General features: G+C 51.1%; 37 protein-coding genes. 5 read left to right on the top strand and 32 right to left on the bottom strand.

All coding sequences use genetic code 11. The annotated features are described in order from the left end of the window. From ACYUJT_RS25260 to ACYUJT_RS25190, 15 genes are all read right to left on the bottom strand, one after another. On the bottom strand, nucleotides 1-4726 hold a 4726-nt coding region (locus ACYUJT_RS25260), incomplete at its 3' end, for a hypothetical protein (RefSeq protein WP_460327655.1). Nucleotides 4727-4889: 163 nt separating this feature from the next. Beyond that, complete coding sequence (locus tag ACYUJT_RS25255; protein WP_460327653.1) at nucleotides 4890-5765, bottom strand: hypothetical protein; 876 nt, start codon at nucleotides 5763-5765, stop codon at nucleotides 4890-4892. Between the two features lie 110 nt (nucleotides 5766-5875). Further along, nucleotides 5876-6319, bottom strand: coding sequence for a disulfide oxidoreductase (locus ACYUJT_RS25250; RefSeq protein ID WP_460327651.1), 444 nt, complete (start codon nucleotides 6317-6319; stop codon nucleotides 5876-5878). 1 nt (nucleotide 6320) lies between these two features. Continuing rightward, nucleotides 6321-6989: a DsbA family protein gene (locus ACYUJT_RS25245; protein WP_460327649.1), complete on the bottom strand. Its 669-nt coding sequence runs from the start codon at nucleotides 6987-6989 to the stop codon at nucleotides 6321-6323. Nucleotides 6990-7275: 286 nt separating this feature from the next. Next, nucleotides 7276-7911 carry a 50S ribosomal protein L25 gene (locus ACYUJT_RS25240; protein WP_460327646.1) on the bottom strand — a complete coding sequence of 212 codons (636 nt, stop codon included), beginning with the start codon at nucleotides 7909-7911 and terminating at the stop codon, nucleotides 7276-7278. Nucleotides 7912-8115: 204 nt separating this feature from the next. Further along, complete coding sequence (gene ptsP, locus ACYUJT_RS25235) at nucleotides 8116-9828, bottom strand: phosphoenolpyruvate--protein phosphotransferase (RefSeq protein ID WP_460327644.1); 1713 nt, start codon at nucleotides 9826-9828, stop codon at nucleotides 8116-8118. Next, on the bottom strand, nucleotides 9821-10096 hold the full coding sequence (locus ACYUJT_RS25230) for an HPr family phosphocarrier protein (RefSeq protein ID WP_155610719.1): 276 nt from the start codon (nucleotides 10094-10096) through the stop codon (nucleotides 9821-9823). The genes ptsP and ACYUJT_RS25230 overlap by 8 nt, the downstream gene beginning before the upstream one ends. An 86-nt stretch (nucleotides 10097-10182) precedes the next feature. Then, nucleotides 10183-12243, bottom strand: a complete 2061-nt coding sequence (gene ptsG, locus ACYUJT_RS25225) for a glucose-specific PTS transporter subunit IIBC (protein WP_460327642.1) — start codon at nucleotides 12241-12243, stop codon at nucleotides 10183-10185. Nucleotides 12244-12477: 234 nt separating this feature from the next. Continuing rightward, nucleotides 12478-13320 (bottom strand): glucose PTS transporter transcription antiterminator GlcT, encoded by an 843-nt coding sequence (gene glcT / locus ACYUJT_RS25220; RefSeq protein WP_460327640.1) that lies wholly within the window; start codon nucleotides 13318-13320, stop codon nucleotides 12478-12480. Between the two features lie 181 nt (nucleotides 13321-13501). Next, complete coding sequence (locus ACYUJT_RS25215; RefSeq protein ID WP_460327664.1) at nucleotides 13502-15091, bottom strand: flotillin family protein; 1590 nt, start codon at nucleotides 15089-15091, stop codon at nucleotides 13502-13504. A 14-nt stretch (nucleotides 15092-15105) separates the two neighbouring features. Further along, a complete protein-coding gene (locus ACYUJT_RS25210) occupies nucleotides 15106-15648 on the bottom strand; it encodes a protease (RefSeq protein ID WP_460327638.1) in 543 nt (180 codons plus the stop codon). A gap of 199 nt (nucleotides 15649-15847) precedes the next feature. Continuing rightward, nucleotides 15848-17011, bottom strand: coding sequence for an iron-containing alcohol dehydrogenase (locus tag ACYUJT_RS25205; protein ID WP_460327636.1), 1164 nt, complete (start codon nucleotides 17009-17011; stop codon nucleotides 15848-15850). Between the two features lie 197 nt (nucleotides 17012-17208). Next, entirely contained in the window at nucleotides 17209-18765 is a 1557-nt protein-coding gene (locus ACYUJT_RS25200) for a UDP-glucose--hexose-1-phosphate uridylyltransferase (protein ID WP_460327661.1), read from the bottom strand. 35 nt (nucleotides 18766-18800) lie between these two features. Further along, nucleotides 18801-19793: a UDP-glucose 4-epimerase GalE gene (gene galE / locus ACYUJT_RS25195; RefSeq protein ID WP_460327634.1), complete on the bottom strand. Its 993-nt coding sequence runs from the start codon at nucleotides 19791-19793 to the stop codon at nucleotides 18801-18803. Nucleotide 19794: 1 nt separating this feature from the next. Further along, a complete protein-coding gene (locus ACYUJT_RS25190; RefSeq protein WP_460327659.1) occupies nucleotides 19795-20958 on the bottom strand; it encodes a galactokinase in 1164 nt (387 codons plus the stop codon). 181 nt (nucleotides 20959-21139) lie between these two features. Between ACYUJT_RS25190 and ACYUJT_RS25185 the strand changes: the two genes are divergently transcribed. Continuing rightward, nucleotides 21140-21991 carry an AraC family transcriptional regulator gene (locus ACYUJT_RS25185; RefSeq protein ID WP_460327632.1) on the top strand — a complete coding sequence of 284 codons (852 nt, stop codon included), beginning with the start codon at nucleotides 21140-21142 and terminating at the stop codon, nucleotides 21989-21991. A 57-nt stretch (nucleotides 21992-22048) separates the two neighbouring features. Here ACYUJT_RS25185 and mgrA read toward each other — a convergent pair whose 3' ends face one another. The 3 genes from mgrA to ACYUJT_RS25170 all read right to left on the bottom strand — a co-directional run bounded on the left by mgrA (nucleotide 22049) and on the right by ACYUJT_RS25170 (nucleotide 24696). Beyond that, nucleotides 22049-23053 carry an L-glyceraldehyde 3-phosphate reductase gene (mgrA, locus tag ACYUJT_RS25180; RefSeq protein ID WP_460327630.1) on the bottom strand — a complete coding sequence of 335 codons (1005 nt, stop codon included), beginning with the start codon at nucleotides 23051-23053 and terminating at the stop codon, nucleotides 22049-22051. Between the two features lie 108 nt (nucleotides 23054-23161). Next, nucleotides 23162-23917 (bottom strand): NAD-dependent protein deacylase, encoded by a 756-nt coding sequence (locus ACYUJT_RS25175; RefSeq protein ID WP_460327628.1) that lies wholly within the window; start codon nucleotides 23915-23917, stop codon nucleotides 23162-23164. After that, nucleotides 23917-24696: an HAD family hydrolase gene (locus tag ACYUJT_RS25170; protein ID WP_460327656.1), complete on the bottom strand. Its 780-nt coding sequence runs from the start codon at nucleotides 24694-24696 to the stop codon at nucleotides 23917-23919. Before ACYUJT_RS25170 ends, ACYUJT_RS25175 begins: the two co-directional genes overlap by 1 nt. Before the next feature lie 202 nt (nucleotides 24697-24898). Between ACYUJT_RS25170 and ACYUJT_RS25165 the strand changes: the two genes are divergently transcribed. From ACYUJT_RS25165 to ilvD, 3 genes are all read left to right on the top strand, one after another. Continuing rightward, a complete protein-coding gene (locus ACYUJT_RS25165; RefSeq protein ID WP_460327626.1) occupies nucleotides 24899-25957 on the top strand; it encodes an acyltransferase family protein in 1059 nt (352 codons plus the stop codon). Nucleotides 25958-26101: 144 nt separating this feature from the next. Continuing rightward, nucleotides 26102-26365, top strand: a complete 264-nt coding sequence (locus tag ACYUJT_RS25160) for a KGG domain-containing protein (protein ID WP_460327624.1) — start codon at nucleotides 26102-26104, stop codon at nucleotides 26363-26365. A 190-nt stretch (nucleotides 26366-26555) separates the two neighbouring features. Continuing rightward, nucleotides 26556-28241, top strand: a complete 1686-nt coding sequence (gene ilvD, locus ACYUJT_RS25155) for a dihydroxy-acid dehydratase (RefSeq protein WP_460327622.1) — start codon at nucleotides 26556-26558, stop codon at nucleotides 28239-28241. Between the two features lie 77 nt (nucleotides 28242-28318). Here the strand turns inward: ilvD and ACYUJT_RS25150 are convergent, their stop codons facing one another. From ACYUJT_RS25150 to ACYUJT_RS25085, 14 genes are all read right to left on the bottom strand, one after another. After that, nucleotides 28319-29761: a polysaccharide deacetylase family protein gene (locus ACYUJT_RS25150; RefSeq protein WP_460327620.1), complete on the bottom strand. Its 1443-nt coding sequence runs from the start codon at nucleotides 29759-29761 to the stop codon at nucleotides 28319-28321. A gap of 68 nt (nucleotides 29762-29829) precedes the next feature. Beyond that, nucleotides 29830-31647: a peptidoglycan D,D-transpeptidase FtsI family protein gene (locus ACYUJT_RS25145; protein ID WP_460327617.1), complete on the bottom strand. Its 1818-nt coding sequence runs from the start codon at nucleotides 31645-31647 to the stop codon at nucleotides 29830-29832. 155 nt (nucleotides 31648-31802) lie between these two features. After that, entirely contained in the window at nucleotides 31803-32858 is a 1056-nt protein-coding gene (locus ACYUJT_RS25140; RefSeq protein WP_460327614.1) for an HD-GYP domain-containing protein, read from the bottom strand. Nucleotides 32859-33075: 217 nt separating this feature from the next. After that, the gene (locus tag ACYUJT_RS25135) at nucleotides 33076-33816 is read right to left on the bottom strand and encodes a Bax inhibitor-1/YccA family protein (RefSeq protein ID WP_460327612.1); all 741 of its coding nucleotides are present in this window, start codon (nucleotides 33814-33816) and stop codon (nucleotides 33076-33078) included. Nucleotides 33817-33904: 88 nt separating this feature from the next. Beyond that, nucleotides 33905-36076, bottom strand: a complete 2172-nt coding sequence (locus ACYUJT_RS25130; RefSeq protein ID WP_460327610.1) for a methyl-accepting chemotaxis protein — start codon at nucleotides 36074-36076, stop codon at nucleotides 33905-33907. A 350-nt stretch (nucleotides 36077-36426) separates the two neighbouring features. Continuing rightward, nucleotides 36427-37761 carry a peptidase U32 family protein gene (locus ACYUJT_RS25125; RefSeq protein ID WP_460327608.1) on the bottom strand — a complete coding sequence of 445 codons (1335 nt, stop codon included), beginning with the start codon at nucleotides 37759-37761 and terminating at the stop codon, nucleotides 36427-36429. A 26-nt stretch (nucleotides 37762-37787) separates the two neighbouring features. Continuing rightward, on the bottom strand, nucleotides 37788-38726 hold the full coding sequence (locus ACYUJT_RS25120; protein WP_460327605.1) for a peptidase U32 family protein: 939 nt from the start codon (nucleotides 38724-38726) through the stop codon (nucleotides 37788-37790). 15 nt (nucleotides 38727-38741) lie between these two features. After that, the gene (gene mltG, locus ACYUJT_RS25115) at nucleotides 38742-39794 is read right to left on the bottom strand and encodes an endolytic transglycosylase MltG (RefSeq protein WP_460327603.1); all 1053 of its coding nucleotides are present in this window, start codon (nucleotides 39792-39794) and stop codon (nucleotides 38742-38744) included. Nucleotides 39795-39898: 104 nt separating this feature from the next. Then, nucleotides 39899-40198, bottom strand: coding sequence for a DUF1292 domain-containing protein (locus ACYUJT_RS25110; protein WP_460327601.1), 300 nt, complete (start codon nucleotides 40196-40198; stop codon nucleotides 39899-39901). After that, complete coding sequence (locus ACYUJT_RS25105) at nucleotides 40198-40506, bottom strand: DUF1292 domain-containing protein (protein ID WP_460327599.1); 309 nt, start codon at nucleotides 40504-40506, stop codon at nucleotides 40198-40200. Before ACYUJT_RS25105 ends, ACYUJT_RS25110 begins: the two co-directional genes overlap by 1 nt. A gap of 12 nt (nucleotides 40507-40518) precedes the next feature. Beyond that, the gene (ruvX, locus tag ACYUJT_RS25100) at nucleotides 40519-40935 is read right to left on the bottom strand and encodes a Holliday junction resolvase RuvX (RefSeq protein ID WP_460327597.1); all 417 of its coding nucleotides are present in this window, start codon (nucleotides 40933-40935) and stop codon (nucleotides 40519-40521) included. 9 nt (nucleotides 40936-40944) lie between these two features. After that, complete coding sequence (locus ACYUJT_RS25095; protein ID WP_110931819.1) at nucleotides 40945-41205, bottom strand: IreB family regulatory phosphoprotein; 261 nt, start codon at nucleotides 41203-41205, stop codon at nucleotides 40945-40947. A gap of 129 nt (nucleotides 41206-41334) precedes the next feature. Next, the gene (alaS, locus tag ACYUJT_RS25090) at nucleotides 41335-43959 is read right to left on the bottom strand and encodes an alanine--tRNA ligase (RefSeq protein ID WP_460327594.1); all 2625 of its coding nucleotides are present in this window, start codon (nucleotides 43957-43959) and stop codon (nucleotides 41335-41337) included. 391 nt (nucleotides 43960-44350) lie between these two features. Then, the gene (locus ACYUJT_RS25085) at nucleotides 44351-45418 is read right to left on the bottom strand and encodes an AI-2E family transporter (RefSeq protein ID WP_460327592.1); all 1068 of its coding nucleotides are present in this window, start codon (nucleotides 45416-45418) and stop codon (nucleotides 44351-44353) included. A gap of 110 nt (nucleotides 45419-45528) precedes the next feature. On the opposite strand from ACYUJT_RS25085, the gene ACYUJT_RS25080 reads away from it, so the two are divergent. Further along, entirely contained in the window at nucleotides 45529-45762 is a 234-nt protein-coding gene (locus ACYUJT_RS25080; RefSeq protein WP_460327590.1) for a hypothetical protein, read from the top strand. Nucleotides 45763-46167 lie beyond the last annotated feature (405 nt).

Here is a 46167-nt window from a genome sequence, read left to right as displayed (position 1 = left end):
GGTGATGGCTTTGAACTAGTTCGTCAGCCAAATGGTAGCTCTGGACGACTCCAGACTGTAAATGCACTGCTCCCACGGACTCTTCCTGGAGTACCTCGCCGTCTACCGTACCTGGCTGTAAATGTGCGCGGCTGATCGAGCCTGCTGCAAGATCGCTCCCCTTCACGCCGCCCTCTGGCAGCAATCCTTCCTGCTGCAACTCGGTGGATAAATGCTCCACTTTCACCGCGCCGACACTGATATGACGTGAGCCTACAGCACCTTCCGCGATGTGGCTGTCTGACACGATGGCTTCGCCCAAATGACGGGACTCCACTTGACCAGATGCCAGATGATGGCTTTGAACTAGTTCGTCAGCCAAATGGTAGCTCTGGACGGCTCCAGACTGCAAATGCGCCGTCGCCACGGACTCTTCCTGCAGCACTTCACCATCTACCGTGCCTGGCTGCAGATGTGCGCGACTGACCGAGCCTGCTGCCAGATCGCTCCCCTTCACACCGCCCTCCGGCAACAAACCTTCTTGCCGCAGTTCGGCGGACAAATGCTCCATTTTCATCGCGCCAACACCGATATGATGGGAGACTACCGCTCCTTCCGCGATGTGGTTGTTTGACACGATGCCTTCGCCCAGATGGCGGGACTCCACTTGGCCAGATGCCAAATGATGGCTCTGTACCACTTGTTCAGCCAAGTGATAGCCCTGGACAGCGCCAGACTGCAAATGCGCTGCTCCCACGGACTCTTCTTGCAGCACAGCGCTGTCTACAGCACCAGGGTGCAGATGCGCCCGGCTAATCGAGCCCACAGCCAGGTCGCTTCCCTTCACGCCGGCCTCCGGAAGCAAACCTTCTTGCCTCAGCTCGGCGGATAGATGCTCCGCTTTCATCGTGCCAGCACCGATATGACGAGCACCTACCGCTCCTTCCGCAATGTGGCTGTCCGCCACAATACCTTCGCCCAGATGGCGGGACTCCACTTGGCCAGATGCCAAATGATGGCTCTGTACCACTTGTTCAGCCAAATGATAGCCCTGGACAGCTCCAGACTGCAGATGCGCTGCTCCTACGGACTCTTCTTGCAGTACAGCGCTGTCTACAGCACCAGGGTGCAGATGCGCCCGGCTGATCGAGGCGACGGCCAGATCGCTTCCTTTCACGCCGGCCTCCGGAAGCAAACCATTCCGCTGCAGGTCAATAGATAAATGCTTTACCTGTACGGCCTGAGGACAAATCTGCCGGGAATCAACGGAGGAATCGGCTAGATGTTTCCCGTTCACGCTTTCTTCGCCGAGATGCTCCGACTTCACCAAGCCAGACGATAAATGGCGGCTTTCTATCGACTCCTCCGCCAAATGGTGGCTCTGTACCGCATCACTCTTAAGATGAGAAGAAGATACGGTTTCTCCTTGCAGAACATCTCCGTCCACAATGCCCGCCTGTAAATGGATGCGTTCAATCGCGCCTGCTGCCACATCCCTGCCGACAATTCCTTCCTCCGGAAGCAAGCCATGGTGCTGCAAGTCAGACGACAAATGCTCTAATTGCACCGCAAGTGGACGAATATGCCGGAAATCGACCGAAGAATCGGCCAGATGCTTCTCCTTCACGCTGCCCTCTGTTAAATGACGGGCTTCAATAACGGCTTCCGCCAAATGCTGGCCGTTGACCGACTCATCACTCAGATGGTGGGGCAACACCGATCGCGGCTGCAATTTCGATGAACTTACAGATTCTCTTTGCAGCACATCGCTATCTACCGCTCCTTCCTGCAAATGAACCCTGCTGACCGCTCCCGGTACAATATCCTTTCCTGCAATGCCAGTCTCCGGGAGCAGACCTCCCTGCCGCAGTTCAGCCGACAAATGCTCAACCTGCACCGCCTGGGGCTCAAGATGGCGGGACGCCAGCGAAGCATCGGCGATATGATTGCCGTTTACGCAACCATCAGACAGATGATGCCCTTCCACCGCGCCATTCGCGAGATGTCCGCCATGAACCGATTGCTGCGCCATATGCTTGCTTTGCACTGCGTCAGCCTGCAAATGAACCGATTGTACGGCATCGCCTTGTAATACGTCGCCATCTACAATACCTGCCTGCAAGTGAATTCGCTCAATCGCTCCCGGCGTAATATCAGCTCCGGCGATTCCCTCCTCCGGCAGCAGCCCTCTCTGCTGCAGCTCGGCGGACATGTGCTTTTTCTGCAAGGCTTGCAGTCGGATATGCCATGCCTCTACCGCCTCGGCAGCAATATGCTGCCCATCAACGGCCCCTTCCGATAAGTGGCGGGACTGTACAACACTGTCGGTCAAATGTTGACTCAGTACAGATTCCACGCTGATATGCTGCCGCTGTATGGCCTCCGGCTGCATATGCAGGGAACCGACAACACCCGTTTGCAGCACGGCGCCATCCACAGATCGCGGCTGAAGATGTTCTCGGCCTACTGAGCCTGGCATCAAGTTATCTCCGCTGACTCCGCCCTCGGGAAGCAATCCATCGCGGCATAATTCCGGGGCTAAATGAGCAGCCGTAATGGCTTCGGGGCTTAAATGCCGCGATTCCAGCACTGCGTCGCCGATATGCCGCCCCTTAATGACCTCTTCGCCCAAATGTTTATCCTGTACAGCGTTCTCTCTTAGCTTGGCAGCCGTAACCGAACTATCTTCCAACGCTTTTTCCGTTACCGAACCATCCGAGTAATGATGCCCCTTCAGTATGCTCGTACCGAGATGCCTGCTTGTTACGGATTCCGTCGCAATATGCTCGGATAATACGGCTCCGGGTGCCAGCGCGTCGCTCTGGACGGCCTCTCTCGATATATGCCTGGTCAAAACAGAAGCGGGAGCGAGCTTGGAGGAGACTACGCTTCCTTCGGCGAGTTTGGAGACCGTTACAGCCAAATCGTTAATTTTATCGCTTGTGACGCATTCGGGAGACAGTTTCAGCGAAGTAATGGAGTGATCCTGCAAATGGTGGGTGAATACGGCCCCATGGCTGATATGCTCCTCCTCGACAGCTCCCGGCTGCAGTTGGGTTCCCCCGACACTCCCTGACGCTAAATGAGCTGTATGAATGGATCCGTGAGCCAGATGGTAAGAATTGATCGCTGCAGCATCGATAGCCTTGCTCGTCACTGCCCTGTCCGCGATTTTACTTTCGGTGATGCTTCCATCCTTGAGTTTCTCGGAGATGACTGCCCCCTTCTGGATGTGTGGCGTTGAAATGGAGTCTATCGCCAAATGCTGATCCCTGATTTCCCCGTCGCCGATTTTGTCTCCGGTTACAGCTTCTTGCGCTATATGCCACTCCTCGATGACATAGGACGCGATATGATCTCCCTGTATAGATTCAGCCGCAATATGCTGAGACTTCACCGTACTAGGGGCCAGTTGAGCTGATTGAACCGAACCGTGGGCAAGATGCCTGGCCAATACGGCTTCATCCGCTATTTTCTGTGGTAAAATACTTTGGTCGGCAATTTTAGAGGAGGTTACCGCCTGCTCGACAATTTGCATCGTCCCCACTGATTGATCGGACAGCTTCGTCGAAAGAATGCTGCGATCGGCCAGATGCTTGCCTTTGATTTGCCCTGCTCCGATATGCTCCTCCCCGATGCTGCTTGCACGGATGTGTACCCGGTCAATCGATTCCGGGGCAAGATGCTCGGACTGGATGGCATTCTCCTTAATATGCTGCGGTGCGATGATTTTGTTCTCCAATTGCTCCGTCCCCACGCTAGAGAATGACAGCTGTTCTTTGCCGATCAATCCGGGAGCTAAATTGCGCACATTGATCGCATCCTCGGCTAAATGGCGGCTTTGAATAGCACCGTCCTGAATTTTCACCCCGGTGACGGCACCGTCCCGCAGCTTCGAAAAGGTGATGGACTGGTCCGCAAGCTTGGAGTTATCGATGACTCCGTTGGCCAAATTTATCGTTTGAATGCTGCCGCTCATAATCTTATCTGAGGTCACAGCTTGATCCTGCAGCAAATCCGTAGTCACGATCCAATCGCTCAAGTGGCGGCTCTGAATCGAATGATCGGCCAGCTTGTCGGCTACGATGATTCCGTCGGCCAGCTTATCCGAGGTAATGCTGCCTTCCTGGAGCTTCTCCCCGCTAATGGAACGATTCCTGATCGTCCTTCCTTCGATAGAGCCGTCGACCAAGTGCTCGCCTGTAATCGACTCGGGTGCGATTTTGGATGAGGTCACCGCCCCGTCGGCAATCTTGAGGCCCTGGACCGCATAATCAGCCAACCAGGCCGTGCCAATCGTTCCATATTTGATCCGGGAAGCATCGATCGTATAGGGAGCGATTTTCGGCCCTGTTACAGCGGAATCCCTCAAATCGTTCGTATAGACGATCCCTTCGTTATTAAGCGGCGTCTTCTTCTCTGCCAAATGCGCCTCTAGATTAATGGTGGGTAACGACGCCCCGTCTCTGTCGCTCTTAAGCTCGATACTTGCCGTCGACGATGACTCCGCTGTGCCCGCTGATTCCTCCTCATCCTCCTCCTCGATAAAAAAATCGCCAGCCTTCACATCATCGTCAGGAGAATATATTGCAGGTGCGGCAGACTGATGGAGCCTCATGTCCTTTGTCTCGGCTCGCCGCTCGTTTATTTCCGCCTCCAGCAGTTTAAGCTCATTAATATCCGGATTATCCACGTAGTAAAGCGACTTTTTCGGTCTACCGCTTCTCGGGTTTCTGTTCTTCTTCAAGCCGTTCTCTCCTTTGCCCAGTAATTAAATCGTCTGTGGCATCATATGCGCATGACTAGGCACTTGTCACAGCAGCTTCTCTCCGAAATCAACCGTTAAATGCAGCGCTGAAAACAAAATAGCCCTAGCAAGATTGCTCTCGCTAAGGCTATATCCGGTTTAGTTACTGAGTTACGATAGAATTCAAGGAGGCGTAGGCTAAAGGAACAAAACCTTCCGCCGGCTCGCCTTGCGGGATATTCAACTCGAACGCATACCCCTGTCCATCCATTTCCTTGACAATATATTGTTGGGTCAAATTGTTTCCAGCAGCCTGCAAAAATACGGAAGTATCCGGCATGAACCTGTGCATGACCTCGCCTGTTATATCCTCAGCCTTGCCTGTCTTTGATAACTTCTCCTTCGCTTCCTGCTGCAGCGCATCCACATTGTAATCGGAAGGAAGCTTGGTAATTTTCACCATGTAATTCGAATCATAATTCATGCTCAATATATCCGACTGAGGATCAAAGGCAAAAATATCAAATACATAAAGCGCATACCCCTTGCCCTCAGCCAAATTGGCGGTCCGTTCTTCCTTCATCCCTTCGAGCTCGACTTCAAGCTGTTTGGTCGCGGGCAATTCTCCTAGTGATGGAGATTGTTCAGCCTTTACAAGCTTGGTAAGAACCAGCTGTTTCAGCGAATCATCGCCGGATACCGCCTTCTCAACGTATTCGAATTCAACCGTCTCATTCGGCGCCATTCCCTCGGCAATGGCAGAAATCGAGGCATCCATTTGAAATGCCGTCGGTTCCCCGTTTACTTCTATTTCTAGCGAATGATTATCCATCAACCCTACAAACCGGCCCGTCCCCTGCTTAGTTTCCTCAGTTCCGGCATCTTCGGGAGGCTTTGTCTCATCTTGTATTTGGCCATTCCCGTTATTAGGATTTGCCGGCGTTCCCGGTTGATCCTTCTTGCTGCAGGCGGATAGCGACAAGGACAAGACTAGCATCACTGCTGCTAAAATCGTCAACATTCTTCTGCTCTTATTCATTATGCACCTCCACTAACGATAACGATTTAAGCTCCCGAAATGTTGCACTTCTTATTACCCAAGCATAAACATACCCCCAGCCAATTAATGGCTGAGGGCGTCTGTAAGGCTTATTCATCGTTTGAGACAGCAGGCCTCGCAAGGAGCAGACATACGGTAATCAATAGGAATGCAATTAATGCCATAAAGGGAATCGTGATGAATCCCCACCAATTCAAATAATCGACATTGCACGGAATTCCTACCTTGCACGGCAGCAGTTGCGCCAAACCGGGAATTTTCTGTTGAGCGTAATGATAAATCGAGATAGACCCTCCAATTATGCTGAGCGGGAGGGTATACCCAATCATTCTGCGGTCATTGCGAAACGCGGCCATGCCAAGCAGAATAACGAGCGGATACATGAATATGCGCTGAAACCAGCACAACTTGCAGGGCTCATAATACAGTACTTCGCTTAAATACAAGCTTCCTGCAGTAGCTACCATCGAAACGAGCCAAGCGAGATAAATGCCATATTCCCTAAAAAAAGAACGCACAGGGCCTTGGACCATCCTACTCACCCTTCAATTCGTTTTCTATCACTTTCTTGATCTCGGTGTAGTCTCCAAAGTTCCCGTTATACGGCTTGCCGTTAACAAATATTGAAGGCGTACCCTGAACTCTGAGCTGGTTCGCCTTATTTCTATGCTCGTCCACTTCGTTCTGGTACGTCTTCTCCTCGATATCCTTGCGGAGCAGATCATAATCGACGTCGATGCTCTCCTTCTGCGCCAGTTCGACCAGATAATCGACCGTCGCCCACTGCTCTCTCTCGTCCGGTTGATTTTTGTACAATGCATCGAAATAGGTCCAAAATGCTTCGTTGCTTTGGTGATATACTGCTTGCGCTGCCAAAGCAGCCGTATCTGAATCCGGACCGATAAACGGATAGTTCATGAAATAGAAGGCAGCCTTACCCTGGTCCACGTAATCGCTTTGGATTTGCGGCTTGACGAGTTCGTTGAAGATACTGCATGCCGGGCATTTATAATCTCCAAATTCCACGATTTTAATAGAAGCGTTCGGATCCCCCAGCACCGGAAGGCTGGCATAATCAAACGACTCTGCTTTATCCGAGGGTTTCGTTGGGATCAGTAATACGATAATACAGAGCGCCAGCAGCACCCCAACTGTGGAAAACCAAATAATCCGTCTTTTCTTCTGTGCTTGATTCTGCTTCATTTGTTCTGTTTTTCGCTGCGCTAGCGTACTAGCTTGCTTCTTTGGTGGCATGTCATCCCCTCTTTCTTTAAATTTGCATAATCACATTATACAGTGTAACCAATCTAGTTACAAAGGAATGTTTTCGCTTTGCTATAATTGGGATTATAATACATAACATGAATATATTATACTATCATTATTAAAAAACATCTAACGCACACAAAGCTAGATTTGTATAAATGTAAATTCTAATATATAAAAAAAGACGGCCCGATAGACCGTCTTTCCTGTGTATAACCCTGGTTTATTCTTTACCCTCAGCACCATCAGCAGCCTCCGGCTCCGCCCCAGGGTCGTCCTCTGTCTCAGGTTCCGCCACACGCGGAAGCACGACAGAAGCAAGCACTTCATCCTCTAGGGCAATCAATGAAATGCCTTCAGGCAGCTGGACGTCGGCGGCAACCAGTTTATCCCCAGTACCAAGCGAAGTCACATCCACCTCGAGTCCGGTCGGCAGCGCATCCGGCAAGCCCTCTACCTCAAGATCCGTCGCTTGAATTTGCAGGATGCCGCCAACCTTCGCCCCTTCGGCCGTCCCATTGTAAATCAGCGGCACCTTGACGCGAATCGGTTTATTTTTTGATACCTTCTGAAAATCGACATGCACCACCTTACCGCCTCGCCGCTGCACTTCTTTTATCAAAACCGGAATGCCTTGAGCCCCGTCGATCCGCAGATCAAAAAATTCGGTGCGTCCCGTGCGGGCCACTTTGGCAAGCTGTTTCTCCTCCACGTAAATAGACTGGGCATCCGTTCCGCCTCCGTACACACTAGCGGGAATGCCCCCATTTTTCCTTAATCGGTTAAGTGAAGAGCGGGTAAACTCCGTCCTCTTTGAGACGTCTAAGTACTGTGTTCGTTGATTCGTACTCGCAGTCATACGTAACACCCTCCTCAATGTAGTGCCATGGCTGAAGCCACATTGTTATTTTACCCAAATCTCCGCTATTCCTAACGCCGCACCCCGATAATGCCTTATATGCAAAAAAAACCGGCGCATCCGCGCCGGCTGTACAGAAACCCAAATATATTGTGTTGGAAAAGCTGAAACCTGAAAGTACCTGATAAGCTTAGAATAGCATGGTTACTGATTGATGCCTCTGACAAGCTCTACGACTTCCTCAGCCGTGCTTAGCTGCAGCGCTTTAGCCGCCAACTCCTGCATTTCTGCTTTGGAGAGCTTGGCGATTTGCGAACGCGCAGGCAGGATCGAAGTAGCACTCATACTGAACTCATCCAGTCCTAGGCCTAGCAGCAGCGGAATTGCTGTAGAATCTCCCGCCATCTCTCCGCACATTCCCGCCCAGCGTCCTTCTTTGTGAGCGGCATCGATAACCATCTTCACCAAACGCAAAATTGCCGGGTTGTATGGCTGATACAAGTAGGAGACGCGCTCGTTCATCCGGTCGGCAGCCATCGTATATTGAATAAGATCATTCGTGCCGATGCTGAAGAAGTCAACTTCTTTAGCAAACTGATCGGCCAGTACGGCCGTTGACGGAATTTCCACCATAATCCCGATCTGGATGTTCTCCGATACGGACACGCCTTCGGCTGCCAGTTTATCCTTCTCCTCCAGCAGCAGGGCTTTCGCTTGACGGAATTCATCCAGCGTAGCGATCATCGGGAACATGATCCGCAGATCCCCGTAAACGCTAGCCCGCAGTAAAGCCCGAAGCTGCGTCCGGAAAATATCCGTCTGCTCCAGACAGAGACGTACAGCCCGAAAACCGAGGAATGGATTCATTTCCTTCGGCAAGTCTAGGTACGGCAGCTCTTTGTCGCCGCCGATATCCAGCGTCCTTACGACCACCGGCTTGCCTTCCATTTTCTCAAGCACCGTTTTATAGGCATTGAACTGCACTTCTTCCGATGGAAGCTCCGTCCGGCCCATGTAAAGGAACTCCGTACGATATAGCCCTACGCCTTCGCCGCCGTTATCCAGTACGCCAGCCACATCGTTTGGCGTTCCGATGTTAGCCGCCAGTTCAACGTGAACCCCGTCGCGGGATACCGTCGGAACCTCGCGCAGCTTCTTCCACTCTTCGATTTGCCGCAAATGCTGGTCGCGTTTCGCCGTGTACTGCTCTACAACCTCAGGCGAAGGATTCACGATGACAGTTCCGTCCAGGCCATCGACGATAAGCAGATCGCCGTTGTTCACTTGGCTCAGCACGTCCTTCGTTCCGACGACCGCCGGAATTTCGAGGGAACGAGCCATAATCGCCGAGTGAGAAGTACGGCCGCCGATATTCGTCGTAAAGCCTTTTACGTACTTGCGGTTAAGCTGCGCTGTGTCCGAAGGCGTTAAGTCCTCCGCTACTACGATAACCTCTTCGCTGATCTCAGCAGGATTCACGTAACTCAATCCGAGCAGGTGAGTCAGCACGCGCTTCGTAACGTCTTTCATATCCGCCGCGCGCTCCTTGAGATAGTCGCTCTTCATGTTCTCGAACATGGAGATGAACTGCTGCGCGGTTTCGTTCAGTGCAAATGCAGCGCTGACTTTGTCCGTATTAATTTTATCCCGTACAGGCGTTAGCAGCTCAGGGTCGTTCAGAATAAGCAGATGCGATTCGAAAATCTCCGCCTTCTTCTCCCCCAGCTCTTGAAGCGTCCGTGCTTTAATCGCCTCAAGCTCCTGCTGCGATTTTGATAAAGCTTCGTCCAGGCGAGCGTTCTCTGCCGCAGGGTCCTCGATCACCTGGTGCTTTACCGTATAATCAGGGTGCTCCAGTTTGAATACCGGAGCAATCGCCACACCTGCCGATGCAGCAATCCCTTTGATGTTAAGCATTTACTTCGCCTAACCCTTCATTAACCATTACGTCAGTGAGCGCTTGAAGCGCTTCTGCGGCATTGTCTCCATCGACAGTCAACGTAATGAGATCGCCTTTTTCAAGACCCAGGGATAGTACGCCAAGAATAGATTTCAAAGTTACTTTTTTGCCGTTAGCTTCCGCGAATACTTCAGCTCCGCTGAATTTATTTGCCGTATTTACCAGTGCTGTAGCCGGGCGTGCATGAATACCGTCTTCATCCGTAATTCTGAATACTTTTTCCATGGTTAGTACACTCGCTTTCTGTTGAAATTTAGTTTATTTGAACCCCTCATCACCAGGATGAGGGATGTTGTAACCCCAAGCCGTGCTTATTTTATCGTAATAATGTTGGCTTCTCCAGCTTTCAGCTTGCCTGTTTTGTTCAGCTCGACCGTGGATCCTTCTGGAAGATTGGAGAAAATAATCGGAGAAATCAAGGACTTCGCATTTTCCTTCACATAAGCGATATCCACTTCCATGATCGGCTGCCCTGCAGCTACGAGATCGCCTTCCTCTACAAGCACTTTGAAGCCTTGTCCCTTCAGCTTCACGGTGTTGACGCCGATATGAACCAGCACTTCCTTGCCTCCGTCGGACAAGATGCCAATCGCATGCTTGCTAGGGAACACATTAAACACTTTACCATAAACCGGGGAACAAATCGTCCCTTCCTCCGGCAGCACCGCAAATCCGTCACCCGTCATTTTTTCGGAGAAGACAGGGTCAGGAACTTTCGTAATATCCATCAGCTCACCACTGACCGGCATTACGATATCCTCGGCGATAATCGCTTTACCGTCTTTGCCTGCTTGCTGTTCGGCCTGAGCTGGCTTCTCCGCTGCAGCAGAAGGCAAAATAACTGGGGTCTTACCACTCATTATATCCCCAATTTGGGTCTTAATCGTATCAGATCTTGTGCCAAAAATGGCTTGAATGTTGTTGCCAACTTCCAGAACTCCGGAAGCGCCAAGCGCTTTAAGGCGGTTTTTGTCCACATCCGTTTTCTCCTTCACCTCGACGCGAAGCCGGGTAATGCAGGCATCCAGATGGACGATGTTGCCCTGGCCGCCCAATGCGGCAAGAATGTTGTGCGGCAGCTCATCCTGCGTGGTCTTCCCTCTTTGTTCCCCGCCGTCTTCTTGTGCCGATTCATCCTCGCGGCCCGGCGTCTTCAAGTTGAATTTGCGGATAACGAAGCGGAAACCGAAATAGTAAATCACGGCAAGGATCAAGCCGACAATGATCACGTTCCACCAAGGCGTACGCCCTGGAATTACCCCAAAAATCAGGAAGTCGATCAAGCCGCCTGAGAACGTCATCCCGATTTTGACATCGAGCAAGTGCATCGTCATGAACGACAAACCTGCAAATACGCAGTGTACGACAAACAGCAGCGGTGCAACGAACAGGAACGAGAACTCAAGCGGTTCTGTAATCCCTGTCAAAAATGAAGTAAGCGCGGCCGAACCCATGATCCCGGCAACATATTTCTTGTGCTGAGGCTTGGACTCGTGATAGATCGCCAGCGCCGCAGCCGGCAATCCGAACATCATGAACGGGAATTTACCAGTCATGAATGTACCTGCAGTAAAGCCTACACCGTCGCGAAGCTGCGCCATAAAGATCTTCTGGTCTCCGCGGACGATTTGTCCCGCATTGTTTACGTACTCTCCAAACTCGAACCAGAACGGTGAATAGAAAATATGATGAAGACCAAACGGAATCAGTCCCCGTTCGACGACACCAAAGATAAATGCAGAGAGCGTGCGGTTCTGCTCCAGCATGAAGTGAGATACCGAATTGAGTCCTCCCTGAATCGGTGGCCAAATGATCACCATCGCCAATCCTAGCAGCAAAGACGTTGCAGCAGTCATAATTGGCACAAAACGTTTTCCTGCAAAGAAACCAAGATATGACGGCAGCTCGATTTTAAAGAATCGTTTGTACATCGAGGCTGCGAGAACCCCTACAATGATCCCCCCGAATACGCCTGTCCCCAAGGTCGGTATGCCCAGCACGCTAGCGTAGGCAGGATCTTCTCCGATCATCGAAGGTGTAACCCCGATCACCGTTCCCATGGTCACGTTCATGACCAAATAACCGATTATCGCGGCAAGTCCCGCAACTCCGTCCCCTCCGGCAAGCCCTACTGCTACCCCAACGGCAAACAGCAGTGCCAGGTTCGTAAAGACGATATCGCCGGCATTCATCATCACCGTAGCGATTGCATTTACAGTGGCGTTATCCAGAGCCGGCACGAGATTCAAGAAATCCGGATTTACCAGCATGTTTCCGATACCGAGCAGCAATCCAGCCGCAGGCAGCAGCGCTACAGGCAGCATCAATGCCTTACCTACCCGCTGCAGTACGCCAAAAAAGCGTTTAAACATGTCCATCCTCCTACATACTTTTTCTCTCTTTAACACCGTAACAACAGCAAAAAAGCATAAGCTAATAAAGGCACTATGGATCGCATTTCCTACGGTTATAATACCCCGCATACTGGGAATGCAATCAAAGTACTTTAATCAACTCATGCCTGATCGAATCAGTAACACATTGTCATATGCTATTGTTGGTAATCGACTAGAGTATAGCAAGAAAATTAAATAGGTGTCAAGCTTCTATTTATGATGCACTGTCAACCGATGCAAATGCATGGTCAAATAGCTGATTTCTGCTTGGTATACCGGCTTGTTTAACTTCTGCTCCATCACCCTGGTCAGCCTTCCAGCCAACTGGTACAACTCTGGATATTCCTGACTTAGCAGCGCTTCCAACTTCTCGACGACGGCGACTTTCTCCCCGCGGCGAACGCGCTCGATGGCAAATCGTAAATGAGTCAACAGGCGGGAGTAATCCAGGGAATGGCGCAAAATCCTCATTCTCAGCTCCTCCTCCACCATATTGACGAGATGCGCGATCAGCTGTGTGTGCTCCCGTACCTCGCTGACATGCCGATTCGTCATCGCGCTGTTGATATGGAGGGCAACAAAACCGATTTCGTCCTGGCCCAAGTCCACGCCTAGCCGCTCATGAATAAGCTCGATCGCATACTCGGCCAGCTCGTATTCCATAGGATAGATTTCCCTAGTCTCGAACAAAAAGGGATTATGAATGGCCATATCCTGCTCCGCTCGTTTGATGGCAAACGATAGATGGTCAGTCAAAGCAATGTGAATATGCTCATTCAGCTCTTTATTCGTCTTCTGGGATATATACAAAATGATTTCCCCGATCACTTCGATTAGATGTTCGTCGACCTGGGGAACAAGCTGTTTATACTGCTCCTGCTCCTGCTGGTTCTTTAGGATGAACATCTTCTCAACCGCATCCAGTGGAATCGAGTCACCCTGCCTGCGGTTAAATCCGATGCCCTTGCCAATGACAACGACTTCGCCATGCCCAGGATGATTCGCAATAATTACATTGTTATTCAGCGCTTTGGCCACATGCAGCCTGCTCACAGTTGCACCTCACTTGCCTACAAAATACAAAATACAAAATTTCATGTTACGAATAATAAATTTTACCATAGTACGGCGCAATATAAAAGCGTCTCGCCTTCCAGCGGGACGCTTTATATTGCAGCTTATGCCAAATTTACAAGGATTACTCCCCGTTGTGAAGCATATCCATTGTATGGAATCAGGACTCCTGCTCCGAGGAAGCGGCGGTCTCCTGAACTACAGGCGGCTTGACAGCCCCTGCTTGCAGCGGAGAAGGCGAGCTATGGGCCATTCCCGCAGAGACTGCAGCCGGAGCCTGAGAAGAAGAAGCTGCCGGAAGAGCTTTACCTTGGGTCAAGCCTTTGATCAAACGATCCAGCTCGATGCCGGATACGCTCTTGAGCATTTCCGGCGCGGTAGCCATGAGCTCTGTCACGTAATTGCTTACCCGGGCTGCACCTTCACCTTTGCCGGTATCGACGACGGTGAGCTTGTCGATGGATGAGATCGGGCTTGCGATTTTCTCCGCAAGCTCAGGCAGCATTTTCACAACAATGTCCAAAATCGCGGCCTCACCGAATTTCTGGAACGCTTCAGCCAGTTTCTCCTTCGCTTCGGCTTCGGCAAGACCCCGCAGCCGGATGATCTCTGCGTCGGCCGTCCCTTTTGCCCGTTCAGCGTCCGCAATCGCAAGACCTTCGAGTCGTTTCTGCTCTGCGGAAGCTTTAGCCTGCGTCTCGATGGAGTATTGCAGCGCGTCGGCCTCCCGCATCTTGCGGGCCTTCTCGGCTTCTGCCGCCTGCTCTACCGCATAACGGTCGGCGTCGGCTTTCTTCTTCACCTCGGCGTCATATTGCTTCTGCCGTACCATAATTTCTTTATCCTGCAGGTCAATTTCGCGCTCTTTGCGCACGAGCTCGACCTTCATTTGTTCTTCGACCATCGTCTGCTTTGCGCGCGCCTCCTGGATATGATAAGCCTGGTCAGCTTCTGCTTTCGCCGTGTCTTGCTCCTTCTTAAAGGAGGCGACCTTCAGTTCTTTCTCCTTGGAGGCTTCGGCGATATTCGTATCCCGGAGCAGTTCGGCCTTCTGACCGGACTCCTCGGCCAACGCCTTTTGGATCCGCGAGTCCCGTACCGCCTCGGCTTCAGCAATCTCGGCATCCCGTTTTACGGCAGCAATACGCGGCTTACCAAGCGCCTCTAGATAGCCGTGCTTATCACGTACGTCTTTAATCGTGAAGGAGACGATCTGCAGCCCCATTTTCTTGAGATCCCGGGCAGCGACGCCTTGAACCTCCTGGGCGAATTTGTCCCTGTTACGGTATACTTCTTCAACGGTCATCGATCCGAGAATCGAGCGAAGATGCCCCTCGAGAACTTCTTGGGCTTCTCCTTTAAGCGATTCAATCGGCTTGCCCATAAACTGCTCCGCTGCCGTAGCCACGTCCTCTACCGAGCTGCCCACCTTGATAATGGCAACCCCGTCAGCCGAAACCGGCACGCCTTGCTCGGTATAGACCTCTGGAGTCATGACATCCAACTTATGCGACAGCAATGACATGAACTCCGCCTTTTGGAATATTGGCCAAATGAAGGCCCCGCCACCGCGAACGATTTTGATTTTGCGGCCCGTTTCGTCATCAGAAATATTTTTGCTGCCTAGGAAAGAACCCGTAACAATCATCGCCTCATCTGGACTTACCGTCTTATATCTGGCCCAAAAAGCTAAGCCAAGCACAACGATGACTGCAATAATGATCAGCGGAATTAACACAAAGTCAGGCATACCTTCAAAAAACATCACACCATCTCCCTTTCCTGTCCATTCTCGTAAAGCCTCGAAACCTGCACAACCCCATCCTTGGAATCAATGACAACAACGAGCGTGCCTGCCGGAATCTCTGTGTTATCCCAGCTCGCTGCAATATGTAGCGTGTTGCCTGCCACAAAATTGACCATGATTTCCCCAAAGCCTGCCGCTGGGATCGGTACGGTCACTTCACCCAGCTTGCCTGGAAGCTCTGCTGCAGAGAAGCCCGTCGAGTTCTCGCTGTTCTCCATCGGCTTAACGTAAGCAAAGTAAATAATCACCGACATCACAAGTGCGATTAGAATCGAGAATACAATAACGGCCGCAGAACCAAGACTGGTATACCGAACAAGCAATACGCCGGCCCCTCCGAACGTAGTTACCGCGGAAGCCAAAATAATCGGCTTTAGAAAATCGACGGATAAAATGTCGAATACCCCGTCCAGCCAGCTGCCGACGATATCTCCCAAGATGACGCTGAGTAGAGCAAATACTGCTCCGCCGAGCAAACAGCTCCAGAACATGGCCTCCATCCGCAGCCCCTCCTTTCTGGATGTGTATATAATTAGTAATACGTTACAGGAAGTGGTTTCGTTTCGTTCATTTAACAGGATTCGCGGTAAAATGCAAAAGCCGAGCAAGGTAACCCGCGGGTCCCTGCTCGACTTATATATTGAACGGTCATTATGTTTATACAGCGACCAGAGTAGCAAATCTGCTCGCGCCGTAACGTTACAGGGAACGTTGGTAAATGGCCAGAACGTCCTCTTTCTGCAGCTCCGCGAAATTGCCGAATGGTCCGAACCGCATCGCTTTATCGGCCATCAGCTCCAGCTTGCTGTCATCAATATCGTAATCAGCAAGCCTGCTCGGTGCGCCGATCGAGTTCCAGAACGCGCGCAGCGCGGCGATGCCCTCCTCGGCCACCTGTTGATCGCTCTTGCCGCTCGGATCGACCCCGAATACCTTCTCAGCGAGACGCTTAAAGCGGGGTACGTCATGATGCAGATTATGGCTCATCCAGTTCGGGAACAGAATTGCAAGGCCGCCCCCATGCGGGATATCATACACAGCGGATACGGCATGCTCGATGTTGTGCGTTGCCCAATCTCCGGACAGCCCCATATTCAGCACACCGTTCAGAGCCATAGTGCCACAAAGGAGAATCGTCTCCCGATGGTCGAAGCTCTCCAGATCCTCGATCAGCTTAGGCGCCGTCTCAATAACAGTACGCAGCAGCGCCTCGCAGAACTCGTCCTGCAGCAATGTGTTGGTTTGCTTGTGGAAATAATGCTCAAATACATGCGACATAATGTCGATCATGCCATACACTGTTTGATCTTTCGGCAAAGTAAACGTGTTCTCCGGATCCAAGATCGAGAAAACCGGGTATACGAGCGGGCTGCCCCAGCCCAACTTCTCCTCCGTCGCTTCGTTGGAAATGACAGAGTTGCCGTTCATTTCCGAGCCGGTAGCCGCCATTGTCAGCACGGTTCCAAGCGGAAGTGCCGCCTGCGGAACCGCCTTGTGCTCGGCAAAATCCCACATATCCCCGTCGTATTTGGCTCCCGCCGCAATCGCCTTGGCGCAGTCCAGTACGCTGCCTCCGCCTACCGCAAGAACAAGTTCGATCTCCTTCGTCTTGCACAGTTCCACTCCGCGGTGAACGGTGGACAAACGAGGATTCGGCTCAACACCGGCCAGCTCGGTCACCTCAGCCCCGATTTCTTGAAGCTGGGCAATAACCTGATTGTAAAGCCCGCTGCGCTTAATGCTCCCGCCGCCGTATACCAACAGCACCCTTTTACCGTATTTGGGAACCTCCGTCTTCAGTGCCGTTAATTGCCCCTTGCCGAAAATCAGCCTCGTCGGGTTATGAAATTGAAAAGAGTTCATGCAATATGCCTCCCTGGTTGATTATCCCTTTAGATTATGTACTGCACTATAAAGTATACCCTCCTCGCTTTAAGGAAACAATCGGCTTACTTTAGGTGAGTGGGAGCGCATTGCCAGACGTATACTTCCATGATCTAAAAAAAGACTGCCGCCCCGTTCCATTGAACGGGAGGCAGTCTTGAGCTCGGCTAGTCATTTTATATTTCGCGGTACCCCGCGGAGCTGACAAATTTACGGAAGGCCTCGCGTCCGGCAGGCGTCGTCTTGAACACGCCGGCATGCTCCAGAATAGCAGAGAATTTAAGACCGACCTCATTGCGAAGCAATGCCTCGGCTTCTTCTGGGCCCAGGCCGTGCCCATGCGCGGCAACAAGTTCACGAATCCATTCGGCGTGAACCCCTAGCGCAGCCTCACGGCCAGCAAGAACCTCTTCATACAAGCCATGGTTACCGCTTAAGATTTCAGCGATGCGGGCAAGCTCCTCCTTCAGACGTCCAGGAAGAATCGCGAGTCCCATCACTTCGATCAAACCGATGTTTTCCTTCTTAATGTGATGCATTTCCCGGTGCGGGTGGAATATCCCCTCCGGATGCTGCTCATTCGTCCGGTTATTGCGGAGCACGATATCCATCTCATAGCTGCCGTCCCCGCCGCGGCGCACGATCGGCGTTACCGTGTTATGCGGGACGGAATCCCCGTTCTCCTCGGTGAACGCTAGCACCTCGGCTTCCGGATCGCTGTAGCTTTTCCATTTCTCGTATAAATCATCGGCAGCTTGAAGCAGCACATCCGGTTGATGGCTGTTCAGCCGCAGCACAGTCATCGGCCATTTCACGATGGTAGCCGTGACGCCTTCGAATGCTGCATGCCGGAACGCCGCTTCGGCCGGAGCCTTCTCCAGCGGAAACGTATGCCTGCCGCCCTGGAAATGGTCATGAGTCAGGATCGACCCGCCGACGATCGGCAAATCCGCGTTGGAGCCGATGAAATAATGCGGATACTCCGCCGTGAAATCCAGCAGCCGCTTGAAAGTATCCCGCGTCAGTTTCATCGGCACATGATCATGATGGAAGACGATGCAATGCTCGTTATAATACACGTACGGCGAATACTGGAACAACCATGGCTCATCGTTCAACTCGAGCGGAATAACCCGCAGATTCTGCCTGGCCGGATGATTGACCCGCCCGGCGTAGCCCACATTCTCGCGGCACAGCTGGCATTTCGGATAGACCGGAGGAGGCAGCAGCTTGGCCATTGCAATCTCCTTCGGGCTTTTCTCCGGCTTCGATAAGTTGATCGTAATTTCCATCTCGCCGTAAGGCGTCGCCTGATTCCAGTAAATATTGTTCGCCACCCGGTCCATGCGAATATAATTGCTGTCTACAGCAAGGTTGTAGAAATCACGGGTTGCCGCCTCGATGCCTTCATCACGCGCCGTCTTCTTGAACGCGGCGATTGTCTCTGATGGACGGGCCATCAATTGGCCCATGATTCTAGCGTCAAGCAAGTCGCGATACGTGTCGGAATCATCCGGAATGAGGCCGATCGCATATCCATAATCGATCAAGACATCCAGCGGCTCGCGAAGCTCGCGGGCAACAGGCTCCTCCAATTCCGGTATCCACGGCTCATCCAGCCCGAACAGTTCCAGCAGGCGGTTGCGTGTATAATCAAGGTCCCAGTCATCAAACATTCGATGCCCGAGCCCATATTGCAGCAGCCGCTCTATAGCTTGCTGCGCCTCCTGCATCGTTCTTTCTTTAGCTGCCACAGTCAATCCCCTCCTTACTTGAAATCGTCATAGCCGCCCGGACGCGCGTTGTGCCATGCCCAAGCGCTGCGGATGATGTTATCCAGGCTGCTCCGCGTCGGCTGCCATTTTAGAACGGATCTCGCCTTATCCGAGGATGCGATCAGCACGCCCGGATCCCCGGCGCGCCGAGGGCTCATCACGACCTCGAAATCGCGGCCAGTCACTTCGCGCACCTGCTCGATCACTTCCTTGACCGAGAAGCCTTGTCCATTCCCCAGATTGAATATGTTGCTATCCCCGCCCGCGATCAGATGCTCTACCGCAAGCAAATGCGCATCCGCCAGATCGCTGACATGGATATAGTCGCGGATGCATGTGCCGTCCGGCGTATTGTAATCGTCGCCGAAGACGGAAATCGAAGGCCGCTGTCCAAGAGCGGTTTGCAAAATCAGCGGAATGAGATGGCTTTCCGGTCTGTGGTCTTCCCCGATCCGTCCGCTCTCGTGTGCGCCCGCCGCGTTGAAATAACGAAGGGATACGTATTTGATGCCGAGCACCTTATCGAACCAGTCGATCATTCGCTCCATCATCAGCTTTGTCTCACCGTACACGTTCGTCGGGTGTGTCAGGTCGGTCTCCTCGATTGGTACCTTCTCAGGCTCTCCATAAGTAGCGGCCGTCGAAGAGAAGACGATGCGCCGCACATTGGCCGCGTCCATGGCCTCAAGCAGGCAAAGCGTGCCGTATACGTTATTGTCATAATATTTCACAGGTTTCTGCATACTCTCTCCGACCAGCGAGTTAGCTGCAAAGTGAATCACCGCTTCGATCTCGTTCTCAGCGAACAACTTAGCCAGCAGCTCCTTGTCCCGCAAATCCCCTTCATACAGCTTGCCGCCAAGCAGTGCTTCGCGGTGACCCGATTGCAAATTGTCGAGGACGACAACTTCCTTCCCGCGGTCCAGCAATTCCGCCACCGTATGCGATCCGATATAGCCTGCTCCACCAGTAACTAAAATAGCCATCTTATTTCTCCTCCTTCATTTCATGTACTCCATGCCCTACTCCGCAAACATAGAATTCAGCTTCAAGACCCGTGCGGCGCTGATAAGCCTCGCCTACCTGCTTTACGAATGCATCTACAGAATCTTCATGCACAAGGGACACCGTGCAGCCGCCAAAACCCGCTCCGGTCATTCGCGAGCCCAATGTTCCCTCGATGCGGCGCGCTTCCTCTACCATGACATCCAGCTCCATGCAGCTCACCTCATACAAATCGCGCAGGGAATCATGCGACGCATTCATCAGCTGGCCGAAATGCTGCAAATCATTGTTCTTCAGCGCTTCTACGGATTCCAGGACGCGAGCATTCTCCAACACGACGTGCTTGGCCCGGTCCAGCAGCACCTGATCTGTAAAAATTGTCTCCAGCTCTGCCAGGCGCTCCGGCTTCAATTGCGCCAGGTATCCAAGCCCCGGTTCGTGAGCCTGCAGCTGACGCAGCGCTTCATCGCACTGTGAGCGGCGCTCATTGTACTTAGAATCGACCAAGCCTCTTCGCTTGTTCGTGTTGCCGATTACCAGTTTGTAGGCTCCGGTACGGAACGGCACCAGTTGATATTCCAGCGTGTCGCACATGAGCAGGATCGCATGATCCTTGGCGCCGTTCGCAACGGCGAACTGATCCATGATGCCGCTGTTAACGCCGACATAGATATTTTCCGCACGCTGGGACAGGCGGGCAATTTCCACTGTATCAGTCTCTTTCCCCTCCATCGTCAGCAGCGCAAACGCGGTGAGGACTTCAAGCGAAGCGGAGGAGGACAGCCCAGCGCCGTTAGGAATCTCTCCATGAAACAGCAGATCATAGCCGCTGGTCAACGCTGTGCCCAGCTTGCCGAGCTCCGAGATGACTCCAATCGGGTAATCGACCCATTCGCCCGTTTTGGATTGCCCTAGCTCATCCGCCTCGAACTCTGCGGCGTAAGGGAAATTTGCCGAGGCAAAGGTTACTTTCCGGTCAGGACGGCGGCGGACCGCCAGTGTTGTTCCGAATTCCAGCGCTGCCGGCAGAACGTAACCCCCGTTATAATCGATATGCTCGCCGATCAGGTTGACCCGTCCCGGCGCATTGAATACAAATATGCTCTCTTGGCTGCTCCCGTTGCGGGAGAGGAACAATTGCTCCATTTCCTGTTTGTTCAACATGCACACCCCATCTTCATGGAATATTCGGTTCTTGCTATCAGTATAAAGATTCCGCGGCATTTTGATAATGTATGTATGCGAGTTTTGTATGGATAAATATGACCTTCCCAAGTAGAATATAAAGAAGACCAAATATTCACCAAAGCATGAAGGAGGCTCCCCAATGCTGCAAGAAACCTACAGCGCTGCCGCCAACCCCGAAGTATTTGATGAGAGCGACCTGCACATTTTGTTTGCTGGCGAGAGCCAGACCAGACCGGATCACCGCGTCGGTCCAAAAGTCTATGACTATTACTTGCTCCATTTTGTCGAAGAAGGTAACGGAACCTTCCAGACGGAGTATTCCATATACGAGCTGCAGCCGGGAGACGGCTTTCTCATTCACCCGAACCAGCTAGTCAGCTATGCATCCGACCTAGAAACGCCATGGCGTTATCGCTGGATTGCTTTTACGGGAGCAAAGGTGCCCTCGCTCCTGGAGCGGGCGGGCTTGACGCCGCAGCATCCTGTCATTAACGCCCCGGTGGACAGCGGCATTCCCGAGCTGCTAACGTCCGTGCTGCAGGAATTTCGCAGCAAGAAGCCAAGCTCTCACTTGCATTCCCTCGGCTGCCTGCATTTGATCATGTCCGAGGCGGAGGACTCTTATCTTAAGGAATCGACGCTTCCGTCCGGTGAGTCGGCCGTACAAAAAATCGTCAAGCAGATGATTTACTATATTTCAAGTCAATATGCGCATCATGTATCTATTGAAGAAATGTGCGCGAGCCTCGGATATAACCGGGCTTATCTCTCCCGTATTTTCAAAAAGGAGACCGGGCTGACCCCCGTTACTTATTTGCTGAAGCTGAGGATCGATAAATCGCGTCAGCTGCTGCGTGAGCGGCCCGAGCTGTCCATCGAACAAATCTCTTCCTCGGTCGGTCTTAACGATGCGCTGTACTTCTCCCGGCAATTCCGCCGTTTTTACGGACAATCGCCAAGCGAGTACCGGAGAAGCGCCCCTGGAAAATAGCCGGAGCCCGCTTCCCTTTTGCAGGGAAACGGGCTCTTCTATGCGTACGGGACAAAATTAATGGTCTCCATGATTATGAAGGATCGTTTCGATCCGGTTCAATTCCTCGTCGGTGAACTCAAGCTTGCTTAGCGCCTGAACGTTCTCCTCAATTTGACTCACCCGGCTCGCGCCGATCAGCGCGGACGTGACCTTGCCTCCGCGGAGCACCCAAGCGAGCGCAAATTGGGCGAGGCTCTGCCCCCGCGCTGCCGCCATCTGGTTGAGCGCGCGTACTTTGCGCAGCATTTCAGGCGTGATATGCGATTCCTGCAGAGCGCCGGTCGGGTTCTTTGCACGGGAATCCTCCGGGATGCCGTTCAAATATTTGTTCGTAAGCAACCCTTGAGCCAGTGGACAGAAGGCAATGCTGCCAACGCCATTCTCATCTAGGACGTCCTGTAGGCCATTCTCGATCCAGCGATCCAGCAGCGAATAATTCGGCTGATGGATGAGCAGCGGCGTACCCAACTGCTTGAGGATAGAGACCGCTTCCTTCGTCTGCTCCGCTGAATAACTTGATATGCCCACATATAGCGCCTTGCCGGAGCGAACGATATGATCCAGCGCCATCATCGTCTCCTCCAGCGGGGTATCCGGATCAAAGCGATGGGAATAAAAAATATCCACATAATCAAGGCCCATCCGCTTCAGACTTTGATCAAGGCTGGAAATTAAGTATTTACGGGATCCCCATTCGCCGTAAGGACCTGGCCACATATAGTAACCAGCCTTGGAGGAGATCACCAATTCATCCCGGTAGGGTGCCAGGTCTTTCTTCAGCACGGTACCGAACATTTCTTCCGCCGAACCTGGAGGCGGGCCGTAGTTGTTGGCCAAATCAAAATGGGTAATGCCCAAATCAAAGGCTCTGCGAATCATCTCGCGTCCGTTCTCAAACGTATCTACACCACCGAAGTTATGCCATAATCCAAGCGATATGGCCGGAAGCTTAAGGCCCGAACGACCCACACGATTATATATCATCGACTCGTACCGGTCTTCACTAGCAATGTATGCCATTTAGTTCCCTACCTTCCTGCTGTAAATTATCTTTCGAAAAATATCATATCTCGTTCAAACCCCTTTGGCAAGAAAGAAGAAAACGTTTTCGCCTCATGGCAATCCCTTTCAGCTCCCGGCTTTGAGCAGCGATTCCACCTGCCCAAGCACCCCGCCAATCGGCTCGGTAATCAGCAAATCGGCCTGGTTGTCATAAGCAGTCGGCGAGGCATTCAACAGTACCGTCCGTTCTCCCCGAAAATACGTGATCAGGTGAGCCGCCGGCTGAACGGTCAAGGAAGTTCCTCCGATCAGCAGCAAATCCGCTTCACTGATCGCCTCAACCGTCTTTTCGATAACCTCGTTATCCAAGTTCTCACCGTACAATACAACATCGGGTTTAATGGTCCCACCGCAAGCCTGGCATGTTGGCACAGGATCGCCCGTGCGCATAATTTCCTCCAGACTATAAAACCTCCTGCAGTTCATGCAATAGTTCCGATGTATGGAACCGTGGAGCTCCAGCACGCTGCGGCTTCCTGCCTTCTGATGAAGGCCGTCGATATTTTGGGTAATGACCGCATCCAGCTTGCCTTGTTCCTCCAGCCAGGCCAAGAAATGATGAGCCGGGTTCGGTTCGGCATGGAGATGGATCATCTTCGTTTTGTAGAAGTCATAGAATACCTCCGGATGACGGTCAAAGAACGGCCGGCTCAAAATTTCCTCTGGAGAGTACGGCGAGGCTTTCTCCTGCTGATATATGCCTGCTGCGGAACGAAAGTCGGGAATCCCGCTTTCCGTTGAAATGCCTGCCCCGCCAAAAAATACAATCCTGCGCCCCTCCTTCACCCAGGACGCCAATTGCTCGATTTTATTTAACGTCATTATTCTTTTGCCTCCTTCAGCACTCTCATTTCCAAGAAACTGCGGATAACGACATCCGCATCCAGCAGATATGATTCTCCTCCGCCGTCCGGGGCCAATCCGACCGTCATCCTTGCGCCCGCTTGTTTGCCCATCTGCATATCCCCGTTGCTGTCCCCCACGACGACCGCATGCTCCGGGGCAACACCAAGCTCGCGGCAGGCAAGCACGGCCATTTCGGGGAAAGGCTTGCCGAGGCTCACCCGGTCCCTGCCGACGATCACATCGAAATAGTGCGCGATCCCCATCCAGTTCAAATGCTCGCGTGCTGCTTCCGTCGTATCCGACGTGACGACAGCGAGCCGGACTCCCTGCCCTTGGCAGGCCTCAAGAAAGGCTTCAAGTCCCAGCATCGGCCTTGCATTCCTGCGCTTCTTCAGCTCAATCATCGCCGACGAGCTGAATTGCCTGACCTGAATCAGCGCTTCGTTCCAGGGAACTCCCGCCGCATACAGCTGCCAGGCGAGCAGCGCGGTGACCTCTTCTTCGCTCCCCATCGCTAGCGGCCCGGTCTTATCGTAATCCTCGATCTGCTGCTGCTCATCCAGCTTAAGACCCAACAGGGCTGCTCTGCTGTCGATCCGCCGCGCACCCATCAATTCCAAATGTCCGTCCAGCAAATCCAGCAGCGTCATCGCCCATTCGCCCCAGAGGGCCATGAAATCCAGCAGGGTTCCGTCCTTATCGAATAATATCGCCTGGCATGACACCCTGCATTCCCCTGCCTGCACAATCGCCATGGTCATTCCTTCCCCACCTTCATCGTTCGCTTTTCGTTACCGCTATTGTATATGATTCAATACTTTGCCACAAATGCACGGACTGACAGCGTTTTCCATTGTGATAATAATCACATGTATTGAACTTCAAAAAGAGTACCTTTATTACAGAGATCAGATGCTTAAAATTTTGAATGATTTAAGGCTTGGGGAGGCCGTCAGCATGAACACAAACATCATCCAATCGAATCGGCGCGGAGAGACGTTTTTTCTTAACCTGCGCTTTTTGCTAATCATTTGCGTCTTCATCGGCAATGCGATTGAGCCGTTGATCAAAAATATGGACGCCATGCACGCTTTATATGTATGGATTTTTACTTTTCATATGCCGCTGTTTGTATTCGTTACCGGATACTTCGCCAAAGCCAATCTGCTCGGCCAGCCCGGCCGCAAGCTGATGCTGCAAATCGGCCTTCAGTACATTATCTTCCAAAGCCTGTATTCGGTACTCGACGTTACAGTATTTAAGGTGCAGAACATCCACCACTCTTTCTTTGCACCGTACCTGCTGCTCTGGTTCCTTGCAAGCCATCTGTGCTGGCGCCTGCTGCTCATGATGATGAACAAATGGACGCCCCTTCAACAATTGGCCATATCGCTGGCTCTAGGCGTGCTCGTCGGATATTTGCAAGTGGATGGAACCTGGCTCAGTCTGTCCCGTACCTTTGTGTATTTGCCCTTCTTTATTGCCGGTTACCATTTTTCGTTTGCTTATTTAGAGAAAATCTTCACTCCTACAGCCCGCGCGCTAACCATGGCATTAGCCGCCATTATGCTGGGGGCCATCGTCCTATGGGGACATCTTATCGATGCCGGGTGGCTGTACGGCAGCATGACATATGGACAGCTCGGCCATAACGAGTGGTACGCCGGAGCATATCGACTGGCTCTTTACGCCTTGCAACTGCTGGCTGGGGGCGCTTTTCTCTCATTCGTGCCGCTGCGAGAGAGCAAGCTGACCGACTTGGGCCGGCGTACTTTATACGTGTTCCTCCTGCACGGATTCATTATCCGCCTTGGCGCCGCCTCTCCTTTATATGATCACGTTACGAACGCTGCAGCTTCTTCCATGCTTATTATCGGAGCTGTTCTCCTGACTTTCCTGCTCAGCCATTCCTTCGTCCGAAAATGGACGTCGCCGGTCATTGAACCTCCGGTGCAATGGCTGCTTAATTTGCAGCGCCGGGCATTCCGCCCCTTCCGTACGGCCAGCAAGCATTAACCAGCCGAATGGATAGTCGTTGAACAATATTGCCAATTTTAGAGCCATTTGGCTCTTTTTTTGGTTTCTGGCGTTTCAAACTAACTGGCTGTGGTAAATAAAACATACGCAAAACAATATCTTCGCATAAGGAGTTGATTGAGAATGGCACGCGGAAACGGCAAAATGAGCCGTCAAGAAGCCGGTCGCTTGGGAGGACAGGCCACCTCCAAAAATCACGGCAAAGAGTTCTACCAGGAAATCGGGCAAAAAGGCGGAGAAGCTACTTCCAGAAGCCACAGCAAGGAGTTCTATCAGGAAATCGGCCAAAAGGGCGGAGAAGCCACCTCCGAGAAGCACGATAAGGAGTTCTACCGCCGTATAGGGCGTAAGGGCGGGGAGGCCCGCAACAACAATAACGATAAATAAGGATGGAAATCCATCCGTTCGTAAGAAGAGTTCCAGGTTAGACTGGGGCTCTTTTTTAATCAAAAACCTTTCTTCCAATCCTTATCAAGCGCTAGAAAAAGCGGAATACATATGATAGACTTTAGAGAAAACCTTTAGCGGTGTAAAGTTCCAAAATCACAATATACATTTTATGGGGGGATAGGCAACCATGACTGCCAAGAAAATGCGTTCAGATATGATCAAAAAAGGCTTCGACCGTGCGCCTCACCGCAGCTTGCTGCGCGCTGCAGGCGTAAAGGACGAGGATTTCGGCAAACCGTTCATCGCCGTGTGCAACTCCTACATCGATATCGTTCCTGGCCACGTGCATTTACAGGAATTCGGTAAAATCGTTAAAGAAGCGATCCGCGAAGCCGGCGGCGTACCTTTTGAATTCAACACCATCGGCGTCGATGATGGTATTGCGATGGGGCACATCGGGATGCGTTATTCCCTGCCAAGCCGGGAAATTATCGCTGACTCCCTGGAAACTGTAGTATCGGCTCACTGGTTCGACGGTATGGTATGTATTCCGAACTGTGACAAAATTACACCAGGCATGATGATGGGCGCGCTTCGCGTGAACATCCCGACCGTATTCGTCAGCGGCGGACCGATGAAAGCTGGCGTAGACAGCAAAGGACGTAAACTGTCCTTGACTTCCGTTTTCGAGGGCGTAGGCGCTTATCAAGCCGGCAAGATCGACGATGCCGACCTGCTCGAACTTGAACAATTTGGCTGTCCGACGTGCGGCTCCTGCTCCGGCATGTTCACGGCGAACTCCATGAACTGTCTTGCCGAAGCATTGGGACTCGCAATGCCGGGTAACGGAACGATTCTGGCGGTCGACGAGGCGCGTAAAGATTTTGTAAGACAATCGGCCCGTCAATTGATGGAGCTGATCAAGCTTGATCTTAAGCCGCGCGATATCGTAACGAAAGAATCAATCGATAACGCCTTTGCGCTTGACATGGCTATGGGTGGTTCAACCAATACAGTGCTGCATACCTTGGCTTTGGCTCAGGAAGCAGGCATCGATTACCCGCTGGAGCGCATCAACGAGGTGGCCAACCGTGTACCTCATATTTCGAAGCTGGCTCCGGCATCCGACCATTTCATCGAAGACGTTCACCGGGCTGGCGGCGTAAGCGCCGTGATCAATGAGCTGCTGAAGAAGCCTGGAGCAATCCATGGCGATCAAATGACCGTTACGGGCAAGACGCTTGCCGAGAACGTTGCCGGATGCGAGATTCATGACCACGAAGTCATCCATGCCATCGACAACCCGCATTCCGAGAAAGGCGGCCTCGCCATTCTGTACGGAAACCTTGCACCTGAAGGCTCTGTCATCAAGGTAGGTGCGGTTGATCCTTCGGTCGGCGGATACCATAAAGGTCCTGCCATCTGCTTCGACTCGCAGGAGCAAGCGCTGGAAGGCATCGCAAATGGCAAAGTCAAGGAAGGCCATGTCGTCGTCATCCGCTATGAAGGGCCAAAAGGCGGACCAGGCATGCCTGAGATGCTTGCACCAACCTCGCAAATCGCCGGTATGGGCCTTGGCGCAAAAGTCGGCCTCATCACGGACGGCCGCTTCTCCGGAGCTTCCCGCGGCATCAGTATCGGTCATATCTCTCCAGAAGCAGCAGAAGGCGGACCAATTGCCTTCGTTGAAGACGGGGATATCATCGAGCTGGATCTGAATAACCGGAAAATTGAGCTTCACGTTTCCGATGAGGAAATGGCGCGTCGCCGCGAGAACTGGAAAGGTTTCGAGCCGAAGGTGAAGACCGGTTACCTAGCCCGTTATTCCAAGCTCGTCACCAACGCGAGCAACGGCGGAGTCATGAAAATTTAATTGAATTCAATTTTAAATTGCATTATAAAAGGGGCGGCTCCACTATCACATGTGGAACCGCCCCTTTATTTCATGGACTAACATGGCTGGGTCGAGCTTAAGGCAGTCTCGTTGCTCTCTTCATCGGAGGCGACTTCAGTGCTCTCCTTGGTGGAAAAACGGCGGTGTGACCCGTCCTCAGAGTATTTATCAAGCAAGAGCTCTATAGGCATTACGATAAGCTTTGGAATCAGTTCATGGGAGGAACGCTGCTTTAGGCGATCCCCGCCGGAGGGATGAATAACGCTCATCAGAAATTTTAAGTATAGGCGCGTCGATTTTGCGAAGAAGTTGTCTGGCAGATCGGTAACCGTAAATCCGAACTGCTCCGGACCTCGGTTGATCATGCTTACGCCGTATAGTGCTTTTACGTCCATTAACTCCGGATGGGTCTGTATATACTGTGCAAGCTCGGGAAGCGTCTTCTCAACGCCACGGATCATTTGGATGGCGATTTGCAAGGATGTTCTCGAACGTGAGCCGATTTCGAACAACCGCTTATTGTCGAAATGAAGCTCTAATATCCGGTCGCCGTTCGCAAGCTCTATATCGCCATTCATCATCACCGGCTCACCCCGATACGGACGAATGCGGAAATGAAAGATCGGTTCCTCCTCGTTCGTTGTTCTTAACTGGAAGAGCAAATGGAAAAATTTCTCCCACAGGAGCCATAACGAGACAAGAATACGTTTGCCGAAGGATTGTCTTCCCTTGCGATTCGCCGTGTCCTTTGGCGCTGCTGCCAAGTTTTTCTGACCGCGGAGCTTCCGCTTTGCAGCTTCGCTTTGCTGGATCATATCGTCAATCCGGATCGTGCCGATTCCCTGCTTCTTGGCTTCCTGCAGCACTTTTTCCAGCGCCTTCAGCATTTCCTTGGGCGCTTGCGCATTCGCTCCGAGCGTATTTCCGCAATCATGCAGCAAGAATACTTCGCCGCCCCTCAGCTTCTTCAGCATGCGCTGCGTTAACCGGTCCGCACCCAGGCGCTGGCGCCAATCCCCAAACATCGATGACCACAGTACAATTTGCGTCTCGTTGCGTCTAGCGAAGTCGAACAAATTGACAATCCCCCAAGGAGGTCGGTAGTAGTGCGTATTACTGCCAATAATGTCATGGATAATTTTATTCGTTCGTTGAATCTGCTTCTTAACCGCTGCCGGTCCCATTAACCAGTTCGTCTTGTGCACATAATTATGAATGCCGATCAAGTGGCCATCTTCATGCATTCGCTTGATCAAATCCGGGTATTTCTCCGCATTCGAGCCGACGACGAAAAAGGTGGCCTTCGCTTCGTATTTCTGCAATAAATCAAGGAGCTGCGACGTATATACCGGGTCTGGGCCATCATCGAAGGTAAGGGCAAACTCATTCATTCCGGTTCCTCGCCGAAATACGCGAAAGCCGAACAACCGCGTAATCAAGCCGGGTATGAAAGCGTATAGTGTTGAAATATAAAACAACCACAGCAGCAAAGTCTCCATGTTTTTTCCCCACTTTTCTATCTCATTCACTGACTTTGGCGGGCCCTAAGGCTTTTAGTTTATCCCTTTTATTTTATCATATTAACTCCAAATTTAGGGTCTTTTATTTCATGAATTCTTGCTGCCAGAAGATCCATCACCCTGCGGAACAGTTCCGTAGCCTGATGAGGCGCACCTGTTCTTCGATTCTTCACAAGAACGGCCACCGCGTAGCGGGGCTGCTCCACCGGTCCGTATCCGATAAACCATTGATGATTTGCGGGTTTCCCCGCCGAGACGACCTGGGAGGTTCCGGACTTGCCGGCCAGATGCCACTGTGCATTTTGCAAGGTTTGCCCCGTTCCCTGCTTCACCACCTCTTTCATCCAGCCGCGCAGTATTCTTGCTGTCACTGGAGAAATCGCTCCATAGCTTGAAGGAGCAGTTTGCGGGGGAAGCTCAAGCATTCTGACACCATTTCTAAAATAAATATCCTGAGCCAGCCGAGGTGCCGCGACTTTTCCGTCATGGAGCAAAGTTACCACCAGGTTTGCGGCCTGCAAAGGGGACATCATCACATCACGCTGTCCTAAAGCGGTTTGTGCCCTTACTCCCCCATCTGGACTAACCCCTTTTGCGAAAACGGCTCCCGCTTCCTCTTGATCCATCTGTCTTAAAACCGGACCTCCCCGAAAAGAAGGGTCCTGCCAACCGACCGTTCGTCCAAGTCCCAGTTTGTCCGCAGTACGTTCAATGCTCTCAGCCGTCAATCTCTCGCCCAACTCGGCAAATACAACATTGCAGGACTGGGCAAAAGCCTCCTCCAGCGTAATCGTGCCATGTCCTCCCTCCTTCCAGCAAGAAAGGCCGTATCTTCCATAATGCCCCGTGCATTGAAACATTTCCGACGGAGAAGCAACCCCCTCCTCCAAAGCCGCTGCAGCGATTACGGTCTTAAATATCGAGCCCGGTACCGCAGCCTTCACGGCATGATTGCTCCAATTGCCCTGCTCCAAATCAATATGCCGAGGATTAAAAAAAGGTCGCGATACCATGGCGACGACATCTCCCTGTGCCGCATCCAGCACTACAACTGCTCCTTCACGCATTCCCATTTGCTCGGTCAAGCCTTCCAATCGCTGCTGAATCGTCCGATCCACGGTCGTCCGGACAGATAGCGGATAATAACGGTCATTAGCTGAAGTAAGACGCAGGCCCAATCCGGATATTGGCCGTTTCTGTCCATCCACCGTAAACGCGGCTCGGGTAGATCCGATGCCTCGCAGAAGCGGGTCAAAGGTGCGTTCCAGTCCTGATGCTCCAACTTGCAGCGTTAAAGGGAGCGCACGATTATTTTGTCCGTAGAGGCTGCGTATAAAGTCCGGCCGCTGCGAGACATAGCCCAGCCATTGTTTTCCCGATTTCTCTTCCAAATAGCGCTCCATATAAGGGAGGATCCTAAATCCGCTAACCTGGCTCCATCTCTCCGCCTCATTTCCAGGCAGTGCACGGGGTGCCTGCACTTCGGCGGTTTGCCATATGTACGGATATTGAAGCCTGCTCCATTTCTCTTCCAATTCAGCCGCTGTGATCCCAAGTAAATCAGCCACTTCATGAATATGGGCGGTATCGGGTAAATTTTTGAGCGGAAATAATACGGGAACCCAGACCGCCTTCCCTGTCAATGGTTCACCATACCGATCCAGGAATTGTCCTCTTCCCGGATCCAATTCTATTCCTTCCTCCCGCTGTCGTACGGCCAATTCATTCATCGTCATCCCGGAAGCGCTAATCGTTTTTTCTGCCGAAGCGATTTGAATCCAGACAATCCGAACAGCAAATAAGCAGAGCATAAGCGTAAAACCTATTAGAATATAAAATATGCGTTTTTTTCGAAGTAATGTCATCGTCCTCCACCTTTCCGTCCTCTCATTATTTCCTGGGAAAAGCCGATTCACACTTTACTCGCCATGAAATGAGAAAAACGCCTTGCGGCGTTATAAACGGACAACTAAAAAACCCAACTGAGTCAACAGGGTCAGTCGGGCTTTTACGTTGGTTATTAAAAAAATATTTCGACGATTTCAATATCCCGATCCCGCGACAAGTCTCTGAAGAAATCATCAACCTTTACGAGAGGCTTAAAAATGTCCGTGGGGTTATTGTATACTATCGTTGCCATTTCCCCATTGCTTAATTGCACCCGTTTGCCCATAAAGTTCGGCAAAAGATGTTGAGTCAGTGCTTGAACTGCCTTTTCATTTAACTTCCCAAAACCAAGCTCATACACTTTGCGCAGCACGGTAATTAAACTATCATGCTGCTGCCTCCTAGGCGAAGTCGTCATTTCGACATAAGTATTCGCTACCGCTACGATTTGCGAATAAGGATGTATTTCCGCTTTTCCAATTCCCATCGGGTACCCGGAACCGTCTTCATATTCGTGATGCTGAAGAGCAGCAAGGGCGATCGTCTTATCGTCCTTGATCGACTCGCGGATAATCTCGTAGCCATAATTGGTATGGCGTCTCATTTCCTCCAGTTCCTCGCCTTGCAATTCGCTTTTGTTTTTTATGGATTGGCGCACACGGCTTTTGCCGATATCGTGTAAATATCCTGCTTTACTGATCTCAAGGCACTCCTCTTTGGAGTAACCGAGCCAGGTAGCTATGTAATAAGACAGCAATCCGACCTGCAGGGAATGATTATAAATATTTACGTCGTCATTGCTGAGCATGTACAGCAAAGTTGAAATGTTCTTGCGATCATCCAGCGCCTCTAATGTTGGCAGCAGATTCTCGTCCACCATGGACTGATTGAATTTGCCTGTCGTTAGCGCTTCAAGAAAAATCGTCTGAAAACCTTGAATGGTCTTATCGAAGTTTCTCCGCAATTCCTGACTGAATCCCAAGCTATCCGCGACATCTGAAGAGAAAGCCTCGTCGCTCCCCCTGTCACCCGGGTCGATGTCGACATAATCGATGCTCTGACGAATTAATAATGCAATTTCCTCGGTTTGGATAACTGTTCCCTTAGGCAATATGTGAAGCCCAGCGCGATTAAAAGTATCTTCCCTTAATCTGTCCCCGGCCTTAAGCTCCATAACATGAGTTCTCAAAGGAAAGACCCTCCCTTCTTATCTAATCTCTGCGATCCTATTTATAATATCGAAAGCTAAAGTCATAAATTAAATAGTGCTTAAGGCTATATCGCGGATTGATTTTCACATTACTATAGACCACTCATGGATAGGACTTTTGGACGACCATCGCATAAAACTAATATATAAAAAAGGAGGTGGAGATCCCTCTCCACCTCAAATACGATAAATATAGTTAGTCTCGGCTCGCCAATTTTGCCAAAAGACGAACCATTTCGATATAAAGCCACACTAAGGTAACCATCAACCCGAAAGCGCCATACCATTCCATATATTTCGGAGCACCTTGATTAGCGCCATTCTCGATGAAGTCGAAATCCAGTACGAGATTCAGAGCTGCCACGATGACGATAACGACGGATATTCCGATTCCGATCCAATTGCTCTCGTGCAGATAAGGAATGGAAATCCCGAAGAATCCCAGGACAAAGCTTAGAAGGTATACAAGCGCAATGCCGCCTGTAGCCGCAAACACGCCAAGCTTGAAATTCTCCGTTGCTTTAATCAGTCTCGACTTGTAAGCCAGCAGCAAAGCAACAAAGACGCCCATTGTCAGCAATGCTGCCTGCAATGTGATCCCATGATACAGATTTTCGTAAGTCGCCGAAATTGCGCCTAGAAACAATCCCTCGAGAACTCCATAAATCGGTACGAGAAATGGAGCCGTCGTTGGCTTGAAGCTAATGATAAGAGCCAGGATTAGGCCTCCTACCGCCCCGCCGATAGCGTAAGGCACCACGTTCTGCCCGTTGAAATACATGGACCAGGATGCAAATGCGCCACCTAAGAGTACCGCAAGCGTAATAAACACTTTGTTTACCGTACCTTCAATCGTCATTGCATCTTGCCCGGAATGATATCCGATTTGATCGAATGTTTTGTCATTCAATGTCGGATTGCCGCTGCGACCTATCAACCTACAATCACCTCAGATAAGATTTTAAATCCATACTAACATATACTCCAGTTTTGTCCATATTATTACGCCTATATTTTTGTCTAGGTTACACCGTAAATTTGGACAAGGACTCCTTCAGGCCATTGGATACACTTTCCAATTTGCCGGACAGGTTGACGAGTTGATCTCCGACGTTCTGCTGCTCGCTACTCAAGGAAGCAACCTCTTCCGAAGTCGCGGATGATTGCTGTGCTACCGCACTAACGTTGCTCATCGCTTCAGACAATACGGATTGCGATTGATTTAGCTCGTCGATGGATGCCGTCACGGAATCCAAATGCTGCACGAAGCCATCCATTTGCTCCTGAACGGATACAAAGATTTGACTCGTTTCCTTCACGGATTTGATTTGATCCTGGAACAGCGGACTTGCTTCCGACAAGGCCTCAACAGTCTCGTTCATTTCCTTCTGGATGTTATCGGTAATTTCCCCTACCATCGTAATGGATTGTCTGGACTGATCGGCCAGCTGGCGGATTTCGTCGGCTACGACCATAAATCCACGTCCTGCAGCTCCGGCACGAGCAGCTTCAATCGTGGCGTTAAGCGACAGAATGTTCGTTTGCTGCGTAATATTCTGCATAACATCGAGAACCTTCATGACGGAGGACGTACTGGATTTCAGCGCTTCTACCTTCTCGGTCAGCGCATTGACCATTTCGCCCGTAACGCTTGTCTTCTGCAACAGCTCGTTCAAATACTCCGTACCTTGCTGGCTGGATCTTTCCACCTGACGAGCGGAAGATTCCATCTCTTTATTTGAGGAAATGACATGCTCCATTTGCCGGGAAATGTTTTCCGTCAGCTCATTGCCCCGCTCTGCTTCATTAGCCAGACTTGTTGCCCCATTCGCAATTTCTTCTGTGGCAATCGCGATTTCCTTAGCGGAAATGGCTGTTTTGTTGGAAGCTTGTGTCAGCTCAGACGCAGTATCAAGCACATCCTGAGCGGAATGATTCGTTTGTTTGACCAGCTCTGTAATCTGCTCCATCATGACGTTGAAGCTAGCAGTCAGCATACCAATTTCATCCTTGGACTTCGGCTTCATCCGGACCTTAAGGTTGCCCTTCGCGCCTTCCTCCATCAAATTCTTAAGCTCAACCAGCGGACGGCCGATCATTCTAACCATCCACATGCCGATCAGGATCGCGATGGCAGCTACGACAACCAGCGAGATAAATGTAGTTACCAGAATTCCTTGGGCATCCTTGGTCAGTTGGTCCGTAGGAAGCACGCCCACCAGCGTCCAGCCCGAATTTTGCTGCGTATTGTAGACGGCAAGTACTGTTCTGCCCTGCGCATTTTTGATGCGTGAGCTTCCTTTAAGTTCATCTTCTTTTTTCTGAATGATAAATTCGGATTGCTGACCGTTCTCTCCTTCAACCGAAGAGCCCACGATCATATTATCAGGCGTAAGCATTTGGATTTTAGAGCCATTGCCCAGGTTAAGCTCTTGCAAATATCCGTTCAAAATTTCCAGATTAATATCCGCCACGAGAATAAAGCGTTTCATGCTGCTGACGCTTTGCACCGATCTGACCAATCTAAAGATCTGCGTTCCGCTTGCATTCTCGTTGGGAGCAGTAATCCATTTGACCTGGGACGTATTCGCCAAATCCTCAAACCAAGGCTCATTGCGAACATTGTTAATAAAATTGTTATCCGCGCTTCCCGACGTTATCGCGCCGATCAGATCCTCTTCTCCTGGAACCATATATACAGCGACAACACCTTTGCTTGAGAACGTCATGGAATTCAGACGGTTTCTCATCTGATTGGACGTCGTAAAGCGGTCATAATCGGATGTCGTGGAGAGCGAAGCATCCCGGATTGCTTTCTGCATTTCATCATCAAGGAATACCTGCTGCAGAGTCTCTTCATACTTTTGGAAAATAATATCCAGCTTCTGTGAAGTTTGCACAATGGTTTGCTGGCTTGCTGTTTCAGCATTTTTCTCAATCGTGTTCTTGGCCATTGTGTAGGATAGAATCCCTATCGCAAGCACAAAGAACATAATGGCAATAAAGAAAATAAGGAATAAACGGATACCTACCGATTTGGACGGATTGATGTCCTTAGGAAGGTGCTCAATTACGGAATTAAATTTCTCCTTCCAGCCCCCGCCTGCTTTATTTTTAGGCTGTTTGGCATCCGTACCTTTCTTCGTCTCTTTCTTGTTGTCTTTAGCTTGGTTCTCCTTCTTTGGAACCAATTTCATGTTGATCACCCACCGCTCATAATAATTAACCCCACGAAAGTAGGACTCGAGGTCATGCTACAAACCTCATAATTTCTTCCTCTGTTGCTTGGTTATATTCGACAAAAACCCACCTTTTCCTTTTTATTATCGGTAAAAATCTCCTATGAGTTTAACGTTCTGCCAAAAAAGTTAAAACGACAGTAAGAAATCCGTCTTTTTGATGTCTTTCCCTAAGGAGCCAGACCGTGATTATCTGTAGTTTTTTTTCGGTTTCAGGACCTAGAGTCACAGAAACATATACTCCTGATATATAAAAAAGAGCCTTTAGTCCTACTCGGACAAAGACTCTTTTTATGCAATTTATCTAATTACTTCTTTTTTCTCATCATATCAAAATAGGCTACGGGATGATCAACTTTCATTTTAATTCTTTGCAGCGGGTGGCGTGCCGCATCGAGCTCATTACCTTCCTCATCCCAAATCGTTCCGACAGTTTGCTTGAAGAAGGTTCCGTTCGGACCGAAGAACTCGATTTCCTGTCCTGGCTTGAAGTAATTGCGCTGCTGGATAACCGCCGTTCCTTCCGCTGCATCGTATTCCATAACAAGCCCGGCGAAATCGTAAGGCACCGCCTTCTCCTCCGGCTCGTAAATATGATCCTCGTGATCCGGTGTATCGTAGAAGAAGCCTGTGTTCAGCGGACGATTCGCTGCTTTATTGATTTCCTCCAACCATTCCGGCTTTAATACATAGTTCTCCGGGTCGGCCATATACGAATCGATCGCCTGGCGATAGACGTTTACCACGGTGGCCACGTAATGGATCGATTTCATTCGCCCTTCGATCTTAAAGCTGTCGATGCCGACATCGATCAAGTCAGGGATGTGGGCAATCATACACATATCTTTGGAGCCCATCGTAAACGGATTATCCTCCTCCTGGAATAGCGGAAGCGGGGTGGCCCCTGTCTTTGGCGACTGCCCTGCCTGTGCCATAGCCAATTCCTCTTCCGATACCCAGACTTCTTCGCCCGATCCATCCTCGAACAAATCGTATTTCCAGCGGCAGGACTGGCAGCAGCCCCCGCGGTTGGAATCCCGGTCCGTGAAATGGTTGGACAACACGCAGCGTCCGGAAAAAGATGAACACATGGCTCCATGGATGAAGGATTCGATCTCGATGTCCACATGCTTCTTGATTTCCTGAATTTCTTCCATGCTGGTTTCCCGGCCCAGTACGACCCGTGGCAAGCCCTCTTCCTTCCAGAATTTGACCGCCTGCCAGTTGATAGTAGATTGCTGAGTGCTAAGATGCACCTCAAGCCCTGGCGCTACACGAAGCGCCGTATCAATAATGATCGGATCTGCCGCAATGATAGCACTGATCCCTGCCGCTTCCAGGTTGCGCAAATATTCCTCGATTCCCTCGATATCCTCATTATGCGCATATATATTCGTAGCCACAAATACTTTGGCGCCGTATTTCTTCGCGAACTCCACGCCCTCGCGCATTTCCTCAAAGCTGAAATTATCCGCGTTCGAACGAAGACCGTATTTCTGTCCTCCGATATATACAGCGTCCGCCCCGTAGTGGATTGCAAATTTCAGCTTCTCCAGGTTCCCCGCCGGGGCCAGCAGCTCGGGCTTATCCAAGCGATAGCGTTTCCCGGTATATTTCGGCCGATGTTTCTGTGCCGTTTGCATCCTCGTTCACCTCTTGCCTCAATTAATTAATATACTTGTTCTTTATAGAAAAAGCCGAATGAAAGCTCGCGTTCAGGATCCTGCACTTCCCGTATTGCATCCAGCCAATCTTCGTTAAATTCATAATTCTCAGGACTGCCAAAGTAGCTGTCGATTGCTTTCCGGTACGCTCCGATGACCGTCGTATTGTAATTCATGTCCTTTAGCATAGTCTCGATCTTGAAGCTGTTCACGCCAGCTGCCATCAGAAGATGCAAATCCTCCAATACGCAAATATCGTCCGAGCTCATAATATGCGTGCCATTCGTATCCTCATAAATCGGGAATTTCTCGCCAGGGCGTTCCGCTTCGACGAGGAACAATCCCCGTTCTTTGCCCAGCTCATCTTTGGAATACTCCAGCGTTCTTCCCTGATGCTTCAAGTAACTGTCCACTAGGCGCCGTTTGGAATGGTATATATTCGTCATGCCGTGAACCTGCACTTCGGAATCCAGTTTGAGATGAGGCTGCATCTCTGTAATTTCATCCATATTCAGCTCACGAGCCAGTACGACGCGTGATGCCCCCTTGCTCCCCCAATAATTCGCGGTTGCATAGTTCGTAGAGGTCATCTCCGCGTTCCAATGCAGCTTCAAACTCAGCCCCATGGATCTCACTGCCTGCAGCACCGCCGGATCCCCGAACTGAATGCCATCGACTCCAGCCTGCTCCAGCCGCTGCAAATAGAGTGGCAGTTCATCCAACAGCTCATTGCCGATAATATTCGATACGCTGACGTAAATTTTGGCGTTACGGGCATGTGCCAGCTTTACGGCTTCCGCGATTTCAACTGCGGACATACTGCCGGGCAGCCTCATCCCGTATTTCTCTTCCCCGATTAACGCAGCGTCTGCTCCGGCTTCCAGATAACCCTCCAGCTCCGTCAAAGAACCTGCCGGTGTAAGAAGCTCCGGTTTGTTTCCCATATTCAACCACCTTCGTTATTTAGCTGTTTCTTTGCTTTTATTAATATTCTTCAGATGCTCCGCATACGTCTTCGCAAATAAATGCTCGCCGCTGCCGTCTTTTTTAGTTACATAAAATAAATAATCCGATGCCTTGGGCTCCAGTGCCGCTTCTATAGATTTCAAACTGGGCGCTGCGATCGGCCCGGGAGGAAGACCCTTGTACATGTAGGTGTTATATGGACTGTCCACGCTTTGCAAATCTTTGTACAACAACCGCTCCTTCGGCTTATCGAGCAAATACTGGACCGTTGCGTCAATTTCCAGCTTCATATCCTTGGCAATGCGGTTATAAATCACTCCGGCGACCAGAGCCCGCTCGCTATCTGCAACGACCTCACGCTCCACCAGGGAGGCGACCGTCATCAGCTGATTAAAATCAAGGCCCCGGGCTTTCAGCTTCTGATCAAAATCGGGGATGTTTTTGATTCGCTTGTCCATTTCCTGAAGCATCCTGGAAATGATATCCGTCTCCGTGCTTCCTTTCTCCAATTCGTAGGTTTCCGGGAACAAGTATCCCTCCAAACGATAATTCAGCACTGCCGACGCCGGAATATCGGCAAGAACGGCACCTTCGATTCCCCGAGGATCTTTTGCCAAATGCAAAAACGCTTCTTTATCCACATAACCCGCTTCGGCGAGCTTATCGGCCATTTGCTTGATGGTATAGCCTTCGGGTATGGTAAAACGAATCATCTCGGCTTTGACCACGTCTCCGCTATTCAATTTTTGAATGATTTCATCATACGTCACACCCGGCGGCATTTCATATAACCCCGCCTGAAAGCGGCTGCCCTGCGACTTCCATTTTAAATAGGTTTTGAACATGAAAGAGTTTTTAATCAGGCCTTGATCTTCTAGAATCTTCGCAATAGATGCCGTACCCGTTCCGGGTGCGATCGTAATCTGGACGGGCTGCTCTGACTGATTCACGGGCTGCATTTCCATATAGCCATACGCGGCTAGCGCGCCTGCACCTATAAGCATGATAAGCAATAAGGAAAATAGCCACTTCCATACCTTCTTCAACCAATCAACTCCCTTAACAGCCAAAAAGGGCGGTATCCGCCCTTCTCAGACTTATCTATAAAAATGACTAGGTACACTGAAGAAATGTGCAAGCTGCACCCACTCTACTCCGGAAAAGTTAATTCATCGTACAATTCGGACACGCTCTCCCACTCATCATCATCGTCGATCGTAACGAGCTCCAAGGCCCCATTCTCGCCGCTGATAATTTTGAATATTTCCGGTTCGGCGTTCCGGTCGCCCTCTGCACGAAGAACTGCATAGGAGCTGCCCGCCACGTCGAATTCACTCTCGACCGAATAGTCGGAAACCCGTCCCTCTTCATCCTCAAGCTCTACGACGGATCCAAAAGCATCCTTCACTCGGGAAGTCCATATCACATCACTGGCGGAAAACTCCGGCATTAATCCTGATCCTCCCCGTCGAACTCGTCGATCAACGTATTGAACGTTTCCTCGACGATTTCCCATTCCTCGTCGCTCTCAATCGTATACAGCTTCAGGTCATCGCCGTCTTCCTCGTAACGAAATGCGTATACCTCTTCGGCCTCTTGATCCTCATCGGATTCCACAGGAACGACCATCATATACTTCGCATCCGAACCGTCAACCTCGAACTTCATGATGACTTCAAACTCTTCTTCATTGCCCTCGTCGTCAGGGATGTAAATAATTTCCGGTTCTTCTTCATTGCCGATACGATCTTTAGACATGTGCGATCACCCTCACTTTTTACTCTTAGAGTCCAAATAGTTTTGCAAAATCAGAACTGCGGCCATTTTATCTACAATTCCTTTGCGCTTCTTCCGGCTGACATCCGCTTCAATCAGTGTCCGCTGGGCCGAGACGGTGGTCAGCCGCTCATCCCACAAATGGACCGGCAATTCGATCCTGCTCCGAAGCTCTTCCGCAAAGTCCTTGCATATTTCACCACGAGGACCGACCGATCCGTTCATATTCTTCGGCAGACCAACGACGATCTCTTCAACCTCATGCTGACTGGCCAGCTCAGCAATCCGCTCATATTCGTCGCCTTCCCTCCGGCGCTCGATGACTTCCACACCTTGGGCGGTCCATCCGAAAATATCGCTAACCGCGACGCCGATTCTGCGATCCCCGTAATCCAGACCCATAATCTTCATGCTATTCTCCTAACGGTGACTGGACATATAAAACCTTACCAGTTCTTCGATCAATTCGTCGCGTTCCTTCTTGCGCACCAGGCTCCTCGCATTGTTGTGACGCGGAATATATGCCGGGTCCCCTGACAGCAGGTATCCGACAATCTGGTTGATTGGATTGTATTCTTTGTCCTGCAACGCTCCGTATACCGTAAGAAGAATTTCCTGCGCAGACGCCTCCTGCTCATCACCCTTGACATTAAACTTTACAGTTTTATCCATGTAGTCCATGATGACACCTCGCTTCTTAAGACATACGTCTTCTTAATCGCAGTCTGGTTCCTCTTAGTCTACCCTTACTATATCATATTGTCGGTTATTTAAGGAAATTTTCGGATACGGTATCGAACGCCGCATTATTTACCCTTGTGCCGCAACTAGCTCCTCAGCCAATTTCAAAGCATCTTCAAGCTTGGAGACATCCTTGCCCCCGGCTTGCGCCATATCCGGACGGCCGCCTCCGCCTCCGCCGCAGACAGCTGCAACTTCCTTGACAAGCTTGCCAGCATGAATGCCGCGCTTCACCTGCTCCTGTGGTACGGCCACGACAAAGTTCACTTTGTCTTCCATCGCTGCGCCGAGCACGAGGACGGCATCCGGCACTTTGACTTTCAGCTCATCGGCCAAGGTTCTTAGCATATCCATACTTGCCGCTTCTACCCGCGCAGCAAGCAGCTTGGTTCCTCCAACCTCGACAATGCGGCTCGTCAACTCGCCAGCCTCAATGGAGCTCAGCTTGCCCTGAAGCGACTCGTTCTCGCGGTTAAGGTCCTTCAGCTGCTGATACATCGCTTCGATCCGCTTCGGAACCTCGTTGACGTTCGATTTAAGCAGCGCTGCGGATTGCTTAAGCAGCTCGAGCTGGCCATCCATATACATATATGCCCCACGTCCAGTAACCGCCTCGATCCGGCGTACGCCAGAACCGATGCCGCTCTCGCTGATCAGCTTAAACAGGCCGATCTCCGCGGTATTGCTTACGTGGCAGCCGCCGCACAGCTCAAGGCTGTAATCGCCGACCTGAACAACGCGGACGATATCGCCGTACTTCTCGCCGAACAAGGCCATAGCACCCATCGCCTTGGCTTCGTCAATCGGCTTGTACTCGATGACGACGTCCAGCGCATTCCAGATCTGCTCATTCACCTTGCGCTCGATCTCCGCTAGCTCCTCCGGGGATATACTGCCCAGATGCGAGAAGTCAAAGCGCAAACGCTGCGGCTCGACTAGGGATCCGGCCTGATTGACATGCTCGCCGAGTACTTCTTTCAAAGCTTTGTGGAGCAAATGCGTAGCGGTATGGTTCTTCAGAATCTCGCTGCGCAGCTTGCGATCCACCTGGGCAGTCACAGCCGCCCCTACGCGAAGTTCGCCCGAGTTCACCGTGACTTGGTGCACATGCTGCCCGCGCGGCGCCTTGAACAATCCGTTCACCTCAGCGCTGCCCAGCTCGCTCAGAATCAATCCCTTATCGCTCACCTGACCGCCGCTTTCGGCATAGAAAGGAGTTGTCTCCAGAATAACCTGGCCGCTTTCGCCCGCCGATAATACATCGGCAAACTCATCGTTCGCAATGATTGCCAATATTCTGGTGGACGTTTCTAGCTCATTATATCCAACGAAATCCGATTTAGTCGTGAAATCAGCCAATACGCCGCCCTGCACCGACATACTGCCGCCTTTATGGCTCGCAGCCCGGGCACGCTCCCGCTGTTCTGCCATTTCAAACTCGAAACCCTCGCGGTCTACAGACAGGCCATGCTCGGCAGCGAAATCCTCGGTCAAATCGAGCGGGAAGCCATACGTATCATACAGCTTAAAGGCATCCGCGCCACCGATCACCGTGCGTCCTTCCGCTTTGGCTTGCTCGCTGATCTCGGACAGAATCGCCAATCCGTCGCTCAGCGTTTCATGGAACCGCTCTTCCTCCGTGCGAATAACCTTCTCAATGAATTCGCGCTTCGTCACGACATCGCCGTAATAGCTGCCCATGATGTCGCCAACCGTCTTAACGAGGTTGTACATGAACGGCTTATCGAGACCCAGCGTCTTTCCGTAACGGACAGCCCGGCGCAACAAGCGGCGAATGACATATCCGCGGCCTTCATTGGACGGCAGTACGCCATCAGCCACCGCAAAAGCAACCGTGCGTATATGGTCGGCGATAACCTTCATAGCAACATCGCTATCTTCGCCCGCGCCGTATTTGACCCCGGAAATTTTCGCCGTATCATCGATAATCGGCATGAACAAGTCCGTGTCAAAGTTGGAATTCACGTTCTGCAAAATGGAAGCAAAACGCTCCAGCCCTGCGCCAGTATCAATATTTTTGTTCGGCAGCGGCGTATAACTGCCGTCTTTATTATGATTGAACTGCGAGAAGACGAGGTTCCACACTTCCAGGAAGCGCTCGTTCTCGCCGCCCGGCGTGCAATCCGGATCGGACAAATCGCCGTACGCATCGCCGCGGTCATAGAAAATTTCCGTACAAGGGCCGCAAGGTCCTTCGCCGATATCCCAGAAGTTGTCCTCCAGCTTAATGATTCGCTCGGCAGGAAGGCCGATCTTCTCATTCCAGAGCTTGAACGCCTCCTCATCCTCAGGGTAGACCGTTACGGACAAGCGCTCAGGATCGAATCCGATCCATTCCTTGCTCGTCAGAAACTCCCAAGCCCAAGTAATTACTTCTTCTTTAAAATAATCGCCGATCGAGAAGTTGCCCAGCATCTCAAAAAACGTATGGTGCCGCCGCGTCTTCCCGACATTTTCAATATCGTTGGTGCGGATGCACTTCTGAGAATTCGCCATGCGTGGATTATCCGGTTTTACACGGCCGTCAAAGTAAGGCTTCAGCGGAGCCATCCCGGCATTGATCCACAACAGGGATGGATCGTTATGTGGTACGAGAGATGCGCTCGGTTCGATTTTATGTCCTTTGCTGGCGAAGAACTCCAGCCACTTGGAACGTATTTCACTTGATTTCATAAGGGTTCCTCCTAATTCGTGAGATCTTGAAAAAAGAAAAAACGCCCCTGAATATCAGGGACGATTAACTCGCGGTACCACCCTGGTTATCGTATTTCGGAACTTGACCACGCCGAAAGTAACGATCGCCTCGAACGGTTCAGTAACGGGAACCACCCGGCGAATTTGCTTCGCTCTCTGAAATCAGCTTTCCGTCCGGTCAATGATCGGGTTCTTTCAGCCAACGCGCGTAAGCGGCACCTCTTTCATCGGCCCGCAGCTTCGCGAAGGAACGCCTTCTCTGAAACCATGAACATGGACGTACTTCATTTCGTCAACGATTTACAATTATATACGTATGAACAAATCACTAATAAGTATATAAGGCGAAATTCCCGCTGTCAATGCGGTCTTAGACCGTTTTTCGGCGAACGTAATACATATAAAAATGCTGCAGGATCACTTTGCCTACCGCAAATAAAGGAACCGCCAAAATGAGACCAGCCACTCCGGCAACTTCTCCGCCGACAAGCAGCGCAAAAATGATGAGCATCGGATGCAGATGCAGCGACCTGCCGACGACCTGCGGAGAGATAATATTGCTCTCAACGAATTGGCATATCGTGTTGACCAACGCGACCATAAGCACCATGCGCCACGATATCGTGGTAGCCATCACCAAAGCGGGCGCAGCACCAAGAAAGGGGCCGAGATAGGGGATAATATTGCATACCGCGACCACCCCGGCGAACAGCAGCGCAAAGGGCATGCCGATCAGCATATAGCCGAAATAGGCGAGTACCCCAATTATAACGCAAACAAGCAGCTGCCCGCGCACATAATTGCCCAGTGCGTTGTCGATTTCCTTCAATAACGTCACGGTGGACTTGCGGCGGGAACGCGGTAAATAATGAAGAATCATTCGTTCAATCGCCTCAAAATCCTTAAGCATATAAAAGATCAGGAACGGAATGATGAATGCATCGAAGACGACCCCGATCGTCGTGCCGATGTTGTCCAGAAATTTCGAAATCCCGTCCGCCAGCCGATGCTCGAATTGAAAGAACCAATTATTCATGCCCATCCGAATGCTGCCGGGAAGAAGGCTGCTGTCCCAACGGTTGATCATCTGCTGAGTGTGCAGGGTCAGCTCTGGCAAATGTTCTCCCAGCTCCTCCAACTGCTCGATGAACATCGGAATCACATTAATCAGAATGACCGACAGGCTGGTCAGAAATACTGCATAAATCAGCAGTACGGCCATCGTCCTCGGCACCTTGCGGCCGCCCAGCATTCGTACCACGGGATTGAGAATGTAAGAAATGATTATAGCGATGGCAAAGGGGGCGAGCACGGCCTTCAAAAATCCGTAGACATGAGTTAGCATTGGGCGGAGCAGCCAAAGAAAATAAAGGATGACCAGGCCCAGCAGCATCCATATTCCATTGCGAAACAATTTATTGTTGTAGAACGGTTCCACACGCGATCCCTCCTTGGCGGCGGACTGGCTATAGGTCAGTATGTGCCTGACGAGGCAAAAATAACCGCGCTATAGACAGCAAAAAGGAGCTGTATGTTTGCTGTATGTTTATGGCAATCATCTCGCAATCCAGCATATGCGCTATGCGCTACCAGTGGAAGATGAGCGGTCGCGACCCCGTCTTCATCCAGGCAGGCTCTGGCAATCGCGAACTGGAGCGCGACATGCAGAACAAGGACGACATCGTGAGCTGGAACGCGACTTGCAGAACGAGGATGCCCATTGTGAGGCGCTTTTTGCGCGAGGCCATTCCGTTCGGCGGCTTCATTAAGTACGAGGCGTAACTGCAGAGCCGGATGACTGAGGGTCGAGGAGTTTGGGATCTTCTAGTGCCCAATAGCTAAGAAAGTTATGGACATAGTAGCTTGGTGCAGTCGCGGTATCAGTAATTGAACTCTGAAAGTCTAGGTAACACTGTTGTTAACATGCTTGGTGTGCTGAGCGCTTGACGTGCTATGGGAATTGATGTGCTATGGGAATTGATGTGCTATGGGAATTGATGTGCTAAGAGGATAAATTGCCGAGGGACTGGTTAACTGTGTGATGCCGAGGAACTTAGGAGCTGCCAACGGACATGGGATCCGCTATTTGTGGTGATTCTCCTTTTTAAATGTGCTAACGGACAGAGAAGCCCTTATTACAGTAAATCATCTCATTTCCACTCCATTTTAGCGATATAGCGGAACCTA

Source organism: Paenibacillus sp. YSY-4.3, assembly GCF_054767475.1.
Note: the sequence above shows the minus strand (reverse complement) of the source record. Positions and strands in the feature narration are given on the sequence as shown.

Excerpts from the sequence above, each read along its gene's own strand:
- ACYUJT_RS25255 (WP_460327653.1), bottom strand. The coding sequence starts at position 5,765 with ATGAATAAGAGCAGAAGAATGTTGACGATTTTAGCAGCAGTGATGCTA.
- ACYUJT_RS25250 (WP_460327651.1), bottom strand. The coding sequence starts at position 6,319 with ATGGTCCAAGGCCCTGTGCGTTCTTTTTTTAGGGAATATGGCATTTAT.
- ACYUJT_RS25245 (WP_460327649.1), bottom strand. The coding sequence starts at position 6,989 with ATGAAGCAGAATCAAGCACAGAAGAAAAGACGGATTATTTGGTTTTCC.
- ACYUJT_RS25240 (WP_460327646.1), bottom strand. The coding sequence starts at position 7,911 with ATGACTGCGAGTACGAATCAACGAACACAGTACTTAGACGTCTCAAAG.
- ptsP (WP_460327644.1), bottom strand. The coding sequence starts at position 9,828 with ATGCTTAACATCAAAGGGATTGCTGCATCGGCAGGTGTGGCGATTGCT.
- ACYUJT_RS25230 (WP_155610719.1), bottom strand. The coding sequence starts at position 10,096 with ATGGAAAAAGTATTCAGAATTACGGATGAAGACGGTATTCATGCACGC.
- ptsG (WP_460327642.1), bottom strand. The coding sequence starts at position 12,243 with ATGTTTAAACGCTTTTTTGGCGTACTGCAGCGGGTAGGTAAGGCATTG.
- ACYUJT_RS25215 (WP_460327664.1), bottom strand. The coding sequence starts at position 15,091 with ATGCCTGACTTTGTGTTAATTCCGCTGATCATTATTGCAGTCATCGTT.
- ACYUJT_RS25210 (WP_460327638.1), bottom strand. The coding sequence starts at position 15,648 with ATGGAGGCCATGTTCTGGAGCTGTTTGCTCGGCGGAGCAGTATTTGCT.
- ACYUJT_RS25205 (WP_460327636.1), bottom strand. The coding sequence starts at position 17,011 with ATGAACTCTTTTCAATTTCATAACCCGACGAGGCTGATTTTCGGCAAG.
- ACYUJT_RS25200 (WP_460327661.1), bottom strand. The coding sequence starts at position 18,765 with ATGCAGGAGGCGCAGCAAGCTATAGAGCGGCTGCTGCAATATGGGCTC.
- galE (WP_460327634.1), bottom strand. The coding sequence starts at position 19,793 with ATGGCTATTTTAGTTACTGGTGGAGCAGGCTATATCGGATCGCATACG.
- ACYUJT_RS25190 (WP_460327659.1), bottom strand. The coding sequence starts at position 20,958 with ATGGAGCAATTGTTCCTCTCCCGCAACGGGAGCAGCCAAGAGAGCATA.
- ACYUJT_RS25185 (WP_460327632.1), top strand. The coding sequence starts at position 21,140 with ATGCTGCAAGAAACCTACAGCGCTGCCGCCAACCCCGAAGTATTTGAT.
- mgrA (WP_460327630.1), bottom strand. The coding sequence starts at position 23,053 with ATGGCATACATTGCTAGTGAAGACCGGTACGAGTCGATGATATATAAT.
- ACYUJT_RS25175 (WP_460327628.1), bottom strand. The coding sequence starts at position 23,917 with ATGACGTTAAATAAAATCGAGCAATTGGCGTCCTGGGTGAAGGAGGGG.
- ACYUJT_RS25170 (WP_460327656.1), bottom strand. The coding sequence starts at position 24,696 with ATGGCGATTGTGCAGGCAGGGGAATGCAGGGTGTCATGCCAGGCGATA.
- ACYUJT_RS25165 (WP_460327626.1), top strand. The coding sequence starts at position 24,899 with ATGAACACAAACATCATCCAATCGAATCGGCGCGGAGAGACGTTTTTT.
- ACYUJT_RS25160 (WP_460327624.1), top strand. The coding sequence starts at position 26,102 with ATGGCACGCGGAAACGGCAAAATGAGCCGTCAAGAAGCCGGTCGCTTG.
- ilvD (WP_460327622.1), top strand. The coding sequence starts at position 26,556 with ATGACTGCCAAGAAAATGCGTTCAGATATGATCAAAAAAGGCTTCGAC.
- ACYUJT_RS25150 (WP_460327620.1), bottom strand. The coding sequence starts at position 29,761 with ATGGAGACTTTGCTGCTGTGGTTGTTTTATATTTCAACACTATACGCT.
- ACYUJT_RS25145 (WP_460327617.1), bottom strand. The coding sequence starts at position 31,647 with ATGACATTACTTCGAAAAAAACGCATATTTTATATTCTAATAGGTTTT.
- ACYUJT_RS25130 (WP_460327610.1), bottom strand. The coding sequence starts at position 36,076 with ATGAAATTGGTTCCAAAGAAGGAGAACCAAGCTAAAGACAACAAGAAA.
- ACYUJT_RS25125 (WP_460327608.1), bottom strand. The coding sequence starts at position 37,761 with ATGCAAACGGCACAGAAACATCGGCCGAAATATACCGGGAAACGCTAT.
- ACYUJT_RS25120 (WP_460327605.1), bottom strand. The coding sequence starts at position 38,726 with ATGGGAAACAAACCGGAGCTTCTTACACCGGCAGGTTCTTTGACGGAG.
- ACYUJT_RS25110 (WP_460327601.1), bottom strand. The coding sequence starts at position 40,198 with ATGCCGGAGTTTTCCGCCAGTGATGTGATATGGACTTCCCGAGTGAAG.
- ACYUJT_RS25105 (WP_460327599.1), bottom strand. The coding sequence starts at position 40,506 with ATGTCTAAAGATCGTATCGGCAATGAAGAAGAACCGGAAATTATTTAC.
- ruvX (WP_460327597.1), bottom strand. The coding sequence starts at position 40,935 with ATGAAGATTATGGGTCTGGATTACGGGGATCGCAGAATCGGCGTCGCG.
- ACYUJT_RS25095 (WP_110931819.1), bottom strand. The coding sequence starts at position 41,205 with ATGGACTACATGGATAAAACTGTAAAGTTTAATGTCAAGGGTGATGAG.
- alaS (WP_460327594.1), bottom strand. The coding sequence starts at position 43,959 with ATGAAATCAAGTGAAATACGTTCCAAGTGGCTGGAGTTCTTCGCCAGC.
- ACYUJT_RS25080 (WP_460327590.1), top strand. The coding sequence starts at position 45,529 with ATGGCAATCATCTCGCAATCCAGCATATGCGCTATGCGCTACCAGTGG.